At 59.8% G+C, this 57,671-nt stretch carries 23 protein-coding genes (1 of these 23 running past the window's edge); 9 read left to right on the top strand and 14 right to left on the bottom strand.

Annotated features, from left to right (window positions below; genetic code table 11):
• Nucleotides 1-592, top strand: partial view of a ParB N-terminal domain-containing protein gene (locus tag V8J84_RS16505; protein WP_339933222.1) — the 3' portion only. 353 nt of this gene lie to the left of the window's left edge; the window shows 592 of its 945 coding nt (coding positions 354-945); its start codon lies beyond the left edge, outside the window; it ends in the stop codon at nucleotides 590-592.
• Here the strand turns inward: V8J84_RS16505 and V8J84_RS16500 are convergent, their stop codons facing one another.
• Nucleotides 593-1,606: a nucleotidyltransferase family protein gene (locus V8J84_RS16500; RefSeq protein WP_339933230.1), complete on the bottom strand. Its 1,014-nt coding sequence runs from the start codon at nucleotides 1,604-1,606 to the stop codon at nucleotides 593-595. It abuts the gene before it with no gap.
• A gap of 136 nt (nucleotides 1,607-1,742) precedes the next feature.
• Between V8J84_RS16500 and kynU the strand changes: the two genes are divergently transcribed.
• Nucleotides 1,743-2,933, top strand: coding sequence for a kynureninase (gene kynU, locus V8J84_RS16495; RefSeq protein ID WP_339933220.1), 1,191 nt, complete (start codon nucleotides 1,743-1,745; stop codon nucleotides 2,931-2,933).
• Here kynU and V8J84_RS16490 read toward each other — a convergent pair.
• A complete protein-coding gene (locus V8J84_RS16490) occupies nucleotides 2,930-4,576 on the bottom strand; it encodes a sulfatase-like hydrolase/transferase (RefSeq protein ID WP_339933218.1) in 1,647 nt (548 codons plus the stop codon). The two genes, kynU and V8J84_RS16490, sit on opposite strands and share 4 nt — an antisense overlap.
• A 133-nt stretch (nucleotides 4,577-4,709) precedes the next feature.
• The gene (locus V8J84_RS16485; RefSeq protein WP_339933216.1) at nucleotides 4,710-5,768 is read right to left on the bottom strand and encodes a sodium-dependent bicarbonate transport family permease; all 1,059 of its coding nucleotides are present in this window, start codon (nucleotides 5,766-5,768) and stop codon (nucleotides 4,710-4,712) included.
• A gap of 96 nt (nucleotides 5,769-5,864) precedes the next feature.
• Between V8J84_RS16485 and V8J84_RS16480 the strand changes: the two genes are divergently transcribed.
• On the top strand, nucleotides 5,865-6,749 hold the full coding sequence (locus V8J84_RS16480) for a LysR family transcriptional regulator (protein ID WP_339933214.1): 885 nt from the start codon (nucleotides 5,865-5,867) through the stop codon (nucleotides 6,747-6,749).
• On the opposite strand, the gene V8J84_RS16475 is transcribed toward V8J84_RS16480, so the two are convergent.
• Genes V8J84_RS16475 through V8J84_RS16460 form a run of 4 tightly spaced genes read right to left on the bottom strand, consistent with a single transcriptional unit; the run spans nucleotide 6,742 to nucleotide 12,943 of the window.
• Entirely contained in the window at nucleotides 6,742-8,595 is a 1,854-nt protein-coding gene (locus V8J84_RS16475) for an extracellular solute-binding protein (RefSeq protein WP_339933212.1), read from the bottom strand. The two genes, V8J84_RS16480 and V8J84_RS16475, sit on opposite strands and share 8 nt — an antisense overlap.
• A 51-nt stretch (nucleotides 8,596-8,646) precedes the next feature.
• A complete protein-coding gene (locus tag V8J84_RS16470) occupies nucleotides 8,647-9,531 on the bottom strand; it encodes a DMT family transporter (protein WP_339933211.1) in 885 nt (294 codons plus the stop codon).
• Nucleotides 9,515-11,770, bottom strand: a complete 2,256-nt coding sequence (locus V8J84_RS16465) for a PIG-L family deacetylase (protein ID WP_339933210.1) — start codon at nucleotides 11,768-11,770, stop codon at nucleotides 9,515-9,517. The genes V8J84_RS16470 and V8J84_RS16465 overlap by 17 nt, the downstream gene beginning before the upstream one ends.
• 12 nt (nucleotides 11,771-11,782) lie before the next feature.
• Entirely contained in the window at nucleotides 11,783-12,943 is a 1,161-nt protein-coding gene (locus V8J84_RS16460; protein WP_339933208.1) for an ROK family transcriptional regulator, read from the bottom strand.
• 99 nt (nucleotides 12,944-13,042) lie between these two features.
• Here V8J84_RS16460 and V8J84_RS16455 point away from each other — a divergent pair, with 99 nt between their 5' ends.
• The 6 genes from V8J84_RS16455 (at nucleotide 13,043) to V8J84_RS16430 (ending at nucleotide 19,542) form a co-directional block, all read left to right on the top strand.
• Nucleotides 13,043-14,302 (top strand): extracellular solute-binding protein, encoded by a 1,260-nt coding sequence (locus V8J84_RS16455; protein ID WP_339933206.1) that lies wholly within the window; start codon nucleotides 13,043-13,045, stop codon nucleotides 14,300-14,302.
• A gap of 67 nt (nucleotides 14,303-14,369) precedes the next feature.
• Complete coding sequence (locus V8J84_RS16450) at nucleotides 14,370-15,257, top strand: carbohydrate ABC transporter permease (RefSeq protein WP_339933204.1); 888 nt, start codon at nucleotides 14,370-14,372, stop codon at nucleotides 15,255-15,257.
• A gap of 1 nt (nucleotide 15,258) precedes the next feature.
• The gene (locus V8J84_RS16445) at nucleotides 15,259-16,140 is read left to right on the top strand and encodes a carbohydrate ABC transporter permease (protein WP_339933202.1); all 882 of its coding nucleotides are present in this window, start codon (nucleotides 15,259-15,261) and stop codon (nucleotides 16,138-16,140) included.
• Nucleotides 16,137-17,615 carry an argininosuccinate lyase gene (gene argH, locus V8J84_RS16440; protein WP_339933200.1) on the top strand — a complete coding sequence of 493 codons (1,479 nt, stop codon included), beginning with the start codon at nucleotides 16,137-16,139 and terminating at the stop codon, nucleotides 17,613-17,615. The genes V8J84_RS16445 and argH overlap by 4 nt, the downstream gene beginning before the upstream one ends.
• A gap of 2 nt (nucleotides 17,616-17,617) precedes the next feature.
• Nucleotides 17,618-18,676 carry an ABC transporter ATP-binding protein gene (locus V8J84_RS16435; protein WP_339933198.1) on the top strand — a complete coding sequence of 353 codons (1,059 nt, stop codon included), beginning with the start codon at nucleotides 17,618-17,620 and terminating at the stop codon, nucleotides 18,674-18,676.
• The gene (locus V8J84_RS16430; protein WP_339933196.1) at nucleotides 18,673-19,542 is read left to right on the top strand and encodes a carbohydrate kinase family protein; all 870 of its coding nucleotides are present in this window, start codon (nucleotides 18,673-18,675) and stop codon (nucleotides 19,540-19,542) included. Before V8J84_RS16435 ends, V8J84_RS16430 begins: the two co-directional genes overlap by 4 nt.
• 11 nt (nucleotides 19,543-19,553) lie before the next feature.
• On the opposite strand, the gene V8J84_RS16425 is transcribed toward V8J84_RS16430, so the two are convergent.
• The 7 genes from V8J84_RS16425 to V8J84_RS16395 form a co-directional block, all read right to left on the bottom strand.
• Nucleotides 19,554-20,867 (bottom strand): HlyD family type I secretion periplasmic adaptor subunit, encoded by a 1,314-nt coding sequence (locus tag V8J84_RS16425; protein ID WP_339933194.1) that lies wholly within the window; start codon nucleotides 20,865-20,867, stop codon nucleotides 19,554-19,556.
• Nucleotides 20,867-22,576 (bottom strand): type I secretion system permease/ATPase, encoded by a 1,710-nt coding sequence (locus V8J84_RS16420; protein ID WP_339933192.1) that lies wholly within the window; start codon nucleotides 22,574-22,576, stop codon nucleotides 20,867-20,869. Before V8J84_RS16420 ends, V8J84_RS16425 begins: the two co-directional genes overlap by 1 nt.
• Before the next feature lie 69 nt (nucleotides 22,577-22,645).
• Nucleotides 22,646-48,118 (bottom strand): tandem-95 repeat protein, encoded by a 25,473-nt coding sequence (locus V8J84_RS16415; protein ID WP_339933190.1) that lies wholly within the window; start codon nucleotides 48,116-48,118, stop codon nucleotides 22,646-22,648.
• Between the two features lie 38 nt (nucleotides 48,119-48,156).
• Nucleotides 48,157-48,849 carry an imm11 family protein gene (locus V8J84_RS16410; RefSeq protein WP_339933188.1) on the bottom strand — a complete coding sequence of 231 codons (693 nt, stop codon included), beginning with the start codon at nucleotides 48,847-48,849 and terminating at the stop codon, nucleotides 48,157-48,159.
• Between the two features lie 8 nt (nucleotides 48,850-48,857).
• On the bottom strand, nucleotides 48,858-49,418 hold the full coding sequence (locus V8J84_RS16405) for a toxin-activating lysine-acyltransferase (RefSeq protein ID WP_339933186.1): 561 nt from the start codon (nucleotides 49,416-49,418) through the stop codon (nucleotides 48,858-48,860).
• A 214-nt stretch (nucleotides 49,419-49,632) separates the two neighbouring features.
• Complete coding sequence (locus V8J84_RS16400; RefSeq protein WP_339933184.1) at nucleotides 49,633-53,079, bottom strand: hypothetical protein; 3,447 nt, start codon at nucleotides 53,077-53,079, stop codon at nucleotides 49,633-49,635.
• A 10-nt stretch (nucleotides 53,080-53,089) separates the two neighbouring features.
• Nucleotides 53,090-57,671, bottom strand: a 4,582-nt coding sequence (locus V8J84_RS16395; protein ID WP_445285988.1) for a DUF7507 domain-containing protein, incomplete at its 5' end; no start/stop codon positions are given.

The following is a 57,671-nucleotide window of genomic DNA, read 5'->3' as shown; positions in this document are numbered from 1 at the left end:
GCCGCTGGAAACGAATGATACTTTTTATATCCAGTCGGGGCGCCGTCGATTGGAAGCCTGCCGCAACCTAGGCCAGCCTGTGCTTGCGATCGTCGCCACAGAAGCGGGGGATCAGGCGCTTGCCGATCTGGAAGAGCGGTTCCACGAAAACACGATGCGACGCGATCTGAACGGGTTTGAAGAGCTGGTGTCGATCGGGCTTTTGGCAGAAAGCCTTAAGGAATTGACGCAGACCGAGATTGCCGAACGGCTTGGCGTAGGGCAGGGGGATGTGTCGCTGGGGCTGGCCTGCCTTGAGTATCGCGACGCGATTATGGAACAGGTCGATATCGCAAAGACCCCCAAGCGGCAGTATCGTGCGCTGATCCCCAAACTGAAAAAGGGCGAGCGTCTGGCCCCGCTTTTGCACCCCGGTTTTACCGGCGAACAGACCCAGCCCTATGATGTGCGCGGGATACCGATGACGGCGAAAAAGACGAAAAAGGGCTATCAGATCGCCCTGAAAAACGCCCATGTCGCGGACGGCGATGTTGAGGATATGTTGGTCGATCTGGCGAAGGTCGTGATGAAATACCAGATGCGCGAGGGCTGATTACAGCCCGTCCAACAGCCGTTTTTCGGTGGGCATCTGGTGCAGGGTTTCATCCAGCCTGTCACGCCATTTCGGCCCTTCGGCACGGGCGGCCACGTAGGCGTCTTTCAGTTCGTCAGGGCGATCTTCGGCCAGTGCGGTGATCAAAAACGCGGCTTGTGCGCGGTCCTTGCGTGCCTGCAACCGGCCTTTCCGGCGGCTGGCCACAATCAGTTTGTGGATCGCAAAACGGTCCGGCGGCGGAATTTGCACCAACACGCCAGAGCGGTATGGCACGACAGCCGGAATAGGGTCGCGCAGCAGATAATTGAGGTGGTGCAGGGCCTGCGCATCGACGCCCAAAGCGGCGAGCGGACGCAGCCCTTCTTCGGCGTCAAATGACGGGGTCAGAAATTCGACCAGCAAATCATTGCGGGTTTGCCGCCAGCGCCATGTGCTTTTGTTGTGCAAGCTGGGCAGGGGATCAAACGCGAAATCCGACAACACTTGGGTCAGCGGCGGCGAGACAGTATCCTCAAGCGCCAGCGACAAGCGTTCGAAACTGGCGATGTCGATGTCACCGGTCTGGGCCATGTCATCAAAGCGGTATTTCAGGCCCAAAACGCCCTCGTAGAGCCTGAATGCGTGGGTGCCGACCACCGTGCCGCCAAGCCGGAAGACCCCCGCCTGCGCCATGGCTGACATCAGGCTGCCGGTAGCGGCGTCAACACCCATGAAGCCCTCGGCCCGCAGTATACGGATCAGGCGTGTGCGATTGCCGGCACGCTCGGCTGTGGCGGATTTGATCGCAGCGGCGTTTGAAAGACGGGCGGCAAGGGCAGGGGTGTCCTCACCGATATAGCGTTTCTTGACCTGCGTGCCGACGCGGTAACTGTCATACCAGTACCCGCGCCCGCCGCGCGTGACCTTGGTGGGCGTGCCGCGCAATTCGCTGATCTCTTCGTCCAGCAAGGATCGCAAAAGATCGTGCCATGCGGCGTGGGCAGTTGCGGAATGACGGTCAATAAGAGGCATGTTCAACGCTTTTGATTTTTGTTGAGCATAGAGTATGTTCAACAGTTTGCAAGTTTGTTGAACATCACTGCTCGAAACAGAGGGGGTGACACCGGAGCGGGGCAGGGTAGTGTCTGCCCGAAAAGAGGAGCCACGCATGACAAACCTGCCGATGAAAGACCGTTTCGAACTGCCCGACGGGATGATCTATCTTGATGGTAATTCGCTTGGGCCGCTGCCCGTTGGCGTGACGGACAAGGTGCAGGCGATGGTGCGCGACCAGTGGGGCGCACATCTGATCAAGGGCTGGAATGCCGATGGCTGGATGGATCAGCCCGCGCGTGTGGGCAATATGGTGGCGCGTCTGATCGGTGCGCCTGACGGGTCCGTGACGATGGGTGATACGCTTTCGGTGAAGGTCTATCAGGCGTTGTCGGCGGCGCTGAAAATGCGGCCTGATCGTAAGGTGATCCTGTCGGACAGTGGCAACTTTCCGTCCGATCTTTACATGGCTGAAGGTCTGATCCGGCAACTTGATCAGGGTTATGAGTTGCGCATCGTAGCGCCTGAGGATGTTGCTGATGCGATGGGCGATGACGTGGCTGTCGCGATGATCACGCAGGTAGATTACCGCACGGGCCGGATGCACGACATGGCCACCATTACCCAAGCGGCGCATGACGCGGGTGCCGTGATGCTGTGGGATCTGGCCCATAGTGCGGGGGCCGTGCCTGTTGATCTGGCGACCTGTGGCGCGGAATTTGCCGTGGGGTGCAGCTATAAATATCTCAATGGTGGACCGGGTGCGCCCGCGTTTATCTATGTGCGCCCCGACCTGATTGCCGATATCGCGCCTGCGCTGGCCGGGTGGCTTGGCCATGATGCGCCGTTTGCGTTCGAGCAAGGCTATCGCCCCGCGCCGGATATTGAACGGATGCGCGTTGGCACGCCGCCTGTGATCCAGTTCGCGGCCCTGGAAGAGGCGCTGCGCGTCTGGGACGACGTGGATATGGATGACCTGCGGGCGGCCTCGATCCGGTTGTGTGATTTGTTCATCACATTGGTCGAGGCCAGTTGCCCGGACATGACGCTGGCCAGTCCGCGTGACGGGGTAGGGCGGGGCAGTCAGGTGTCGTTCTCGCATGACAACGGATACGCGGTGATGCAGGCGCTGATCGCACGCGACGTGATCGGTGATTTTCGCGCACCCGATATCATGCGCTTTGGCTTCACCCCGCTTTACATCGACGAGGACGACGTGCGCGGGGCGGTGGATATTCTGGCCGAGATTCTGGACACCCGCGCTTGGGACAAGCCGGAGTTTCACGCCAAGGGGCGCGTGACCTAGGGGCGGCCTGCGGGCGTGAGGTCGGTAAATGGGAAACCAGTTTCGGCCTCGAACTCTGCCTCGTCCCAGAAGCCGATCAGGATACCTTCGGTCGCGGCGGTCTGTTGGCCGGCCAGCACGGCGGGGGTGGCTGTGATACGGGTGTGATGGCGCAGCCCCCATGTAAGCAGGGCGGCCTGCATCCGGGCGCGGACGTCAGCATGTTCAGCCGTGTCGGAACGGCCCAGATCGCTCAGTTCCAGCGGATCGGTTTGCAAGTCGAACAGGATCGGGTCAAAGCCTTCGCAGCGGATATACTTCCAGCGCCCGTCGAAGATCATCGTGGTGTGCGCATCCTCTTGCGGAACGTTGAGGGCGCGGGCCATTTCGGACCAGTGATAGTCGTGTTCGCTGATCGCGTAGCGGCGCGAAAACCCGTTGGTGCCATGCAGGATCGGGGTCAGATCGCGGCCCTCGATAATATGCGGTTTGGGCGGGCAACCAAGTGCTGCCATCGCGGTAGGGGCCACGTCGATCATCTCGACCAGCGCATCTGACACCAGCCCGCGCGTGCTATCTGCGGCGGGGCGGGGGTCTGCGATGATCATCGGCACTTTGGCGGCAACGTCGTGATAGAAATCCTTATCGCCCAGCCAGTGATCGCCCATGTAGTCACCGTGATCCGAGCAGAAAACGACGATGGTATTATTGCTATGGCCCTGCGCATCCATCCACGCAAAAAGCCGCCCCAGATTGTCATCAAGCTGTTTGATCAACCCCATATAGGCGGGGATCACATGGGTGCGCACGTGGTCGCGTGAAAAGCTTTGGCTGACGCGGGACGACTGGTAGGCGCGTAGCAGCGGGTGATCGGTGTCCCGTTCTGCGGCAGACCGGATCGGGTCTGCGATGTGGCTTTCGTCATACTTCGCGTGGTAGGGCGCGGGCACGATGTAGGGCCAATGGGGTTTGATGTAGCTGAGATGACATAGCCAAGGACGCCCGTCGCGGGCCGCGTCAGTCATGAAGTCCATGGCGCGGTTGGTCATATAGGCGGTTTCGGAATGTTCCTCTGGCACATTGGCGGGCAGGCGGGAGTTTTTCAAAAGCCACGCCGACATCAGCTCTGCGTTTTCATCAAGGCCGGAGTTTGCAAAATCCTCCCACGGGTTGGCGCTGTCATAGCCATGAGACACGAGATAATCGTCATAGGCGGACCACTTTTGCCGGGCGCTGTCGGGGTGCAACCCGTCGTCACGCTCAAAGGGTTCAAAGCCACATTCGGACCGGCGCACGCCGATCTCGCTGGCGGGATCAATGCCAAGCCACGCCATGCCTTCACGGTCTGCAATCATGTGGGTCTTGCCGATCAGCACGGCCCGTGCGCCCGCGTCCCTAAGATGATCGCCCAACGTGGGTTCGCCAATGCGCAAGGGCATGCCGTTCCATGTTGATCCGTGACTGCGCACATAGCGCCCCGTGTAGGCCGACATGCGCGAGGGGCCGCAGACAGGGGATTGGACATAGGCGTTGGTGAACCGCACACCGCGTGCGGCCAGCGCATCAATATGCGGCGTGTGCAAATGCGGGTGGCCATAGCAGCTGAGGTAGTCAAAGCGCAGCTGGTCGGCCATGATCCACAAAACATTCGGGCGGTCTGACATGGCAGGGTTCCTTGTCGCAAAGTGCCACTGTCACAAAGGCCCGAATTGCGCCGCAGGGCAAGGGGTGTGGTGCCGTGATCCATTAAGGCGTGTAATCAGAGTTATGTTAAGTAATCCCGCATCCGGTGGTCCATCAGGTTCCGACCACGATCTCCGCCAGCGCGATAAACAGCGGGATGCTAAGGATAGCGATTGGCGTACCAAGTCCGGTGGACGTACCCACGTAGGCGGATGAGTTAGCCTCTGGCAATGCAGCGCGCATCGTCGGCGGGCCAGAAATGTCAGAGCTGGACGCGGCCATGACCGACAGCAGCACAATCCCGCCCGCAGAAAATCCGGTCAGTTCATGGGCGATGACGCCCACGCCAAAGCCCAGCATCCCGTGGATGATTGGCGCTGTGATTCCGTAAAGGATATAGGCGTGTGCGACCTTGCGCAGTTCTGCAAACCGGGCCCATGCCTCCATTCCCATGATGAGCATCAGGATCGACAGCAGGCCGCGAAACAGGGGTTCGTAAAAGCTGTCAAAGACGCTGTCGGGTTTGGCCAGCACGCCCAAGGCAAGGCCCGCGATCAGCGCCGAAATAGCCGGACTGCGGAACGTTTCGACCAGGATACCGCGCACAAGGCCCGCCTCTGCAATTGGGGCTTTGCCGGACCCGCCCAGCGTCATGGTGCCGTCGGCCATTGTGTTGCCTGCCGCCGCTTTGCGGGCGGTGGCCATTTTTGCCAGCACAATCGCAGTGACAAGGGCTGCGATGTCCATAAACGGATAAAGCGCGCCGATGAAGCCTTCGTAGGCGATGCCTTCGTCATCAAGGATCGCCATACCAGCGGCCAGCGTGGATGCGGATACAGCACCGAAAAGGCCAGCGGTGGCTAGCCCGTCAACCTGTGATACGCCCTTCAGACGGGCCAGTGTCCTGCTTCCGATCAGGACGATAGTGATGCCGACAACAGCGGCCCCGATGGCGGGCACAACAAGCGAAAACAGGTCCGCCTGACGGATCGAAATGCCAGCGCCCATGCCGACCTTCAGTAGCAGCACAATCACGATAAACTTGTAAACCGGATCGGGAATTTCGAACTTGCTGCCCAAAGCCGCCAGCATCATGCCAGCGATGAGGAAGGCCAGCGTGGGTTTTTGCATTTGCTCCAGCACGGTGCTGGCGATTGTGATGATGATATCCATGGCGCGGGCTCCTCTGGTGTTGAGGGGTTACCTAGCGGCAGGAAAAGCATAAGAAAAATATATCATTTAGGTCATAACGTTCTGTATAATAGAACAATGGATCGCTTGAACTATCACCATCTGCGTTACTTCCGCGAGGTCGCCACGACAGGCCATCTTGGCCAGACCGCAGCGCGTCTGAATGTGGCGCAGTCGGCCCTGTCGCTGCAAATCAGGCAGTTGGAAGACCGGCTTGGCTTTGCGTTGTTTGACCGGGTGGGGCGCAAGCTGATCCTGACCGAGGCGGGCCGGATCGCGCTGGATCATGCGGACCGGATTTTCAGTGCGGGCGACGAGTTGCTGGCGACGCTGGCGCAATCGGGGGACAGCAAACCGCCCTTGCGGATCGGTGCGCTGTCGACGCTGTCACGCAATTTCCAGATGCAGTTTCTGGCCCCTATGGCGGGATTTCCCGACTATCCGGTCACCCTGCGGTCCGGCAATACGGCCACGCTGCTGAACGATCTTGAGACGCTGGCGCTGGATGTTGTGCTGACCACCGAAATTCCGGCAGGCGAAACACGCTTTGCGGTGCAGCGTATCGCCGAACAACCTGTGCTTATCCACGGACGTGCGGATGATCTGGCGCATCCCGATCTGGCCAGTCTGCTGGCGAATGCGCCGCTGATCCTGCCCACGGAAAGCACCATTCGCACGGGCTGTGAAAACCTGTTTGCACGGTTGAATGTGACGCCGCGCATCGTGGCGAATGTGGATGACATGGCGATGGTGCGCCTGCTGGCGCGTGACGGTTTCGGGCTGGCGATTGCGCCGACAGTTGTCGTGGCGGATGAAATCGCAAGCGGGCTTTTGACGACGGCCCCGTTTGATCTGGGCATCGCCGAGCCGTTTTTTGCCGTCACGCTGCCGCGCCGGTTCCCGCATCCTGTGCTGGGTGATCTGCTGGACCGTCAGACGCCAGTGGGGGCTGCGTCTACCTGAAGGTGTCGGGTAAAGCGCCCGCGTCGATCAGCGTTTGATACTTGTCCTGATCCAGCCACCAGAATTCCACGCCGCGGTTGAAGTCATAGATCGCGGGCTCATCCGGCATACCGAAGATATCCCAGACCGCCGTGCGGTGCGCGCCCAGATACCAGTTGCCGATCCAGATCACGCGGTCGCGCAAAACGCGGTCCAGCGCACGGGTGGCGGTGAACAACGCCTCACGGCTTTCCGCCTGCACGATCTCCTCGATCAGCGCATCAACCACCGGATCGGCGATACCTGTCAAATTGTTGCTGCCGTCGCTGGCCGCCGCCGCTGACCCGTAAAACGCCCGCATCGTGGCCCCCGGAGTGGTCGGCACGCCCCAGCCCACCAGCGTCATGTCGAAATCCCAGACATTGCGCCGTTCGCTGAACGCGGCGGGGTCGATGATATCATAGGCCACATCCACCCCGATGCTTTGCAGGTTCTCGGTAAACGGCACGAGGATCCGCTCAAGGCTGCGGCTACTGCCTGGAAAGTCGAGGCTGAGCACCTCACCCGCTGCATTGCGGCGCATCCCGTCATCGCCCACTTCCCAGCCTGCCTCATCCAGCAAACGCGACGCCTCGCGCAGCGCACTGCGGTCGCGCGGGGTGCTGACACCGGCATAGGGTTCATAGGCGGGCTGCGTGAATACGCTTTCGGGGAGTTGATCGCGGAAAGGCTCTAACAAGGCCAGTTCGGCCCCTTCCGCCATGCCTGTCGCTTGCATCTCGGTGTTCTCGAAAAAGCTGTCGGTGCGGTTGTAGGTGCCGTAAAACAGCGTTTCGTTTGTCCATTGAAAGTTGAACGCAAGCTCCATCGCGCGGCGCACGCGGATATCCTGAAACACCTCGTTGCGCATGTTGAACCAGATGCCTTGCGCATTGGCTGGCCGCCCGTCGAGGATCATCAGCTTTTGCACATATCCCGCTTCGGCCGCTGGAAAGTCATAGGCTGTGGCCCAGTTTGAGGACCGGTTCTCAACCCGCATCGTGTATTCGCCCACCGTGAACGCCTCTAGCCCCACGGTGTCATCGGCGAAATATTCATAGGCGAAACATTCAAAATTATGCTTGCCCGCATTCACCGCCAAATCGTTACCCCAGTAATCGGGATCGCGGCAGAATTTGATTGTGCGCGACGGGTCCGCCTGCGTCACCACATAGGGGCCGGAACCCAGCGGCGTGTCCATCCACGTATCCGCGAAATCCACGCTGTCGTAGAAATGGCGCGGCAAGATGGCAAGCTCACCAACCGTGCCAAGGATACTACCACCCGCCCCTTCGGCGAAATCAACCCGCACGCGGTGGTCGGTCTCAGCCGTCACGCTTTCCACATCCGCCAGCAGGTTGCGGTAGAACGGATGCCCTTCGGTTTTCAGCGCATCAATTGTGAACACCACATCGTCGGCTGTCACAGGTTCTCCGTCCTGAAACCGTGCCTCGGGGCGCATGTTGAAGATCACGTAGGACTGATCCTCTGGGTATTCGATGGTTTCGGCCAGCAAGCCATAGATCGCATCCGGTTCGTCCGACGCGGCCACCATCAGGCTGTCATAGACATGGATTGCCACCTCGGGCGCGCTGTCGCCTTTGACGATAAACACGTTCAGGCTGTCGAATGTCGGCGTACCATATAGCTGCCGCTGCGCGATGGTCCCGCCTTGGGGCGCGTCGGGGTTGGCATAGTCGAAATGCGTGAAGTCAGCGGGATATTTCAGATCGCCAAAGGCGGAATATCCGTGGCTGATCGTCGTTTCGGCGAGTGCTGTGGTGGCGGCCAGCGTTGCGGCCAAAGTCAGGGAAAAGCGGAATGTCATATGGGGTGCCTCTTGGGTCCGGTTGCGCCCATTGCACAACCATCGCGGCAATCAAGTCAAGTCAGCTTGCCGTCGCAGGCGGCGTTCGCGCCATAACGTGATCCACATGGTCGCCGCAACGATCAGCGCCGCCCCGATCCAGAAGCCTACCGTTGGCACTTCGTCGAACACCAAGAACCCCACGGTCGTCGAAAACACGAGGCTGGCATAGGACAACACCGACAGGAATCCCGCCTGCCCGTAACGATGCGCGCGCAGGAAACAGAACTGCGCTGACTGCGCGAAGACGCCGATGGCGAGCAGAACGGGCCATTGGTCCGCTGTTACCGGTTGCCACGTGAGGGCTGCAACGGGTGCTGTCAGTATCGTCAGGCCAGCGGTGTAGAAGGTCATCATCACAACAGTCGGTGCCGCGACCAGTTTGCGTGTGGTGATCACTGCCCCCGTCGCCGCCAGCACGACAACGACCTGCGCGGCCAAGCCCCAGTCGCCCGCGACCTCTGTCGGGTTCACCGCGATGATAACACCAATAAATCCGATGATGGCCGCAAGCCATTTGTCGCGTGTGATCACCTCTCGCAACAGCCACGCCGCTGCGATCATGGTCAGGATCGGGCGGGTGAAGCTGATCGCCGTGAACAACGCCAGCGGCAGCCGCGCGATGGCGTAGAAACTGGCGGTGAGCGCGATGGCCGAGAACCCGACGCGCAGCGCGTGCAGGTGCAGATCAGGCAACCCGATAAACGCCGCCCGCTGCCGCCAGATAAACGGCAGCATAATCAGCAACCCGACGAAGGCCCGCAAGAATACCAGTTGAAACGCCGGATACCCCAGCCCGATCGCCTTCACGATCGACAGCGCCCAGATGTTCAGCGCCATGTCCGCCAGCAGCCAGAGCGCCGCCGCTTGGTTGCGTGGTTCAGCCGCGCTTTGCAATCAGGTTCGCCATGAGCCGGAACGCGCCTTCGGTCAGCTTTTCCATCTGGTGATGCAGGATCAACGAGGTATGCACATGCCGGCCCTGCCCGATATCAGCCGCCAGCAAAGCACCCTTCAGCGGTGCCTCCCCCGCATCATTCATCGCAAGCAGCGGCACATAACCCGCATCCCAGTCCTTCGCGAAATAAAGCCCGCGCTCCTTATGCCACCCGTCCCAATCCGCGCCTGTGATCCGGTTCGGCGTGTTCAGCAACGGATGCTCCGGCTGCAACACATCAACCTCTGCCGTTTCGTCAGTCACACGCCACCGCAACGACGGTTGGCCAATCTCCAACCGCAGCGGCGCAGTGGCATCGGCATCCCAATTATCCCAAGGGCGGTGGTAGAGCGTTACCAGTGTGCCACCCGCCGCAATCCACGCATGAATGCGCGGCATTGCCTCGGCCAGCCCCTTACGAAACCGCATCGCGAAGATGCCAATCACTAGCGTGTCGCAGCCCGCAAGCGCCGCCTCCGTCAGTTCCTCACCCGACAGGTCCACAACATCGCAGCCCAACCGTGCGAGCCAATGCCCCACGCGGTCATTCCCGCCGCCGATGTAGCCCACGCACACGTTTGGCAGCGCCACCTCCATCACCCGCACCTGCGTCACCACTGGCGTAAAAAGCGCGCGGGGTGCGGTATGCGGATGCTCGATATGCTGCACGCTCTGCGCCGCCGCGCCGTCCAGAGTGAGCGTCAGATCATAAAGCCCCACCTCTGCACTATCCGGGACCGTCACCGACCCCTCACCGCCGACGCGCCAACCGTCGGGCGCTTTCACGCCCACCTGCGCATTCGCAGGCGTCACATTCCGCGCCGTCACAGTCACCCCGCGCCTGCTGCTGGCAAGGTTGACGATATCACCGACTGGCGTCACCGTCGCGGACCGCGCAGGGATCACGACAGGCGGCACTTCAAACGCTTGGCGCTGCACCACATCCACGTCGCCCACGCGCAAAACAGTCTCTATACAAGGCGCAGCGGGCTGGTTCGGCAGATAGACCGGCGGATAAGGATCGCTGATCTTGGCCTTCTCGCCCAGCGAGATTGCATCGCCGTCCTGCGTCCAATGGTCGGGCAAGAGAGGCGTCACGGCCACTTCGCCCACATCACAATAGGCAGCAGAGTGCAGCACGGTCGCATCGCCGGGATGCAGTAGATCATCAGCCAGCCGCGCCTGCACATCGACACCCGCAGCCAGATGGATCACCCGCGCCAGTTGTTCACGCTTGCGCTGCACCTTGTGATGATCGCCGTCCAGCGCTTTGAGCGCCGAAAGCGCATGTTCCAACACCGCGCCACTATCAGGAAACGCCGCAACCGCTGCATCGCAGGCGTCCTGCGCAGCACCCTGCCCCAAATCGCGTAGGGTCTGCGGCAAGCCATCCTCTTCGCCATAGGCCAGATGCAGCGGATACGCGCGGCCTTCGTCCGCCCAATGCCCCATCGCCTGCGTCGCGTGCATCGCGCGGCTTTGCTGCCCGATCCGCGCATAGGGCCAGCCCGTCACCGGATCGCGCCCTGTGCCGTCAATCCGCGTCGTCTCGGGCGGCGGTGGCAGGTCGTCGTCATAGGCCTGACCCGCACCAGACCACGCGGGCAGATACATCTTCTTCACCTGCCACGGGTCCAGATCGCAGTCCGCATAATCAGGATCAGCCGCCAGTGCGATCACCTCGTGTGCCGCCTGCGTCATTGCGCGGTGATGTCCGTGTTGCCCCGGCACATCAAGGAACGTGGGGCAGATGATATCGGGCCGCTCTGTCCTGATAATCCAGACAAACCGCTCCAACGTGCGGGCATGACCCCATTTCGCAAGCGTCTCTTCGCCCGATTTTGAGAACCCGAAATCGGTGATCGGATCATCAGGGCTGACGCCGTGCCAATACATCCGCAAATCGAGCCGGTCACAGGCCGCTTCCATCTCGGCGGTCCTGAGCGCCCCCAGTGCCGCCCCGCTTTCGCGACCAACATCGTTCTGCCCGCCCTCACCCCGCGTGGAACAGGCGTAGGAAATATCCCAGCCATCCCGAAACCGCATCGCGGCCAGCATGCCGGATGTCTCATCATCAGGATGCGCGCCGGTGTTCATAAAACTGACGACAGAGCGTAGCGCCACCAGCGCCTGCCACAGCGCCACGATGCGCGGGCTATCACGTTCGGCGGCAAGGCGTGCGGGGTCGGTCAGGGGCATTGCGGCACTCCTTTAGTGGGCTTGGGCCAGCGGGGTGGATAGCGCATTGTTCAGGATCAGGGCCGCCGCGCCCAGCGTCGCGGTCATCCGGCCAGAGGCCCCGCGCACCAGCCGATCATGCGGTAAATCGGCTTTGTTAGACACTGAAACTACGGGCAGCGCAGTATTCTGCACCAGATAATCAAGGATCACATCCGGCATCGCACCGCCCAAGATCACGGTCTGCGGATCAAACATATTTTCAACAATCGTCATCGCGTGGCCCAGCGTCTCGCAGGCGCCAGAAAGCCACGCCATTAGGTCCGCATCGCCGCTTTGAAACAACGCCTCAAGCGCATCAATGTCGCGCGCGTCCTTGCCCGCTGCTGCCATGTGCCGCTGCACCGACAGGCGGCTTAATCCGTCCTCCAGCTTCGCCCCGTTCACCGGAATATGGCCAATCTCGCCCGCGTTGCCGAAGGCACCGCGCACCAGTTGTCCCCCGTGCACCAGCCCAAGGCCAAGCCCCGCGCCGAAATAGAGGTAGGCGAACGAGGCAATCCCCTGCCCCACACCGCTGATCCGTTCGGCCATGGCGGCGGCGTTGGCGTCATTGCTCAGGACGACGGGCAGATCCAGCGCATCCTCAAACAGTGCCGCCGCATCGACCTCTTGCCAGCCGGTCAGATCGGTCCCCATACCAGCGATGCCCGTCACGCCAAACGGCCCCGGCATGACAATACCCACGCCCAGCATCCGGTTCGTCGCGGCTGGCACCTGCGCCAGCATTCTGCCGTAAATTGCCTGTGTTAGACCCAAAACAGCGGCGGGTGTATTGTCGTCCAGCGCGACACGCTCTGTCACTACCGCCTGCCCCTGCAAATCCAGCAGGGCTGCGAAAACCGCGTCGGGCCGCACTTCGATCCCCAGCGCATAACCCCCCTCAGGGTTCAGCCCGTATTGAATAGCAGGCAGGCCGCGCCCCGCGCTCAGTCGTCCTTTTTCCAGCAGCATCCCGTCCTCAGACAGCTCTGCAATGATGTTGGACACCGTCTGCGTGGTCAGCGCCAGTGCGCGCGCAATTTCGGCCCGCCCCATCGTGCCAGCCGCCCGCACCTGCCCCAGCACCGCCTTGCGGTTTCTGTGTCGCGATCGTTCGGCATTGCTGCCTTGCTGAAGGGGTTGGATGGCCATGCGTCGGGATTAACTCAAATCATTTGAATTATCAATCGACTTGAGTTAACCATGATAAAATGAGTTCGCAAAAGAACCGCCATCTAGGGAGAATTTACAATGACATCACGATTGAAAGGTCTGGTCCTCGCGGGCCTCACATCATCCACAGCACTTTTCGCGACCAATGCGAGCGCCGTTGAGATTGAATATTGGCAGTATTTCTTTGACGCCCGTGTCGAGGCGATGGAAATCCTGATCGAAAACTTCGAGGCCGCAAACCCCGATATCACCGTCACCATGACGCACTTCCCCTACGCCGATTACCGCACGAAGGTGGCCGCCGCGATCCCTGCGGGCGAAGGCCCTGACGTGGTGCAGCTGTTCTACGGTTGGTTGAACGACTACGTGCAGGCCGATCTGATCCAGCCGCTGCCCGCCGACACATTTGCCGCCGCTGACATCGACGAAAACTTCTTCCCGATGGTGCAGGCGATGAAGGACGGCGATAACTACTGGGCGCTGCCGACGGCTGTGCGGTCCCTCGCGCTGTTCTACAACACCCGCCTGATGGAAGAGGCTGGCATTGAAAACCCGCCAGAAACGCTTGACGAAATGATGGCCGCCGCCGCCGCGATGACGAAAACCGACAGTGCAGGCAACCTTACGCAGGTCGGCATCACGGCTGGCATGACAGCGCAGGATCACCACTGGTGGCGCGAGGGTCTGATCCGCCAGTTCGGCGGGGAGCCTTATACCGACGACTACCAAACGGTGAACTACAATACCGACGCAGGCATGCAAGCGCTTGAGTTCTATACAAATATGTTCATGGGCGATAACCCCGTGACCGCCATCGGTTTCATGGATGAGCCGCAAGCCGCGTTCAAAGCAGGCCGCGCAGGTATGCACATCGACGGATCGTTCCGTATCGGGTCGCTCAACGGCACCCGCGGGCTTGAGTGGGGTGTGACAGAGCTGCCCGCCACATCCGACGGCACACGCTCCAACTATTCCTCCTACTGGGTGAACGCGATCACCACGAAGGCGGAAGGCGAGCGGTATGACGCATCGGTCAAGTTCATGGAGTATATCACCTCCGATGAGGCGATGCAGATCTGGCTGGATACCGTGGGCGAACTGCCCGCCAAGCCATCCGTCGGCATGACCGAGGCGAACGCCAACGATGAAACCTTCGGCCCGTTCATCCGCGGTCTGGAATATGCCAACACCACCAAATTCGCCAACGAGAGCGGCCAGCGGCAGGTTCTGGTGGAAATGGTCGAGCGTATCCAGCTGGAAGGCATGGACCCTGCCGAAAGTCTTGCCGTTGCAGCGGACGCCGAACAAGCGATCCTTGACGAGTATTACAGCGAGTAATCACCGTCTTCCCCGCCCCGGTCTTTCTCCCTGCCGGGGCGGTTTTTTCCTCTGCTAAGGCTGCTGCATGTATCGCAATCTGACCATCCGCCAGAAACAGATCGTCTGGGCCTGGGGCTTTCTGGCCATTCCGGTGCTGTTCTACACGGTGATCCGCTTCTACCCGACGGGCAACGCCTTCCTTATCAGTTTTCAGGAATGGAACCTGCTGGGTGATCGCACGTGGACGGGGCTGGATAACTACGTAAAGCTCTGGAACGATCCGGTGTTCTGGAAGGTGTTTCAAAATACCTTTGTTTACCTGTTGCTTGGCACGCCGATTTCTCTCGTCATCTCTTTCGTAATTGCCTACCAGTTGGACAAAGTGCGCTTCATGCACGGCTTCCTGCGCATGCTGTATTTCCTGCCGTTCATGACATCCGCCGTGGCAATGGCGTGGGTCTGGCGCTGGTTCTACCAAGACGTGCCAATCGGCCTGTTCAACAACATCCTCGCCAGTTTCGGCATCCCGCAGATCAAGTTTCTGCAATCCACCACCAATGCCTTGCCCGCCGTTCTCGCCCCTGCTGTCTGGGCCGGCTTGGGCTTTCAGGTCATCATCTTCATGGCAGGCCTGCGCGCAATCCCCACAAGCTATTACGAGGCCGCAAAAATCGACGGCGTTGGCTGGTGGACGGTCCTCACGCAAATCACCCTCCCCCTTCTACGCCCCACAATCGTGTTCATTGTGGTGTTCTCCTCTATCGGGTTCCTGCGCATTTTCGACCACGTGTTCAACATGACTACGAACAATCCTGGCGGCCCTTTGAATGCAACCAAACCGCTGGTTCTGATGATCTACGACACCGCTTTCAACGGCTTCGACATGGGCTATGCCGCCGCGCAAACGGTTGTCCTGTTCACCATCCTGCTGATCGTATCCCTGATCCAGCTGCGCCTGCTGCGGAGCAACTGATATGGTCGCAACCCCCGACATCCCCCGCGCCACGACCGAGGCTTTGCTGAACCCCAAGGCATCGCGCAAGCCGCGCAACATGGGCCAAATCATCCGCTGGTTGCTGCTGTTCTTGGGCGGCATCGCGATGATCATGCCCATCGCCTACATGATCTCGACCTCGCTAAAATGGCCGCACGAGGTTTACAACGTCAACTTAATCCCCGAAGAGCCAACGATCGACAACTACCGCTATGTCCTTGAGGACGGGCGGTTCTACTGGTGGTTCGTGAACTCCATCATTATCGCGACGATCACGACAATCTGTAATCTGCTGTTCGATTCACTCGTCGGCTACACCCTGTGCAAATTCCGCTTCCCGGGCCGCATGATCGTGTTCATCGCGATCCTGTCGACCTTGATGATCCCCACCGAAATGCTGGTGATCCCGTGGTATCTGATGTCGCAATCCTTCGGCTGGCTCGACACCTATTGGGGCATCATGTTCCCCGGTCTGATGACAGCCTTCGGCACCTTCCTGATGAAGCAGTTTTTTGAATCCGTCCCCGACGATTTCATCGAAGCCGCCCGCATCGATGGCCTGAACGAACTGCAAATCTGGTGGACCGTCGCGATGCCGCTGGTCAAACCCGCGTTAGCCGCCCTCGCAATCTTCGTGTTCCTCGGCAACTGGACCGCCTTCCTCTGGCCGCTGATAGTCACCAACTCCACCGATATGTACACGATCCCCGTGGGCCTGTCGGGTTTCGGGGATGAGGCTGACGTGGCGTGGGAACTGATCATGACCGGCGCGGCAATTTCCACGATTCCCACACTGGTCGTGTTCCTCATCTTCCAACGCTTCATCATTCGCGGCGTTGTCATGGCGGGTCTGAAAGGATGACAGACACCTCAAAATTCCCTGACCCTGTTTACAAGGACACCGTTTTAGCGCCGTTATTTGAGGGCGTGAAAACCCACTACGCGACGCATATGGCCGCGATCAATCGTGCGCACCTTGTGATGCTGGTCGAGACGGAAATCCTGACGGCCGGTGATGGTGCCAAACTTGCGCAGGCTCTAGATGCGATTGACAAAGACACCGACGTGACTGCTCTTCAATATACTGGCGAGAACGAAGATTACTTCTTCTTTGTCGAGGCCGAATTGCGCCGCCGCTTGGGCGATCTGGGCGGCGCGCTTCACACTGCGCGCAGCCGCAACGACATGGACCACACGCTGTTCAAAATGGCCCTGCGCACCCGCGCCGAAACCATGCTGGCCCAGATCACCACCCTGACCGACGCCCTCACCGAAAAGGCCCGCACGGAGGCCGACACCCTCATCGTCGCCTACACCCACGGCCAGCCCGCGCAGCCCACAACCTTTGGCCATTACCTTGCTGCCATGATCGAGGTGTTGAACCGCGACGCCACCCGCCTCTCTGCCGCCATCGACGGCCTCGGTCACTGCCCCATGGGGGCCGCCGCGATCACGACCTCAGGTTTCCCCATCGACCGCGATCGGATGGCCGATCTACTGGGGTTCGAAGGCTCGCTGGTCAATTCCTACGGCTGCATCGCAAGCGTCGATTACGTCACCGGCCTCTATTCCGCGATTAAGCTTGTGTTCCTGCATCTGGGCCGTGTCATTCAGGATCTCGCCTTCTGGTCCAGCTTCGAGGTGGGCCAACTCTACGTCCCTAACGCTTTGGTACAGATCAGTTCGATCATGCCGCAAAAGCGGAATCCGGTCCCTATCGAGCACATGCGCCACCTGTCCTCTGTCACATGCGGGCGCTGCGATACCATCGTCAACACGATGCACAACACCCCCTTCACTGACATGAACGATAGTGAGGGCGAGGTGCAGCAGGCAGGCTATGCTTCGTTTGAAAGCGGTGGCCGCGTGCTGGACCTGCTGACCGCGTTCCTGCCCGCCTGCACGATCAACGCCGATAACGTCCGCCGCAACACCGACGCTGCCAGTATCACGATCACCGAACTGGCCGACACGTTGGTGCGCGACGAAGGCCTGACCTTCCGCCAAGCCCACGAGATAGCCGCCGCCGTCGCCCGCGGCCTGAACGGTGCGCCGCTGTCGCTGGCCTTTGATACCTTTGCCGCCGAATTCCAAAGCGTCACCGACCGCGCAACAACACTGGACGAAGCCCGCTTTGCCCATGTCGTCAGCCCCGAAAACTTCGTTGCCCTGCGTGACCGGATCGGCGGCCCTGCCCCCGCAGCATTGGCCACCGCGCTTGACGACAGCGCCCGCGACACCGCAACGATCAAAGGTGCCGCATCGGTGCGCACCAGCCGTATCACCAACGCCGATATTGCCCGCAATATCGCTTTCGCCCAATTATCGGAGACCTGAGTTTGGCCAATCTTGCCCTGCACAATCTGACCAAATCCTATGGCACGACAGAGGTGCTGCATGGCATCTCGCTGGCCGTCGAGGATGGAGAATTTGTGGTCTTTGTCGGCCCGTCGGGCTGCGGTAAATCCACCACCCTGCGGATGATCGCGGGGCTTGAGGAAATCACCAGCGGCGAGGTCGAGATCGGCGGGCGCGTGGTGAATAATCTGGAACCGAAAGAGCGTGACATCGCGATGGTATTCCAGAACTACGCCATTTATCCGCATATGTCCGTGAAGAAAAACATCGCCTTTGGCCTGCGGTCGTCCAAGATGCCCAAAGCGGATAAAGAGAAACGTATTCAAGAGGTTGCAACGATCCTCGACATGGTGCCGCTGCTAGATCGCAAGCCAAACGCCTTGTCCGGTGGTCAGCGTCAGCGTGTTGCAATCGGTCGTGCGATGGTGCGTGATCCGGCGGTATTCCTCTTCGACGAACCGCTGTCGAACCTTGACGCACAACTGCGCACGCAGATGCGGCTTGAGATCAAGAAACTCCACCAGCGGGTCGGTAACACGATCATCTTTGTGACCCACGATCAGGTCGAGGCGATGACCATGGCCGACCGGATCGTCATCATGAAAGACGGCCATATCCAGCAGGTCGGCACCCCGGCGGAAGTCTTTCACAAACCCGCCAACACCTTTGTCGCCCGCTTTATCGGCGCGCCGTCGATGAACCTGCTGGACGGGACACTGACGGACGGCAAAGTGCAATTGGCGGGGGACTATGGTGTCGCGCTTCCCGCACTTGCAGGGCAGACAAACGGCGCTGTGCAGCTTGGGGTGCGCCCTGACGATCTGCACCCCGATCCGGCCAATCCAATTATTACAGGCACGGTCACGCTGCGCGAGCCGCTGGGGTCAGAAACGCTGATCTACGTCGACACGCCTGCGGGCGAGATCATTGCCAAGGCGGATGGCCGCACGCCGCCCGATGTGGGCAGCACCGTGCAATTGGGCGCGGCACCCGAAAACCTGCATGTCTTTGATGCCAAAAGCGGAGAGGTGCTGACGTGACAAAACCGGTGCTTTGTGCGGGCAGGCTCTATTGCGATCTGGTGTTCGCAGATGTGCCGCGCTTGCCAACACCGGGGACCGAGGTTTTTGCACCGTCGCTGGCCCTGCATGCGGGGGGCGGCGCGTTTATTACCGGTGCGACGCTGACCGGATTGGGCTTTGCCGTGACGCAGTTGTCGTATCTGCCTGCGGCACCTTTCGACATGATCGTAACGCAGGATATGGCGCGTCACGGGGTTGATCCAAGTCTGTGCCAAGTGGCGCAAGACGGGGCTGATCCGCAGGTGACTGTGGCCATGACGCGCGACGGGGACCGTTCGTTTCTGACCCGCGCCGATGGCCCTGCCCTGCCCGATTTCTCAGCCGACACGCTGCACGGATACGGGCACTTGCATATTGGTGAGTTACGCACGCTGGAAGAGCATCCCGACCTGTTGACCCATGCACGGGCGGCGGGGCTGACGGTGTCGCTGGATTGTAGTTGGCAGGACATGTTTGATCCTGCCGTTGCCAAGCTGATCGCTGCGGTTGACGTGTTTTTGCCAAACGAGACTGAAGCCGCGGCGCTGCTGGCTTTGGGGCTGTCTGATTGCCCTGCTCCGCTGACGGTGGTCAAGCGGGGCAAGCGCGGGGCGCAGGCAAGACGGGCGGGGTCGACTGATGTGCTGGATGCACTGCCGCCCCCTGCGACTGTGCTGGATGCCACCGGTGCGGGGGATGCGTTTAACGCAGGGTTCCTGTCGCAGTGGTTGGTTGGTGCCCCGCTTGATGCCTGTCTGACGGCGGGTAATTCCTGCGGCGCGGCGGCGGTGCAAGTGACGGGCGGTGTGTGCGACGCGATCGCCAGTTGCGCCCAAAGCGCCTGAGCAAAGCGGGGTTATTCTTCGCGAAAGGCCTGCGTCAGTTGTTCGGTCAGCGGCTTGGTCAGATAGCTGAACACGGTGCGTTTTCCGGTTTGCAGGAACGCTTGCACAGGCATCCCCGGCACCAGTTCCAGATCGCCAAGGCGGGCCAGTTCGTCCGTCGGGATGGTGACGCCTACACGGTAGAATGACAGGCCTGTCGCCTCGTCAATGACCGAGGTGGGCGAGATATCCAGCACGCTGCCGGTCAGCTCAGGGGTGGTGCGCTGGTTGAACGCGGGAAAGCGGATCGTGGCCTCTTGCCCGGGAAAGACCTGATCGACGGATGCGGGGTCGATCTGAAGTTCAAAGCGCAGGTCGTCATCGCGCGGAATAATCTGAAGGATCACGGCACCGGGGGCCACCACGCCTGCAATCGTGGAAAACTGCAATTCATGGATACGGCCCGTATCGGGCGCGCGGATTTCGACCCGTTCAAGCTGCTTTTCGGTGCTGAAGATCTGCTGTGACAACTCCTGCCGTTCGGTCGTGGCGTCGCGCAATTCGGTCACCACGCCTTCGCGGAATTGACGATCAATCTGCAGAATCTCAAGCTCTGTATCGCGGATAGAATTTTCGATGCGGGCAAGCTCTGACGTGTGTTCAGAGATTTGGCCCAGCATATCCGCCTGTCCGCGCAACAGGCCCAAAAGCTGGCTGTCACGGGCCAGACCGCGATCCACCAGCGTTTGCGTGGCTGCAATTTCGGTGTCCATCAGATCAAGTTGGTCCTGCTTGGACGTGATCAGACCGCGCACGCCTTCGGTCTGGTTGTCGAATTGCAGAATTTTCTCGGCCAGCTGTTCGCGACGACCATCCTGCAGTTCACGACGCGAGCGGAAAATTTCATCCTCACCGGACCGGATGATGTTGATGTCGACCACGTCAGCGGGCAGATCAACGGGGGTCCACGTGATCGTGTCGCGCCCTTCCTGTTCGGCCACAAGCCGGTCGCGGCGGGCCGTCGCCTCGGCCAGACGGGTTTGGTAGATCGCCAGATTGGCGGCCAGCAGGGTCGCATCAAGGCGCATCAGCACATCACCGGTGTCCACGGTGTCGCCGTTTGACACAAGGATTTCGTCAATGATCCCGCCATCCAGATGCTGCACGGACTTGGGGCGGCTTGCCACCTCGACGGCACCCTGCGCGATGACCGCGCCGTTAATCTCGGTTAGCCATGTCCAGCCCCCTGCCCCGGCGGCAAAGGCCATCGTGACGATGACGCCAAGGATCGCGGGCCAGCGAAAACCGGTCTTTAGGGTGGGCGCGTCGTTCATCTGCATGCTCATCAGACGGGCTCCGGTATCTGGGGTTGGCGGGTGGCCTTTTGCAGCACTTCGGCCTTGTCACCGAACTGCGCGACGCGGCCCGCGTGCATGACCAGCACCTTGTTGACGGCTGCAATGGCGCTGGGGCGGTGGGCCATGACAATCACCGTTGATCCGGCAGCCCGCAGCATTTCGATGGCGCTACGCAAGGCCTCGTCGCCGCTGGCGTCAAGGTTGGCGTTGGGCTCGTCCAGCACAACATAACGCGGCGTGCGGAACACGGCGCGGGCCAGTCCGATCCGCTGCAGCTGTCCGCCCGAGAGCGGATGCAGGCCAAAGCCAAGTTGCGTGGCGTATCCGTCAGGCAGATGCAGGATCATGTCGTGCACGCCAGCCATCTTGGCAGCGGCGATGACGTCTTTGTCTTCGGCCTGCGGATCAAAGCGGGCGATGTTGTCGCGGATCGTGCCGGACAGCAATTCAAGGTGCTGCGGCAAATAGCCGATGTGTCTGCCAAGCGCCGACGGATCCCATTGATCAAGCGTTGCACCGTCCAGCCGGACCTCGCCTGCCTCAAGCGGCCATGCGCCGACAAGCACGCGCGCCAGCGTGGATTTGCCGGACGCGCTTGGCCCGATGACACCCAGCGCGTCCCCAGGTTCAAGCGTAAAGCTGACCTGATCAAGGATCGGCGCACGGTCATTGCGGCGTTCGGTTGCGGGGGCAAATTTGGTGGCACTGATCACCTGCAAGTGCCCCTCTGGATCAGGCAGGTTGATCGGGTCTGGGGCGGCGGCTGTCTGGTCAAACACCATCTTGAGCCGTTTGTGCGCCTCGCGGGCGCGGACCACGTTGCGCCATGCACCAATGACCTGATCAATCGGGGCAAGCGCGCGGCCTGCAATGATAGACGCGGCCACGATCATTCCAGCCGAGATTTCCTGTTGCAACGCCAGATATCCGCCCAGCCCCAAAAGCGAGGATTGCAGCAGCATGCGGAACGCCTTGGACGCGGCAGTGAACCCTTCGGCACGCTCACCCCCTTTTTGGCCGGTGGCAAGCCCGTCGACGTGCATGTCACCCCAGCGGTTCGCCACCGGATCGTTCATGCCAAGCGTCAGGATGGTTTCGGCGTTGCGGCGCGCCTGATCGACGAAAAAGCCCTCGGACCCGTCCATCTGCATGGCCTTGGCCAGATGTTTCTGGGTCAGCCACTGATTGATCAACGCCAGCGCGATCACGACGCATGTACCCGCAATTGCCAGATATCCTAGCCACGGGTGCACAATAAAGACGATGATCAGATAGAACGGAATCCACGGCAGATCGAAAAAACCAAGCACGGCGGGACTGGTCAGAAAGCCGCGGACCACGGCCAGATCAGACAGCGGGCGCGGTGCGGCACCGCCCTGATGCACGCCAGAGCGCACCCAGATATCATAGGCGGCCCGCCCCACCTTTTGATCCAGCCGATAGGCCGCACGCGACAGGACGCGTACACGCAAAAAGTCGTAGATGCCAAGAAAGACGTAGGCAAAGACCATGATGATAAACAGACCTTGCAGCGTCGCCACAGACCCCGACGACAGTACGCGGTCATAGACCTGCAACATGAACATCGGGCCGGTCAGCATCAGGATATTCACGGCCGCGCTGAACAGCCCGACAATAATGAACGAGCGTTTCAGGCCGCGCAGGGCCTTTTTGTACAGATTGACTTTTCTCGCCACGGGGTCGGGTGCGCCTTATGCAAATTCGAAAGGGCAGCCCGCGTGACGGGCCGCCCATAAGCCTTGACCTTAGTAGAACGAAAACTGGTCTTCGTCCAAGGCCGCAAGACGCGTGCCCTGCAAGAAGATCTGGTCGCCGTTGCCAAAGTCAAACAACACGCCACCGCGTTCCTGACTGGCGGTCTGCATCAGGTCGGCAAAGCTTTCTACACCGTCCACACCAAGGCGAATCTGATCGCCCTGAATAAAGGACCGGCGTTGGACGCGGAACCCGAACAGGGTGTCTGCCCCGTCGCCGGTTTCATAGACAAACGTGTCCTGCCCGCTGCCGCCAAAGATGAGGTCGTCACCAGCGCCGCCGTTGATCGTGTCACGACCGCCGCCACCAAAGATCACGTCACGACCTTCGCCGCCCGCGATGCTGTCGTTGCCACGGCCACCAAACAGCAGGTCATTGCCGTCGCCGCCCAGAAGCGCATCGGCACCGCTGCCACCAAAGAGGTAGTCTGCGCCGTTGCCGCCTGCCAGCAGATCACGTCCGCGTCCGCCAAAGGACACATCCGTGCCGTCACCGCCGACATCCACATCGCCAAACGGGTTGTCCACGGTCACGGTGACGGTGGCCTGTGTGGTTTGCGTGCCATCGGTCACGGTGTAGGTGAACTGGTCTTCGCCCTCGAAGTCAAAGTCGGCCAGATAGGTGACCACGCCGTTATCCAGACCGATCTCGGCGTTGCCAGTCGTGGACTGCACGCCGGTGACGGTCAGACCCGCATCGTCATTGGCCAGCAACAGGGCCGTGTCGATCTCAAGCCCGTTGGGCACGGTCACGTCAAAGGCATCGTCGTTGGCCACAGGCGGGGTCGTGTCAGAGGCAAAGGTGATATCAAAGACATCGCTGACGATGCTGTTGCTATCGGTGGCCTTAATCCGCACCGCATAGGTGCCAGCCGCACCCACGGGCGGCGTGCCAGAGAACGTCACACCATTGAACCCAAGCCAGACCGGAAGCGGATCGCCGTTCTCAAGCTCGGCTGCGTATTGCAGCACGTCGCCGTCCGGATCGATGAACGCATCCTGCGGCACGTCGATCACAAAGCCCACACCTTCGGTCAGGGTGTCCCCCGCCACGTCTGTTGTGACATCCGGATACGGGTTGACCAGCACAGGCGCGTCATCGGCAGGCGTGATCGTCAGCGTAAAGTCATCCGAGATCGTATCGGTGCCGTCGCTGATATAGACCCGCAGCGCCACATCGCCATTGAAGTTTTCAGGCGGTTGGCCGGTGATCTGCTGGGTGTCGGGATCAAACGCCAGCCATTCCGGCAGCGCCGATCCGTCAGCTGCACGCAGATCATAGGTGATGGCATCGCCTTCGATATCGCTGATCTGATCCGTTTGCAGCGTGATCGCAATCGGCTGATCCTCGCCCGAGAAACGATCCGAGAACGGTGTTGCCAGCAGCGGCGCATCGTTGACCGGAGCGATATCCAGCGTAAACGCGCGTGTGGTTTCGGCCAAGCCGTCACTGACGGTCAGTTGTAGGGCCACGCTGCCGTTGAAGTTGGCCGGCGGCTGACCGGCAAAGCGCTTGGTCGCGGCATCAAACGTCAGCCACGCAGGCAGCGTGCTGCCACCTTCGCGCGTGACGCTGTAGGTCAGCGCGTCGCCATCTGCATCGCTCACCACATCGGGCAGCACGAGATCAATGGCTGCATCCTCGTCGCTGGTCAGCGGTGCGATCTCGTCGATGACAGGCGCGGTGTTGGCCACATCAAGTGCGATGGTCACGGCAGCGTCGCTGGTTAGCGCGCCATCGCTGACTGTCACGGTCAGGACCAGATCCCCGCCAAAGCGCGGATCGCGTGTCACGTCGATATCACCGTCGGCGTTGATGACAGCCGTGGTGCCCGCAGGGGCGGCAACAGCGCTGATTGTCAGGGTATCGCCATCCACATCGCTGTCGTTGCTCAGGATATCGGCAGCGGCCAGCGTAAAGCTGGTCTGCGTGCCAAGCGCGAACCCGTCAGCCACAGCCACAGGCGCGTCATTCACGGCGGCCACGGCCAGCGTGGTGTCGCGGCTGACCATCGTGGTGCCATCAGACACCGTCACGGTCAGGGCAATGTCGCCGTTGAAGTCGGTCGGCGTCTGGCCCGATAGCGTCAGCGTGTCGGCATCAAATGTCGCCCATTCGGGCAAGGCCGCACCGCCAGCCAGCGTGACAGAGACGTCGAGCGGATCGCCGTCCACATCGCTGAACAGTGCCGGATCAAGCGCAAAGCTAAACGCTGTATCTTCGGTGGCGTCAAAGGCAGGCAGGGTGCCGATCATCGGTGCGTCATTCACGGCGGCCACCACAAGTGTGACAGCGCGGGTGGTTTCGAGTTGACCATCGCTGACGACAACCTCAAGGGCGACATCGCCGTTGAAATCAGCCGGGGTCTGGCCTGTCAGCGTCAGTGTGACCGCATCGAACGCTGCCCATTCAGGAAGCGGATCACCGCCCGCCTGACGCACATCAACCACAAGCGTGTCGCCGTCCACATCCGTAAAGCTGGCCGGATCAAGCGCGATAGCAAAGCTGTTGTCTTCGGAGGCTGCAAAGGCAGGCAGCGTTCCGATTACAGGCGCATCGTTCACGGCGGCCACAGCAAGTGTAACGGCGGTGACGGTTTCGATCTGCCCATCGCTGACCGCAACCTCAAGCGCGATATCGCCGTTGAAATTGGCAGGCGCAAGACCGGTCAGGGTTCCGGCGGCGGCGTCATAGGTCATCCATGCAGGCAGCGGATCACCACCGGCAAGGCGCAGATCGGTTGTCAGCGCGTCGCCATCCACATCCGTAAAGATCGCCGCATCAAGCGTGATGGTGAACGGCGTGTCCTCGGTTGCGTCAAACGCGGGCAAAGTGCCGATCACAGGGGCGTCGTTGACCGGATCAATGGTGAGGCTGATCGACTGGCTGACGACCTCGGTCCCGTCAGACAGGGCAACGGTCAGGTCCAGCTGGCCATTGAAATCCTGCGGGGCCTGCCCTGACAGCGTCAGGGTTGCAGGGTCAAAAGAAGCCCATTCCGGCAAGGGCGTACCGTCTGCCAGTGTCACCGAAACGGTCAGCACATCACCATCAATATCGGTGAAGAGTGCTGGATCGAACGTAAAGTTGAACGCGGTATCTTCGGTTGCGGTCAGATCGGTTACAGCGCCCAGAACCGGCGTATCGTTTACAGGTGTCACGGTCAGCGTGACCGGCTGCACGGTTTCGATCGCGCCATCAAAGACTGCCAGCTCCAGCGCCACATCACCGTTGAAGTTCGCAGGTGGCGTGCCATTAAGGATGAAATTGCGCTGCTCGAACGCCAGCCATGCGGGCAGTGGATCACCACCGGCAAGCCGCAAGGTCACGGTCAGTGCATCGCCATCCACATCCGAGATCAGGGCCGGATCAATTGGCAGCGTGAACGCCTGGTCCTCAACCGCGATCAGGTCTGGCACAGGCAGGATCACCGGCGCATCATTGACCGCCGCGACCTGCACTGTGACAGACGATGTGGACGTCAATCCGGTGCTGTCGATGGCTGTATAGTCAAACGTGGCAATCCCGTTGAAATCAGCCGCTGTTTCCAGGGTGAGCATGCCAAGCCCGTCGGGCGTGATGGTCAAACCATTCAGGTTACTGACGCTGTCAAATTCGATCCCGTCGCCATCAACGTCATAGGCATCCACCAGCAGCTGCCGCGCGGACAGTGTGAACGGTGTGTCCTCTGTCATCTGCAATGTCACGGTTTCAAGCCGTGGTGCGTCAGGTGTGTTGGCAATGTCGAAGCCGAATGTGCCGGTGATCGGCAGGCCCGACCCATCGGTGATTTGATAGGTATAGCGCGCCTCGCCAAAGGCGTTGGCAAACGGGGTGTAGCGATAGTTGCCATCGCCCAGATCGGTGAACTGCGCGCTGGCAAAGCCGAGGAACACAATCGGATCGCCATCAGGATCAACGTCATTGGCCAGCAGATCGGCCACGTTGAAGATGATCGGCGTGTCCTCGATCATGGCGATATTGGCATCGCTCACCGCAATCGGCAGATCGTTGATCGGTTGCAGGTTGATCTGCACAAAGGTGCTGGACTGTGCGCCGCCGGCATCGGTCAGGACGTATGTAAAGCCCGCGTTGCCCGCGTAGTTATCGCGCGGTGTGAACACGATCTCGTCGCCTTCGATACGGGCAGAGCCGTTCACCCCGTCAAAGACCTCTGTCAGGGTAAAGCTGTCGCCTTCCTTGTCCAGATCGTTGGCCAGCAGATCGGCAATTGCCACGCGGAACTCTGTGTCCTCGGTGCCCTGATATGGGCCGTCTGCATTGCCCACGGGCGCGTCGTTTACGGCGGCCACGTCAACTTGCAGCGTGCCTGTCGATGTCAGGCGGCCGTCGGTGACGCGATAGGTGAACTCGAACGTACCTGACAGGTCCTCGTCGACAATGACGGTAATTTCGTCGTCCACGCGGAACAGGCGCGCACCGGGAGTTGTCGTCGCGATGCTGACAAAGCTGAATGGATCGCCATCAGGATCGCTGTCGTTTGACAACAGGTCAGTGACAGTCAGTGTGATGACCTCGTCCTCAAGTCCGGTGACAATATCGCGGGCCGCAATCGGTGCGATGTTGGTCGAGATGACGTTGACGTTCACAGTGCCCGTTGCTTCGCCGTCGGTGCCATCGCTGATGGTGTAGGTAAAGCTGGCCGCGCCATCGTAGTTGGCGGTGGGTGTGAACGTCACCTCACCATCCGTCAGGGAAACGCTGCCATTAACCGCGTCTTGCACCGACACCAGTGTCAGCGTGTCGCCATCAACGTCGATGTCGTTGGCCAGCAGATCAGCGGCGGACAGGGTGACAAAGCTGTCCTCGAACACGTCGATATCGTCGGACACGGCCTCGGGCGGGTCATTGACCGCAAGCACGTCAAACGTGACCTGCCCTGTGGATGTGCTGCCCGGATCATCGCCGATGACATATGTGGTTGTGTCCAGACCGTTGAAATCGCCGGTTGGCAGGTAGGTGAATGTCGCGCCGACATTACCGTCAAAGAGCTGATCAAACGTGGATTGCAGGTCTGTGGTGCCATCGGACACCGACACCGTGATTGTCAGAGTTTCCAGCGTGGCCAGAGGCACGTTGGCGGTCATCACACCTGTTGCGCCGTCGATCGTCAGCCATGCGGGCAAGGCTGCGCCACCGGCCAACGTCGCCGAATAGGTGCCACCGGCCAGCGTGACGGGTGCCGCAAAGGTTTGTGCAGGCGTCACGTTGGTGATGGTGCCGTTGTCAGGCGCGATGATCTCAAGCAGGCGGATCACGTCACCGTCTTCGTCGGTGTCGTTGACCAGAAGATCAGCGGCGGTGAATGTGACCTCTGTCGCTTCAACGGCGGCAATGGTGTCGGGTTCAGCAACAGGGATTTCCTTGACGCTCTCAAGGTTGATCACGATATAGCCCGGCTCTTCGCTGAGCCCGCCTTTTTCGTCGGTGCTGATGTATGTGGCAACGACGGCCCCGTCGAAATCTTCGGGTGCCATGCCGGTGATGCGTTCGCCATCGGTGCCAAAGACCAGATCGTTGTCTTCGATGATGGTGAAGGTGTCATCAACCGTTACTTCGGTGATGATCGCAAACGCGGGGCTGTCAGCCGTTGCGGCCACGTCGATGCGCACAGGGATCACGCCCACATAATCGGCAGGCGGCGTGCCCGCAAAGCTGAGTGTTGCGGCATCAAACGACAGCCAGTCCGGCAGATCATTGCCGTTTTCCTTGGTCACTGTGACGGCACCGATCGCATCTGTCGGCAGCGCAAATAGGTCCTGCGCGGCAAAGAAATCATCGGTGGCAAACAGCGCGTTGACCGCTGCGGGCACTTCGCCTGTGGCCGGATCAATGACGACCTCGATCACAAAGCCCAGCTCGGACATGGTGTAGATGTCTTCTGACACTTCGCCCGTCTGACCTGGGGCAAAGGCAACCTGCACGCGGGCCACGTCTTCATCTGCGGCAGGCGCAAATTCGGTGAACGTCAGGGCGCGTGCCTCGGCGTCGAAGGTCAGCCACTCGGGCAACGGACGGCCAGCGGCGCGCGTTACGGTGACGTCTGCGCCGTTCAGATCGAACAACGCCGCCTCGGGCGCGAGGGCACGCCCGCCGGACAGATCATCGCCGGGGTTGATGATGGAGGACAGTGTCAGCGACGTGGTGCCGCCCGTGTCGGCATCCGTATGTGTCAGCACGATATCAACGATCATCGCGGTGGCCAGATCGGCGGGCACAGAGCCATTCAGCGTCCATGTATCCGCGTCAAAGGTCAGCCAATCAGGGATCGCGCTGCCGTCAATCTGGGTGGCGCTGAAGGTGATGGCGTCTGTATCCAGACGGCCAGTGTCAAAGTCGAAGGATTCCGCGAACGGCGCGCGCACACGGAAGCTGTCGGCCAGATCGCCTGCATAGACCAGACCATCAGCCAGCGATGGCAGGTCAGCTTCCAGCACGGTCATAGCGCGGGTGAACGATACGTCTTCTTCCGGGTAGGTGAACGTGAGCGTGACGGCCAGATCGCCTGTCAGGTCGGCAGGCGCATCGCCCGTCAGGGACAGCGCATCGGCGTCGAACGTCAGCCACGCAGGCAGGTCGCTGCCATCGGCCAGCGTTGCCGTAATGACCACCGGATCGGACAGATATTCTTCGTCGATCAAGCCCAGACCTGTCACGCTTTCGAAGAACAGCACGTCGCCTTCGGGTTCGACATCGTTGCCGAACGCGGTGGCGGCAAGGATCAGGATTTCCTGATCTTCCACGCCTGTTGTCACATCGTTGCGCAGAATAGCGCCGTCGTTGCTTGGCAGGATATTGATCGCCACAAAGGCGGTGTCAAAGCCGCCCTCACCGTCGCTGATTTCATAATAGAACCCGGCATTGCCGTTGAAATCCTCGCGCGGGGTAAAGGTCAGTGTGCCAGCCGTTTCGCCAAAGCGGACCTTGCCATTGGTGGCAAAGCGCTCGATGGCCGACAGCGAGATCGTATCGCCGTTTTCGTCGGTGTCGTTGAGCAGCAATTCGGCAAAGGTAATCGTCAGGACCTCGTCCTCGACAATTTCAAAGCTGTCGTTGCGTGCCACGGGTGGATCGTTCAGCGGGATCACGTCGATGCCGTAATCCAGTTCCGCCGTGGCACCTCGTTCGTCGCGCACGGCGATGCGGATCGTGGCCTCGCCTAAAGCGTCGGGGATAAAGGCGAATGTTTCGGCGACAGGATCATAGATCGTGGTGCCATTGCTGGACGACACGAACCCTTCGAACGTAAACGCGTCATCTTCGATGTCATACACCTCGCCCATCACGTCAGACAGGCTGATGGTGGTGGTGATGCCAAGGCGTGCCTCTTGATCGCTCAGGCGGATGCGCGGCGCATCGTTGACGGCCTCGATCTCGATCGTGGCCTCGGCCGTTGATGTCAGTTCGCCATCGCTGACCGTGTAGGTAAAGCCTGCAAGGCCAAAGAAGTCTTCCTTGCCAAGGAATTCGAGGAACTCGCCACGGAATTCGATCTCGCCGTTGGAGACATTGTACAGGATGCTGGAGAAGAGCGGATTGCCGTCAGCATCGCGCAGCGGGCCTACGTCGACAATCGTCAGCGGATCACCGTCCACGTCGATATCGTTGGCCACCAGATCAGCGATTGAGATGAACAGCGGTTCGTCCTCGACAGCCATGATCGGGCCATCATCCACACCAATCGGCCTGTCGTTCACAGGGGCGATGTTCACCTCGACGGTGGCGGTGCTTTCGCGTCCAAACGGATCGCCAACGGTGTAGGTAAAGAACGCATCACCGTTGAAATCCTGATCACCAAGGAAGGTAATGTTGCCGAAATCATCAATCCCGACAGTGCCGTTCACAGCGTCCTGCACGGAGACAAGGAACAGATCCTCGACGCCTTCTGCGGCATCATTTTCGCGCAGATCGGTGAACAGGATTGTGGCGGTGATATCCTCGTCCGCCAGACGGTAGATATCGTCATCGGCGTTAAAGCGGCCGATGCGTTGCAGATCGTCGATGCGTGCACGGTCCCAGACGGTGCCATCGGCAAAGACGACTTCCTCGATGCCCACCTCACCACTGATAAAGTGGTCGGTGATCCGCATCGTATCAATCAGCAGGCCGTCATCACGCTCAAGCTCAAGCAGCAGATCGTCGCCTTCGCGCACGACAGACACATCCTTGGGCGCGATATTGGCGCGCATGATCACGCGGTCGGTGTCGGTGGCCGCGCCCAGTTCTGTGACCGTGTCCTCGGCACTGTCAAAGCCGAAAATATAGCTGTCAGACCCGGCCCCGCCTGCAATCGCGTCATCGGCAAAGTTGCCGTCAAACGTATCATCCCCGCTTGAGCCGATCAGCGTATCTTCAAACAGCGAGCCGGTGATCTTTTCGATCCCTGTCAGCACGTCGCCCAAGGCCTCGCCACGGGTGCCCTGCCCTGTGGATAGATCAACCGTCACACCTTCATCGGCAATGCTGTAGTCTGCGGTATCAAAGCCGCCGCGCCCGTCGATGGTATCGGCACCGCGTCCGCCGCGGATGATGTTGTCGCCGTCGTTGCCGCTGATGGTGTCGTTCTGGAACGAGCCCTGCACAATCTCGATGCTGTCAAAGGTATCGCCCTCGGCATCGCCGCCGCCGGAGGCACCATTGGCCATATCAACCGTCACGCCGTCATTGGACAGGCTGTAGTCGGCCGTATCCGTGCCTGCACCACCGCGCATGTCATCCGCACCGCGGCCACCGACCAGAAGGTCGTCACCAGCGCCGCCGATCAGCGTGTCGTCGTCGCGTCCGCCGTAAAGTTCGTTATCGCCTGCGTCACCTTCCAGCGTATCGGCAAACTGTGTGCCGACAAGGTTTTCGATGCTGTCGAAAGTATCGCCGGCGGCCTCACCACCGGTTGCGACACCGGTATCCAGATTGACCTGCACGCCTTCGGTGTCCAGACCGTCCTCGTTGAAATAGCTGGCGGTGTCAGAGCCTTCGCCACCTTGCAGATCGTCTGCGCCCAGACCGCCGACCAGCAGGTCGTCGCCCGCGCCACCGATCAGCGTATCTTCACCGTCACGGCCTTGCAGCGTATCGCGGCCACCGCGTCCGTCCAGCAGGTTGGCATCGTTATTGCCATAAAGCCGGTCCTGGAATTCGGCACCCAAAAGCGCCTCGACGTTGGTGTAGATATCACCCTGCGCAAAGCCGCCCTGCCCCAGTCGGGACAACAGATCGGCCCGCTGGCCCGTGTTGGAGCCGACAAAATCAACCGTGTCGAACCCGTCGCCACCGTCGATGCTGTCTGCACCGTCACCGCCGATAATCAGATCATCGCCGTCACCACCAAAGATCGTGTCATCACCGATCCCGGCATCCAGCGTGTCATTGCCCGCCTCGCCGTAAAGATCGTCGTCGCCTTCAAGACCGATGAGCGTCTCATCCAAGGCGTTACCGATCAGCAGATCGCGGATATCGGTGCCTGTGAGGGTCTGGTTATAGGTGTCGGCCACAACGCCGCGTGCCACGCCAAGGTCGGTCAGTTCGCCGTCGTTGATCAGGTAGCGCAGTTCAACATCGCCGGTGAAGTTCTCGCCAAAGCGGATCACGATAAATTCGTCGCCGTAAACCTCGGACGTGCCCGAGGACACGCTGTCGATGCCTTCAAAGACGCCATCAAACAGACCGTCATTGGTATCAACGTCGAGATCATTGGCCAGCAGATCGGACACGCGGATGATGTAGGGCACGCCGAAAGGCGATGCGTCCAGTACGTCTTCGAGGGCCTCGGGCTGGTCGTTGACTGCCTCGATTTCGATGTTGATGAAACCAACGCTTTGCCCTTCGGCGTTGTCGGTCACGATGTATTTGATACCGCCCGAACGGGTGGCGTTCAGATCAGGGGTGAAGCGGATGGTTTCGGCGTCAACAAACGTGAACGTGCCGTTGACTGCACCGCGGCCAAACTCCTCGATAAAGGACAGCGGCTGGAGGCCGACAAATTCGATGATGTCCTGATCAATGTCATAATCATTGGCCAGCAGCGACGCGATGGGAATATCGCGGTAGGTGTCTTCGACCAGCACGATGGTATCGTCAACCACCACGGGCGGCGCATCGCCCACGTTCTCAAAGAACATGTTGACGGTGGCGCCACCAATAAGCCCCTCAGGGTCGGCGGCGGAATAGCTGAACTCTGCCTCGCCCCAGTAATCGGGATCAGGCGTAAAGACGACATTGTCACCGACAATTTCGGCCACGCCACGGCCAGAGGCCGACACGCTCAGGAAGGTCAGGTTGAACCCTTCGGGATCGCCGTCATTGCGCATCAGGAACGAGATCGGGATGATCAGCGGCTCGTCTTCTGTACCGACAAGCTGCGGGTTGCGGATACCAAAGAGCGGGCTGCCCCAGCTGTCGCCGCCCAGTCGCGGATTGTCGTTCACAGGGTCCACATCAAGCGTGGCCCGTGCGATGGATTCCCCGCCCTGCCCGTCGATCACGCGGTAATCGAAATAGGCGTTACCGTTGAAATCTTGATCAAAGGCAAAGCGCACCGTGCCGTTTTCCAGCAGTTCAGCGTCACCGCCAAAGGCATTGCCGACAGCCGTGATCGTCAGCGGATCAAAGTCGGGATCGGTGTCGTTGAACAGCAGCAGTTCGGGGGCCACGATCACATCGTTGTCTTCGGTGATGCGCGTGCCACCGATTTCGGTGAGGAGGTCATCGCCGGGGATTGGCGCGTTGTTGACAGGGATCACGTTAAAGCTGACGCGGCCCGTGTCCTGCAACCCGTCGGGGTCCTGCACGATATAGTCAAAGTAAGCGTCGCCAAAGAAGTATTGCGTGGGCGTGACAATGATCCCGCCATCGGCTGTCAGTTCAACCTCGACATCGGCATTGCCCATGACCGCGATAAGGGTCAGCGCATCGCCGTCGATGTCGATATCATTGGCCACCAGATCGCTGGCTGTGATTTCAAACGGCACATCCTCAAGCGTCGAGAATCCGTCATCATTCACCGCAACCGGCGCGTCGTTTACAGGCAGCACGTCAATCGTGACAACCGCCTCGGCGCGGCCACCTTCAGGCGTGTTTGCCACATAGGTAAAGCGCGCCAGACCGACAAAGTTGGCGTCAGGGGTAAATGTGATCTCGCCATTGCTGTTCAGCGCAGCCGTGCCGTTTTCAGCCCCGAAAGTCTGCGCCACAATCATCCGGTCGCCGTCCAGATCGTTGGACAGCAGGCGGATCGTGTCGATCTGCACCACACCGTCCTCATCAACGGTAAAGCCGGTATCGTCACGCGCCTCGGCGACAGGACGGATGCGCAAAGCAACAGTGCCCTCGGCGATACCGTTGCGCCCATCGGTGATGGTGTAGGTCATCGTGGTGGCGCCGTAGAACCCTTCGTTGGCGGTATAGACCACGTTGCCGTTTTCATCGATTTCGGCCACGCCATCGGCGCCGCCATCCACAGCCAACAACGCGACATCATCGCCATCCGCGTCAAAGTCGTTGCTCAGCAGCGTATCTGCGGAAATCACAAACGGCTCGGCGGTGACGCCGCTGAAGTAGCCATCATCAGCCGCAACCGGAATCCGGTTATCAAGCAGCGTTTCGATGATCGCACGATCCCATGTGATCGCGTCCGAGAAGGTAAAGGCTTCAATGCCACGACCATCTTCGGCCAGCGCATCAATGATGGTCAGCGTATCGTCAGGCGCGCTGACGAAGCTGAACACGATAGTGTCGGACCCTTTGAACAGACGCTCAACAGAGGTTTCCGACGACACAAAGTCGGTGAACACAACGGTGTCGATATCATCCAGCGACGTTGCTGCATCATGGATCGTGTCCTTGCCGTCGCCGCGGCCAAAGACATAGGCGTCGGATCCGCTGCCGCCGAACAGAGCATCATCGCCAGCCGTTCCGGCAAAGCTGTCATCACCGCTGAAGCCGTAGGCGTTTTCATTGCCAAGGTTTTCAACAGATTCAATCGCAGCGGCGCGCATTTCGGCCAGCTGCCACGTGGTGCCATCTGCAAATTCGATGATCTTGCGGGTGTTGGTTGATCCCGACAGCGCACCATCGATGATCAGGCGGTCACGCTCGCCTGTAAAGCGCAACACAAGATCGCTGCTGGTGGGGCCGCCGCGCAGGGCAAAGTCCAGATCGGACACGTTGTAATCGATCAGCTTGATGGTGTCGGTGCGGAAATCATCTGTGTCCACGATCCGGTCATCACCGTCGCCCGCGCGATATTCGTAGATGTCCGCCCCATCAAGGCCGTTGATCACATCGTTGCCCTTACCACCGGTCAGGACGTCATCCGCCTCGGTGCCGACGATCAGATCGTCGCCGTCTGTGGCCGTATCCAAAAGCAGGATCGCCTCAACCGCGTCGCGGTCAAATGTGGTGCCGTCATCGGTCAGGATGATCGTCTCCACCGGGAAGGAATAGCGGCTGACCAAAGCGTCGATGATGGTGATCTCATCGCCCTGATCGGCAAGACGGATTACCAGATCAGTGCCCAGATACCCGCGCCGGTCAAAGGTGATTTCGTCAGCGGCATATCCCGCGATCTCAAGCCGGTCTGTGCCAGAGTCCTCGACAATCCGGTCGGCCCCGTCACCGCGGGTGTAAAGATAGGTGTCGTCGCCACGGTCACCGATCATGAGGTCGTTGCCACGCAAGCCTTCGATCGTGTCGTCTGCGGTGGTGCCCAGCAGACGGTCATCGCCTTGGGTGGCGATGTTCTGTTCGATCAGCGCCGTCAGGTCGTTGCGCAGGATCGTGGTGTCGCTGTCTTCAAAGTAAATCGTTTCGATATCACCAAGGCGGGTGCCATACTGGCCACTGCGCAGGGTGATCCCGCCCGCATCGCCAGCACCTGCCGCAGTTTCGGCGATGTCGATATACACATCGCGCTGATAGCCCGCACGGAAGGTCACATCTGCCGGATCAATGCCGCGCAGGATCAGGCGGTCGCCGCCCGAGAACCCGTCGTCAAAGATGCGATCATAGCCGTCGCCGCGCGTGTAGATGTAGGTATCATCGCCGTTTTCGCCCAGCAGTTCGTCATCGCCAAGGCCGCCCGTCAGGGTTTCATCAGCGGCGGTGCCTTTGATGCGGTCGTCAAACTGCGTGACCTGTGCCGCCAGCAAGGCGTTGGAAATTTCGGCTGCTGTGCGCGTGACACCACCGTCAAAGGTGAATGTCTCGATATTGGCCCAGTCGTAGTCGTTGCCGTCAAGGAACATGCCAGCGATCAAAACGCTGCCCGCGTCACCTGCGTCCGGTGCGCTTTCTGCAATGTCGATCCGCAGACCGCGTGCCGTGTTCACAAAGGTCACGTCTTCAATCGCAACGCCGGTAAAGACCATCTCATCGCTGCTGGACACTGAACCGGTTGCGTTGGCGGGTGCCTCTGAAATCTCGTCATGGCCATCGCCACGGGTGTAACGGTATTCGTCCGTGCCACGTCCGCCGATCAGAACATCATCACCCAGACCACCTTCAAAGGTTTCAGACAGATAGCTGCCCTCGATCCGGTCATTCTGATCTGTGCCCGTATCGGTCAGCGCGATCATCAGGTCGGTCAGCTGCGCCGTTGATCCGTCGGCAAACTGCACCTGTTCGATCAGCGTATTGGTCGAGCTGCCACCGTTAAAGGCATTCGCAAGACGGATTCCCCCCGCGACGATCCCGCGATCAACGTCAGGCGTCACCATAAAGACCACATCGTTGTGCGCGCGATGGATCGTCAGGTCGGCTTCCTGAAGGTCCGCAAAGATCAACAGATCGCTGCCGCCAGACGGATTACTGCCGTAGTCGTGGTAGGTGTCGAACCCGTCACCGTTGTTATAGATATAGGTGTCGTTCTGGTTGTTGGACGCCACAATGTCATTGCCGCCCAGCATCTCGAAGATGCCCGGTGCATCAGACGGCGCTACGATATCGTCGCCCTCAGTGGCAACGATTTCGGGGATCGTCAGGGCCAGAATGGCGTCGCGATCAAGCGATACGCCGCCATCAAGACGGATCTCGTTCAGGCGGCTGAGGCCATTACTGATCCGCAGAACACCGCCGTCGCCAGCGCCCTCCACGGTTTCGGCCACGCGCACGATCAGGAACGTGTCATGGCGCACGATGCTCAGGTCACTTTCGGCGATCCCGCGCATATCCAGCGTCAGTTCGGTCAGATCAATCAGGTCATCGCCGTCACCACGGGTATAGATCACCTCGAACGGGCCATCGGCATAGCGGAAGTCGTTCAGCGCCCGCAACAACACGTCATTGCCTTCGCCAGCGTCGATCACCGTCACAGGCGCAAGGGCATCTGTGTCGTAGTCAATCGCGATCACATCGTCGCCGGCGGTGCCGGTCACCGCTGGCATTGCAGCAGCGATATCCACGTTGGTCCATGCGGTGCCGTCATCAAAACCGATGGTGTAGTCGACCTCGCCAAAGCTGCGGGCCTGACCCAGCACAACAGTCACGGCATCGTCGCCTGCGACAGTTGCGGCCACATCCAGCACCAGCAAGTCGTCCACGCGGCGTGGCGTGACATCGACGGGATCAATCCCGACGAATGTGATGTCCATCGTGGCTAGCGGGCCTGCGATTTCGTCAAACACAGCGTCAGTCACAACCAGTGACCCGCTGGTCGCCCGATCAATCAGCGCAACGCCTTCCGCCAGAACCGTGGATGGATCATCCGGCAGCGGTTGATCCAGCGTGATCAGCGTTGACAGCAGCTCGCCCGAGTAGACCAGCCCACCGTCCAGCATCAGTGTGGTGGACAAAAGATCAACGATCTCGATCTCGAAACCTTCGGTGCCATCAGCGACACGTTCGGCCACAACAAGAACCGGCCCGTCGCCACGATCAACAAACGTGATCTCGGCGGGCAGGACGTCTTGCAGGATCAGATCACCGGACGGCAAACCACCGGGGCCACCCGGCCCGTCACCGGCATAGAAGAACGGCCCGCTTGGCAACGCCTCGTTGGGGATAATCTCGGCGCCGAAGGGGGTGTCGATAAAGACCGGACCGCTTGGGAAGGTAAACAGATACGGACCTTCAGGGCCAAAGGGGCCTTCGAGGAAGAACGGCTGTGGCTCCAGCGGGTTTTCAGGGATGAACGGCCCGCCGGGATTGCTAAGCTCAAGCGTGCCATCGGGATTGACCGTCAGGAAGAACGCAGAGCCTGATACAATCGGTTCGTCAGGGAACGGCCCATCAGGGTTATCGGGAAAATCGGGGTTGTCTGGATTGTCTGGGAAGTCTGGATTGTCGCCCAGATCAAACAGAATCGGACCATCGGGGCCGCGCGGCCCGTCCGGGCCGCCAAAGCCGGAATCGTTCACACGGAAGCTGTAATAGCCACCCGCGGTGCCACGCGCCAAGGTCAGTTCGCCGGTAATCAGACGGGGCTCTGTTGCCTCGGTGGTTTCGGCCATGCCTTGCAGGTCCTGCATGGTCAGCACGTCGCCGTTGGCAAACTCGATCTCGGAGAAAAGCGATGCCGTGCCGCCTGCAATCCGCAGGCTGTCGTTGAAATCGCCGAACCGCAGGAGCAGGCCGTCAATGGGCGGGCCATCGGTGTTGGGCGCTGCGGCCACAAACTGCACGGTTGTTTCCGCGATATTGATATCGGACAGCACGATAGAGCGCTCGTCCGACCCGCCTTCACCAAAGAATGGGTCGGTGTAGTCGTTGATAAAGTCGTGTCCGCCGCCGCGGGCATAGGTGAACACCACATCGCCCGATGACGTTGCAACGCGGGCGCTTTGCAGTTCGACCTCGAAGCCGCCACCAAAGCTAAAGCCGCTTCCGACCTGTTCATCCTCGGACGTGCCGATGATGTTGTTGGGCGCGTAAGGGTCAATCGGAATAAAGGTGCGACCATCGTCGTCGCCGCCGATGTTATAGGTGATCGCCTGCGCGGCCAGCGTGGCGCGGTCCCAGCTATCGCCATTGGCAAATGTGATCGCGTCCAGCTCTTGCGCGCCATCGGTCAGCCACAGCGTATCGCCCGTGGCCGTGACCCGCAGGATGTAATCGCGTTCGCCGGAATTGTCTTGCAGCGGCGACAGGTGCAGCGTGACCTCGGACGGGTCAATGTCCGTCAGCGTGACGGTATAGTTGCGGTAATCTGTCGTCACCGTATCAACGCCATCCCCTTTGGAGAAGATGACATTGGCACCAAAGGCCGCGATCAGATCATCCCCGCCAAGCGGCGCGATATCTTCGCCGGATCCAGCCTCAAGCGTGTCGTTGCCCTCGGACGGGAACGCGCCGGGAAGCGGTTGGATCAGCGCCTGGATTGTGGCCGTGGGCCAGACGGTATCGTCGTCAAAGACGATTTCCTTGACCAGAAAATCGCCATACTGCGGCGACGATGTGCGCACGACAATGCGGTCGTCGGTGCCTTCAAACGTAACGATAAAGCCCTGCTCTTCGGCGGGGTGCGCTTGCAGCGACACTTCGGTCGGCAGGTAGCCGGACAGCCGCAGTGTGATGTCTTCGCTGCTGGTATTGTAAGGCACGATCTGGTCCTGGCCATCACCACGGCTAAAGACCACGGTATCGGCCAGTTGCAGGAAGCGTGTATCGCCGCCCTTGATGACGATTGTGTCGTCACCCAGTCCGCCTTCAAGCGTTTCTTTCGTTTCGGTGGCCAGCACCACATCATCCGCGTCGGTCTGCACATCGGCCATCAGAAGGGCCAACAAATCCTCGGTGCTGACGGTCTGGTCGTCGAACTGGTATTCCTTGATCGCCCGCGTAAAGCCCGTGGCAGAGCTGTCCCCGATCGTATCAAACGCGCGGCGCACGGTGATCTCGTCACCATCGCCAAAGTTGATCACCAGATCATCGATATTTTCAGCCGCACGCGACAGCTGTGCATCGGCCAGATCAAAGCCGTCCAGCACCAGCGCATCAAACGAACTGAATGACCCGTCAAACGCGATCACGTCCATGCCGCCGCCACGGCTGTAGATCAGCGTATCGCCACCATCACCGTGTACAAAAATCTCGGATGCGTCAGAGCCTGTCAGCGTATCGGCGTTATCAGTGCCTTGCAGGATCACCGGATCGGTTTCTGACAGCGGCGTCAGGGCCGCCTCTTTGATCCGCGTCAGATTCCACGTTTCGCCATTGGCAAATTCGATCAGGTCGATGCGCGCATCAAAGCGGTCTGTGGCCATGCCGTTTTCGATGACAATTTCGTCGCCACCACCCAGCAGGATCACGATGTCCGCAGGGGTCGTGCCGCTGTCGTCCAGCGTGCGCACTGATACTTCGGCAGCAAAGTGATCGGGCAGGCGCAGGGTGTTCTGGTAGAACGTGCTGCCGCTTTCGTCGATCACATCACGCCCGTCACCGCGACGGAAGATGTAGGTATCGCGCCCGCTGCCACCCATGATGACATCGTCGCCAAGACCACCCTCAAAGGTTTCATCCGCATTGGTGCCGGTCAGCACGTCATTAAACGGCGTGCCCTGCCCCACAGTGCGCGAGAAAAGCTCGGCTCGGGTGATGGTTGTGCCGTCGCCAAAGGCCACGCGGTCCACGCCCGACAGGCCACTGGTATAGCGCAGCGTGATTTCGTCGTCAGAGCCTGTGAACTGCAAAACGATCTCGTTGCGGTCCGCGACAGGGCGCGTGACGATCAGGTCCTCGGCCAGATAGCCGCGAATTTCCAACGTATCGACACCGGTGGAGTCCGCGATCACATCGCGCCCGTCACCGCGCGTAAAGCGGAACGTATCGTCGCCACCGCCACCCGTGATATCGTCGTCGCCAAGGCCGCCTGCAATATCATCGTCAAGGTTGCTGCCGCGCACGATGTCGTCTTCGTCACCGATCAGCGCGGTCACGGCCAGACGCTGAACGGTCTGGGTGTCCCAAACAGTGCCGTCACCAAATTCGATGGTCGGCAACGACGTGTAAAGCCGCGCGTTTTTCAGAATCAGCTGGTCGCCGCTTTCAGGGAAGGCCAGCACAAGGTCGTTGCTATCCAGACCAGCGGTCCGCACCGTGGCATCCCCTTGCGAGAACCCTTCAAGATAGATGCTGGCATTGTCCAGATTGTACGGCAGCGTGATTTCGTCAATCCCGTCACCAACGCCAAAGACAACACGCGTGTCGTTGCCCATGGTGATGCTGTCGAACCCGCGCCCGCCGCTGACAGGCGTGTCGCTGTTCAGCAGCTCGGCATCAATGATATCCATGCCAAAGTTGCTGTCTTGTTCAAAGATCAGCGTGCGCACGTCACCAATGGTCAGGGACTGGCCGTCGCTGAATTCAAACAGGTCAATCTTGTCGACGGTCGCACCGTCAAAGATGATCAGGTTGTCGCCGGTTTGCGTCAGCGTCACCAGAAGATCGCCGTTCACATCGCGGAACGCGATCTGGTTGGGCGTGATGCCAGCCGCAAAGACCACACGGTCAAAGCCACCGCTGTCTGCAATACTGTCGCGCAGATCGCCCACACCAAACAGGTAGGTGTCATCGCCCTGCCCGCCGTCCAGCGCATCCGATCCAGCCCCGCCAGCAAGCGTATCATTGCGGTTGTTAAAGCCGATCAGCTGGTCGTCACCTTCGGTGCCCTGCAACAGCAGCGTGCGGAAATATTCCGTTGTGCGCACAGTGCCATCGTTGAACAAGAATTCCTCGATTGTGGTGGTGGTCAGACCATTGGTGATGGTCAGCACATCCGCGCCGTTACCCAGATCAATCAGCAGGTCATTTTCATTGCGGCGCACCTTAAGGGTGGATTCCACCACTGTCGCGCCGAAAATCACGCGGTCGATAACACCCGCGGTGTCGGTGCGTTCGCGGATTTCGTCAAAGTCATAGCCGCCCGCAAAGGCATAGGTATCGCTCAGATTACCACCGATCAGAATGTCGTCACCCTGACGGCCATCCAGCACGTTTTCAGCCGTCAGCGACCCGGTCAGGATGTTGTCGCCACGGTTGCCGCCTTCGATCTGCAGGTCTTCCTCGATGTCAGAGATCAGCATGAAGGTGCCGTCTTTGAAGCGGAACACCTCGACCCCGTCAGCAGTGTCGCGGAACTGGTTGCGGATGCGCAATGTGTCCGGACGGTCGCTGATGGAAATGACCAGATCGTCATTGTCCTTGCTAAAGATGACGTTGTCGCGCGTGACATCATCACCAAAGTGGACTTCGTCGTCTTCTGGAACCACGATGCCCGGCGCGTCTTCCCATGCGGCCTGCACCTGACGGTCGATGATCACGTCGTCGCCGTAGCCGCTGTCGAATTTGTAGATGTCGCCGCCGTCGTGACCGATCAGCGTATCATCACCACCGCGACCGTCGATCAGCTCGTTAAAGTCGGAGCCTTCGATGGTTTCATCGGCTGAGGTGCCGACCAGATCCATATCTTCGGGGTTGCGATCCGTGTGGCGGACAGTGCGATCGCTAAACAGGAATGTCTCAACCGCGTTGATCTGTTCGTCTTGGCGATTGTACTGGTTTTCCAGCGTGATGGTGTCGCCGGTTGCATCAATCGTGATGATCAGATCGCGCGCGGTCCGGCTGAACGACACATCGGTCGAGGCAATCCCGTCAAAGCGGATCGCATCGCCGCCCGCTGCATCAAAGATGACATCAGTGCCATCGCCCTGAGCGTAGATATAGGTATCGCTGCCGCCCTGACCTTCGAGCCGGTCATCACCCAGACCACCCTCAACGATATCATTGACCTTAAAGCCGTAGATAACATCGTCGCCATCGGTCTTGGACTGGTCGACAAAAGTTTGCAGCCACTTGAACTGATCCCAGCGGGTGCCGTCACCGAACACAAACTGTTCAATCTGGTTCACATCGTCCGAGATGATGACGATGGATTTGAAGTATTCGTCAAACGTCAGCGTGTCATTGGTGCCTTTGACCCGCATCTGCACGGTGTCGTCCGGCCCGTTGCGCAGGAAGTCAAAGTCGGTCCAGCGTAGATCATCGGTAAATTCGACCACATCGTCAGGACCCGGCCCAAGCAGTTTGGACGACGTATCGTTGTCGCGGATCACATCGCTGCCATAGCCACGGCCATAGATATATGTGTCACCGCCCTCTTTGCCCGACAGGAAATCCTCGCCCGCACCACCATCAAGCGTGTTGTCGTTCAACAGGCCGTAGATCGCATCGTCGCCATCGGTTTTTGCGTTCGTCAGCACCCGTGAAACGATCTGCTCGAAATCAAGTGAATCGCCGTTGCCGAACACAAAGCGTTCAATCAGATCGGGGGCCACGTATTGCACGTCCAGCTGCGGATCGATGGCAGCCAGCAGTTCAAAGTTCAGACGCACGCCACCAAACTGGCCTTTCACCAGCACGGTGTTTTCGGTCAGGTTGCCGTCTTCGTCTTTCAGCGTGATCAGCAGGTCGTCGCTTTCGCTGTCGCGCTGCAGGTGCAGGTCTTTTGCTTCAGTGTCGCCAAGGAAATGCAGGAAGTCGAGCCCGCCTTTCAGCGGACCAAAGCCAAAGCCGCCGCTGTCGTGGATCACATCCTGACCTTCGCCGGGATTGATGATGTAGTGGTCGCCGCCGGTGCGGCCTTCCATATAATCGTTGCCCAGACCACCCTGAAGCACGTCGGTATCACCCGACCCGATCAGCACGTCGTTGGTGTCTTTCGCCTCGCTCACGGCCATGGCGATCTTGAAGCGATCCAGCACAACACCGTCGGCAAAGAAGATGGACTCAAAGCCGGAATTCAGGCGACCAGAGCCCGCAACAGGGTTCAATTCGCCCAAGAACTGGGATTCCACGCGCAGTTCGTCCGTGGTGCCTTTGATGCGGATGATCAGGTCTTGGCCGTCACGCTCCCATTCAACATCCGTGGACCGGGCCTGTGCAAAGCGCAATTCGTCAGGCGATTTGTAATCCTGATCAAAGATCACATCCTGACCAAAATCCTTGCCGACAAAATACACGTCACTGCCGCTGCCGCCTTCGTAACGCTGGTTGCCGCCACTGACGTAGATAAAGTTCGCAGCCGACGTGCCGTTCACCTCGGTGGTGGTGGCGTCATGGTCGATCAGCAGGTCCTGATTGACCGACAGCGTGTTCATCGCCGTGCGGATATCAACATCCATCGGCACGTTTTCAAACGCGGCCACGATGGTCTGGAAAATCGTCCGCTGGTCCATGCCGGACGGCTGCCCGAAGGGATCATCCTCGGACACCTGCTGGAAGTCGGGGTAAACCTGCCACAGGATTTCGTTCCAGCCGGACAGGTAGTCAAAAGTTTCATCATAGCCTGTCGGCGCGCCTTCAAAAATCGCCTCGAAGAAGGGGATCATCTCGCGGTCGGTTGTGGCCTGGAACGCGTCCTTGTCGCTGTCATAGGTGATGCCGCGGGCAAATTCCGACAGACCGCCCTGCAAGGCCACACGGGCGGCAAAGGCACGACTGGACACCACGTAGCCGTCCATCACCTCGGCCAGCAGCTCGATCATGATCTCGATGCCAGAGGTATAACCGTCCTCGGTCAGGCTGGCGTTGCCGCTTTCGTTGACAGAATACGAAATTATGCCGGTCGCATCGTCGATCTCGGCGGTCATCATCTGCGGGCGGAAGTTGATGCCAGCAGTTTGCGTCGCAAAGTGGAACTGACCGGGTGTCAGAAGCTCTACGCGGAATGTGCTGTCGTCGGTCGATCCGACCTCGTCCAGCGTCTCGAAGTCGACTTCGAAGTTGCGCAGCACAAATTCGCGCGGCGTCCCGAACTGATCCTGCAATTCAAGCGCGCGATCCAGATTGCGTGCCCAGACATAGAACGTGCCGTCCTGATCGGTGACCTGAACGGTATAATCGACGACAATCCCGTCGATGAAATTCACCCCGATATGATCGACAGGGATTTGGGCGTAGGGGTTGAAGCCAAGCGCCTCGGTGCGCCATTCAAACCCGTCAGCGGTGTCCATCGCAAGGATGTCGGCCTTTGTCGGATCAATGATGACAACACCGTCAGACCCCAGCACGTCATTGCCGGACGCAAGCGCCCAGACACCGCCACCAAGGTTGACGCCGTAGTCGGTAATCACCGCGCGCCCGTCGACAACTTCCATCAGATAGGGCAGCTCGTCACGGGCAGTGAGCGGCTCGGCGCGGCTTGCGGCAGAGAAAACCTGCTCCAGCTGCCAGCCAGCGCCCTGCGCCATCACATCCTGCAATGTCGGGCGCGCAATCACAGCACCACCCGCATCGGTGATGTCGGCACCACTGTTCAGCGTCCAGTATCCGCCGGTTTCATTCTCGACCCAGACACCACGATCCAGCAAAACAGGGCTGTCGCCGGACGTGTCCAGCAGCACCGGCGTCAGTTCGCGTGTCTGCTCAAGGCTGAATGACCATTGGCCCAGAATTTCGCCAGTCTGCTCGCGCAGCAATTTCAGGTCGGGCGTTGTCATCTCGGCTGTTTTGGTGCGGACCATCTCGGCCAGCTCGAAATCGTTGGACATGGCGATGGACAGATCAACCAAACGGCCATAACCGCGGCTCTGGATCAGTTGCCCTTCCAGCCAAGGCGCATCACCCGCCTCACCGTCAAACCGTGTATCAATATCGTTCAGCGCAAAGATCGCGTCGTAGGCCGTGCCCAGTTCGCCGGTATTCCAGACAAACGTGCCTGCCTGCCGCAATTCCGTGCCCTGCGGCGTGGTGGCGCCCAGTTCAATCGCATCAAGGTTCAGCGCAACGATGCCCAGATCGGCCAGCGACGTCAGCTCACCTTCGTCTGTTTCACCGTCCAGATCGCCGTCCTGCCAGATGACAAGATCCGCATAAATGGCGTCAGCGGCGTCGATCTTACCGTCGCCATTGTCGTCGTAGGTCGCCAGTTCCTCATAGCCCGACTGCAACGCGTTACCGAACAGCTCGGTCACATTGTCGATCTTGCCGTTGCCGTTCTTGTCCAGCGCAAGGAAGCCGTCATCGGGGTGCAGCCAGCCCGTGCGTTCGGCAAACAGATCACCGTCGATGTCGAAATAGACATCGACATCCTGCAATGCCATCGTCTCGATCCCGTCGCCGTCCAGATCAAGGATCAACGGGTCCTTACCCGTTGACCAGAGGGCGGCCTTGGCGATGCGACTAACCGCGCCCGCGCGCGTGATCAGCTCGTCCAGAAGCGGCAGATAGCGGTTCAGACCACCGGGGAAACCGGGGAACATTGCGAAAATGGCAAGGAACGGGTTGGCGATCTTGAACGTCATGCTCAGGTCGCCAACGACGTCCTGGTTCAGACCTTCTTCGGTGAAATACTGCGCGCCCCACAAGATGCCGCGTGCATCGTTGTAGTTGTTGAACGTCATAAAGCCGAAGCCCGGATCGTCTTCGCTATCCTGCCCAATCAAGCTGGCAAAACCGGCGATGAATATGTTGGCGACATAAAGCCTGCTTTCATCACGGTTCCAAAGATAGGTGATGAACGGCATGAAGTTGTCGAAATAAAGCGGGCTGAATGCCAGCGGCAAACCAACTGAGCTAAGCCCCGGCACACCATAGGCAAAACCAAGCCCCACAAGCGGCAGGTTGCTGTTACCGCCGACAAGCGGATAACCCACAAATTTCAGAACGTCATCGCGCCGCGGATCCCACATGGTGGTCGACCCCCACCACCAGATGTTGTCGGCGTTGTCATACCCTGGCCGTCCGTCTTCATCGACAAATTCCAGCGCTTCAAATTCTTGAAAACTAAGCACTTCGTCGTCAGGACCGACCAAAAGTCCGTCCGTCGTGTCGCCGTAAACAGAGCCACCTTTTGAAGTGTTGAAAATCCAGTCACGACCCGGACCGCCGGCTGTGATGGCTTTCTCGCCAAGAAACGCAAAAACCCAGTCATTCCCGGGTCCACCGTCAAGATAGAGCCTCTGCTCGCCATCTGCCACCGGATCATCTGCATCGTCGAAAAGCGGCTCGCCGGACTCCAGATGGACCGCGCGCCAGCCGATCAGCGTGTCGTCACCCTCACCACCATAGGCAGCACCCCACCCTTCGTGAATAAGAACGTCATCGCCATCGCTGCCTTCCATGAAGACGTCGTAGCCATCCCAAAGCCAGATGCCTTCTTCCGTGATAACCTCTTTGTCCTGCAAGAACTTTGTGATGACGTTCAGCGGTCCTTCGGGGCCAAAGATTGGACCTTCCAAGCCAAACAAACCGTCTACGCCAACAATCAATTCGGAGACGTATTCGAACGCTTCGCCGACAAAATTGATGACCGCATTCGCAAGATCTGCCGCCGTTTCCGCGACCGAGTTGAAAAGAGGAACAAGGAAATCGGCAGCAGCGTTCGCAACACTTGTGAAGGTATCATAGAAGACGCCACCGACGTATCGACCAAAGCCTTCCAGTGCTGCGCCCACGGCAATCAACGTGGGCAGGGCCAGTGTTCCCAAGCTTACGAATCCGACCAAGGCACCTGCAATCAGACCGCCAAGCTCACTGATGACCTGACCGATTACCTCGGCAATGAAGGCCCTGTTGGACGAGTTCGCTGTGTCGCGATCATAGCCTTCCGCCTCTTGTGCCTGTGCCGCTGGCGGCGCAAGAACCGCGATAGCTGCAATAGCGCCAACCGGACCAAGCTTGCTTGCAATCTCGCCAATGCCTTTCCAAGGCAGTTTGCTATAAAATCTGACAGGTTTACCGCCCGCGTCAGAGTCGAGCAAATTCATCGCCCTGTCGTAATTATCCGCTTTGCCATCAATGAGCAGCGTGCCGTTATCAAGACGCGTTACTTTGTTAGTAGCTGCCCATTCGCGCGAAAATTGCGTTGAGGCCCGCGGATTGGACCCGGAGGTGTCGTAGATACGGTGACTGTCAAGGTCGTCAGCTGTTTTCGAAAAGAAGCCCGTATCACCAAGCTTGCCATCATAATCGAGACGGAACCGTTCATTGCTGCCATCAATCGGAACAGTCTTGACCCGCAGTGCGGCAATTTCCTGACCAGCCGGCGACGCTTGGATCTTATCCCATGTCAACGCGCGATTTGTGTCGGCGCGCATATCAGCCACAGATGGCTGGCCACCCTTGCTGGAGATTAGGTGCGGATCCTGACGGCTCGTGTAGGCCACGTATCCACCGGTTTTCGCCCCATCAAGATCGTTCGCGGAATCCATAAAATTGACAAGCTGCGCCATCCGCAGTGAACGGTCTGCTTCGGGAATTTTTGGAACACCAAATTCGTCGACTTCTGTCAGTTCGTTCAGAAGGTATGTCAGGCGATCGTTGATCCACGGGTGCGAACCCATGTGCATCGGACGGTTCAGCTGACCCGACCCGATCGGATTATCAGGTCGCGCATCGAAGTTATATTCACCTTCGACGGACCAACCCGGCAAATAGCGATCAAACAGACTGGAGAAGTCTCTCGCGATTTCGCGTGGGATTGAATCGTGGCCTTGGATACCGGTACGCGCCATGGAACTATAACCTTCTCACTGTCTGCAATCGCAGTCGTCTAAATCTCGTTCAGCTGATGGACATTCGGGAGCCGAAGCTCCTTTTCCTTGATGCGTGACACCAATTCGTCTGACAGCAGTAGTGCGGGAGATCGCAACTTGCGCTCTCGCCACAGATGGGCAGAACCGATGTCGGCTTTGGAGACACTCAGCGCCGCACAATGCTTCCGTGTAAAATCAAAAATGTAGTAAGTTCCGGTTTCACCGGTCCACGATTCAGTCGGGCTTTGGTCCGGTCTGAAGCTGTCGATAAACTGCCTGATCCGCATGCCGAAATAGGCCTTTGGCGCGGGCGTTCCGTCGGCGTGCTTGATGTCGATCGGCCAAAACTGGTGCAATCCCGGCTCTAGGCTTTCAATGACATCCATCAGGTCCTGATCCACCGCAAGCAACCGATCAGTCAACTTGATGAGCGAACCAAATCTCTTGGAGTGTTCGTGCTCAATGACAAATTCGCGGGGCACCTCGAACGGTCGCAACGGCTCTGGCGCCCGCGGATGATCGATCTCGTTTTTTGTGATGCCCGTAAATTTCAAAGCAACGTGCAAGGCATAGGACGGCAAATACTGGGTATCGTATCGCGCCTTTTCATCATCCGAAATCTCGTTCTGGAGCGCATCCCGCAAGGCGTCTTTCCAGCCCACATAATCGCCGTCCAGAAAATACTCACCAAAACGCCGTGGTTCAGCCATGCCCCACGTCATTTCCCGCCCCGCTTCATACCAAGCTTCTCAAGCGTTTCCGTATCCAGCAACTGCCCCACCACCGGGTGCAGCCGCAGTTCGCCGTCTTTGACGACCGAGCGGAAGTTGGCCACGACCGAGCCGGTTTCTTTCTGTGTGGGGGCGATCACGTCGATCAACCAAGCGATGTCGCCGCTGTTCCAGTCCTCGGCTTTCAGGCGCACGGGCCATGTGCGTGATTTGATCTGGTCGCGCAGGCGGCTGTCGGCCTCTTCGGACAGGCTGGCCCAGATCGCCACGCCGCTGATATCGCTGGTCGGATCGTTTTCGCTGTTGGCGGGGTAGGCAATCGCCACGCGGTCGCGGATCAGGGGATCAAGGATCAGGTGCTGCATATCCGCCAGCGTCTGGTGACGGTAGCGGGGCAGCGACATCATGGCCAAAGCGATTTTGCCAAAGCTTTCGCGCACATGCGCGCGCAAGGCTGCAACCTTTTGCATCACCTCTTGATCGGGCGCACCATTTGGCACAGCATTTCCGGTTTCCGCAGTTGCGGATGCGACGTTATCGTCTGACATGATATCCCCCAGGGATGTAAAGTGATCACCTGGGACACAACCCAGAGATTATCACACTAAAGTTATCACGCCGCGTCGCAACATTTTTTCTTAACTTAAGGGAACTTTCTGACCAGAAAGGTGTTGCCAACACCTTGCCGCACGATTTACGCGCGACAAGGTCCTCCGGTGACGCCGGATTGTTCCTAGCTACAGAACAATAGGGCTGCGGTGCCTAGAACTTTGCGATCAGGTTAATGAAGACGCCCTGATCGTCATAGGTCAGGTCGGTCAGATCATCCGAGAACGTACCAAAGTTGTAGCCCACACCCACCTTCACATTCGGGTTGATGTGCCGGTAAACCGCGCCAAGCACACTGTTTTCCTGCGTTTCGGCCTGCACAAGGTTCAGGCTACGCACCTCGACCAGTGCATCCCAATTATGCACCATGTGATACCGCGCAGAGGCCACGGCAAGCCACGCATCGTTCTGGGCAAAATCGCTTGTGCCATCGGGCGAGGTTTCCGCACTGCGATAGCCAAGCTTGCCGCCAATCGTCCACGTTTCATTCAGGTCGTATGACGCATCAACGCTCAGAACGTGGCTGCGCTGGCGCGGGCCTTCGTCCTCATCCTCCGCATCGCGCAGACCATAAAGGTCATACAGATACCGGTAGCGGGCCAGCACGTTCAGACGGTCATCTTCCACAGGGCGGAAGGCGTAGCCCAGCACCACATTGGCATAGTTGCCGTCCAGCAGATCGCTTTGATCCGTTTCAGACCGCGCCACATCGGCAGAGAACACAAACCGTTGTTCTTCGGTGATTTTATAGACCGCGTCGGCACTGACCAGCAACGTGTCAGAGTTCACCTGCGTGCCATCGCGCAGGCCATCTTCCGTCCGGTATTCGACACGTCCGGCAACGGAAAGCTGGGTATCCTGATAGGTCGTGCCAAACGACAGCGCGTTGCGGTCAAAGTCATAGCGGTCGTCGTCGCGCACGCGGCCCACTTCGATGGCGCTGGTCAGCGACCATGTGTCGTTCGGCGTGTAGGTCACACCATAGGCGCTGATCAGGGACCGGTAATCGCCGAACAGATCATATGACGTTTCACCATAGGTATTCACGGTATCGCTGACCTGCGTGGTGGCACCCGCCACGATCCGGCCACGGTCCCGCCCGCGCAGGGCAATCCCGTCAAGCTCGCGTCCGGGATCAACCTCATACCCCAGATAGCGGGTGTTGCCCGCCTCATCTGCATAGGTCGCGGTGATCAGGCCACCCTCGCCTAGCGTGCCGTCTGACAACTCGCCCGCGATGGACCAGCCGTTGCCAAAGTCATAGGCGCCGCCAAGGCCGTAACGGTTGTTTTCTCGCAGGTTTTCGCGGGCAATGGTGCCTTGGCCAAAGACGTAAAGCGCGATCTGGTCGTTTGGTGTGAACGTCACGCGCGCGGCCAGATCGGTGCGGCTGCCTTCGGACGTGCCGCCAGTCCGGTCCTGACTTTCGATGCCAACCGCATAGGCGATGCGGTCACTGACGCGGTAGGTCACCTCGGCAGCACCTGTCAGCTTGGTTTCGCCCGCGTCGTTTTCATAGCTTTCGTAAGCACCTGCGATGTGCAGCTGATCGGTGATCGCCACATCGCCGTCGATGCCCCAGAAAGTCTCGTCACCGGTGGCAGATGTCACCTGCGTATCAAGCGATGCGAAACCTTCGGTGCGCCGTTCGAAGTAAGCCCCGATGGACCCGTCAGCGGCCACGCCAAAGTCGGCAAGGCTTGCCCGCGCTGTCAGCTTGAATGCCTCGCCTTCGGACCCTGCGCCGGCAATCTCTTGCACGATCAGACCGCCATCAGGCGAGAACGTGCTGCCAAAGCCTGTGCCTTCGCTTTGTGCATAATCCAGACGGACAAATGTGTCGGCTGTCGGCTGATACAGAATATCGGCACCGATCACGCGGTGATCCGTCACACCGGTTTCGTCCAACTGCCCCACCACGCCAAAGCGCAGGGTGTCTGTCACCCAACCTTCTGCCCGCGCGCCATAGGCAAACCCTTCCAGATCGCTGGCGACAGGTGTGTGTTCATAGGCTGCCACCAGCACGGCATCGGCGTTGCCAATCGCACCGTCCTGCACAAGCCCGGCCTGCACATCACTGGCCAAAGGCCGCGTCAGTGTGACGATGCCCTGAATGTAGTTGATCGCGTAATCCTGCCCCGCGACCAATGTGCGGGTTTCGATCACGCGACCTGTATCGGGGTCGCGCAACTGGATCTCAAGCTGGTCCGATCCGGCAGCAATATCCTGCTTTTCCAGAAAGAACACCGAACCGCCGGTGCCAAGGAACGTATCGCGTTGCGGCAAACGCCCCGGCTGTGCGGCATAGGCCAGCACGCGGGCCTGCGCATCGCCGCGTGTGGTGGTCGCACGGGTCGCATAGACGCCTTGCAAACCGTAAAGCGTGCGGTCGTTCGAGACATATTCATTGTCGCCAAGTGTGGCGTCAAAATCGCCCCACTGGACGTAATTCCCGTCCTGCTCGATCCGCAGATACAGCTTGCCGGACGTCGGCGTGTTATCAACCAGCGTGCTGTCGTCGCCGTAGGTCGGGTAAAGGTCTTCGGGATCAACCCGCAAAAGAAGCTGGCGCGGATCGCGTTCGTCCAGCCCTTGGAAAATCGTATCCAGATCGCCTTCGCCGGTATCAATCGACGCGGTGATCTGCACACCTGTGTCCGTGCGCCCGTCCACATAGCCCGCGATGCGGCCCGTCTGATAGCTTTCGCGCTCACCGGTTTGGCCATCCTCGCGCAGACCAAACGTCAGGTCGGCGGTGGCAACGTAAAACCACTCTGACGCCGGAATCGTCACGTCGCGGATCAGGTTCACGTTCTGGCCCGCGCCATTCACAGCCACATCAACGCCGTAGTCACCGGCAGGCAGGATGCGCTGGATCACAAAGCTGCCATCGGGGCTGGCCTGCACGGCCTCGCCCAGTGCCACGACATTGGCACCACGCGCGACGTTTTCGCCAGACACAGTCACGGCGCCGCCAGCGACAGGGATGTTGCGGACAGCAGCGCTATCCACGCCCTCTTCCACACCATCCAGATTGGGGCGATTGTCACCCGATGACAGCGCCAGCGGGCGGGTTTCGTCAAACCGCCCTGCCCCGTCATAAACGCGGTGGACGACAACCAGATCGCGGCCCTGCGGCACGGTGATCGACGCGCGCCCGTTGGGATCAATCGGCGCGGTCAGCACGGTGCGCGGCCCACCAGCGGCCCCGCGATCCACGACACGCAATTCGCCCCGCGTCACGTAAGCGGGATAGTTCAGTGCCGACTGGATCGTCACCACCTCGCCCGCGCGATACGCTTGTGCGGCCCCCACGGTTTCCAGATCAAGGCGCGGTTCAGCGCCCAGCCCGTCAAACGTCACCTGCACATCGGCGTTGGCAATCTGCACGTCCGTCTGGCGCACGATGTCCACCACCTGGCGATCGCCCGCAATCGCGTTGCCATTCACCGAAATGACAAAGCCTGTCACCGGAAGCGCAGGCGCTGTGGCGGGTTCGGTATTTGCCCCAACAGGAATGTTCACCGCATCCTGCGCTGTGGCAGCAGCCCCGATCAGTGTCAGCGCCGTGGCACCCAGCAGTTGTGTTGTCCGTTTCATCATCATCATCCTACTGCATCTGCCGGATCGTGCGTTCGATTAGCAAACGATACCCCCCACCGCCACGCCATCTGTCGCGGACCAAGGCTTCGACCGTGTCCAGACGCGCGCGCGCCAGATCGCGGCCTTCGCCGTTCATGTAATAGCTTAGCCGCAGCACAGACGGCTCTGTCTGCAGATAGGCCACCAGCTGATCGACACCGGCAACCAGAGCCTGCGTTGGCTGTGCACCCGTGCCAAAAGCCGACGCGATCAGGTCGATATCAACCACATTGGCAATCGCCGCACCAAAGTTCAGCTTGGCCACGGTGCCTGGCGTCAGGCGGATCACACGCGGGTTCTCTGTCGTGACGCGGTAGCCCGTGGGCAACGTGCGCTCGTCCAGTTTCAGCGTGAAGTTCGACCCGATATCGGCGGGCAGTTCCGCGCATGGCACGCTAAAGCGGCCATATTCATCCGTGGTAATCAGCGTGCCCGTCACGGTGGACAGACGCACGCCAGCCAGACCCGGCTCGTACTCAGGCGTTTCGATCACAGGCGGCGGTCCGCTGTATTTCCCGCCATCAAAGCGCTGGTCTGTGATCTGCGGGTTGTTGCCTGGCTGCGCGTTGAACGCATCCGACACACCGTCCTGATAGCCGTTCATATTGCGGTCATCGAACACCTTGCCGATCACATCGCCACACTCGAACACAGCCTCGGGACGGCGGCGCAGTGTGGCAGTCGCCACGTTGGAGATCACGTCACCATCCGGCCCAAGCATATAGGCGCGGTTGACCAGTTCACCCGCCTCACCGGTGACGCGCGCGTCAAAGGTAATGGTGATCGTCTGATTGGGCGCCATCGCGATGTCGTCCCAGATCAGCTGCCGTCCGGCGATGCGCGGCTGTGGGGTGTCCTCACCGTTGAACCTTGCCGTGCCCGGTGTGAACAGCACGCCGCTTGGCATGTCGTCCACGATGGTCAGACCCCGTTCTGCGGTATCGTTCACGTTCTCGAACGTCAGGCGATAGGTCACCGTGCCGCCCAGAAGCGCGGTTTCGGGTGTCACCGATTTGGTCGCTACGATGTTCGGCTCGTCCACCGCTGGCACCTCTGCGGTGCCAATGGCAGATGCAACCAGATCATCGGAATTGACCACCAGTGTGTTGGGCTGTGCGGGCGATCCGCCTGTCACATCATAGACCACCGTGATTGCAATCGTCGCGGTTTCCTGCGGCGCCAGCGACGTGCCAGCGGTCACAAGCGCGGTATCGCCGGTGCCGTTATACCCCGTGTTGGCCCCGCCTGTGGTAAAGCCGGACACGCGCGGACCATCCACCGATACCAGCGTGGCCGGTGCCACAAAGGCAGCCAGATCATCGCGGATATCCAGATTGGTCTGGGTGATGTTGCCGGTGTTTTCCACGCTCATATCGAACACCACCTCGAAGCGGTTGGTGCCCACACGTGTCGGGGTCGACGCCTCTTTCAGCGCAATCACAGACGAGATTTGCCCGATCGGGATAATCGTCGGATCGTCAACTGTGTTGCCATCGGTGTCATCGCCGTTGTCGGACACATCCACCAGCGGCACGCCACTTGGCGCAGTTGTCGCAGCGGTGGCCGTGTTGGAAATCCCGCCCGCATCCACATCATCCTGCGTCAGCGTGTAGGTCAGCGTGTAGACATTGTCGCTCAGCGGCCCGATCTCGGTCTCGGAGGCACCTGACGTCAGCGCAAGGCTATCTGGTGTCAGCACCGTGCCGTCCAGATTGGTCATGGTGTCTGTCAGCTCAAGCGCGGACAGGGTCACATTGCCAAGGTTATTGGCGGTGATGGTGTAGGTGATCACGTCACCGGCCCGCACAACCGCATCAGGGTCGGCAAACGGTTCGGCGGTCTTGACCACTTCAAGCCGTGCCTCGGGGACAATGGCCACACGGGTCGGATCGTCGGTCGTGTTGCCGTCGCTATCGTCGCCGTTATCGGCCAAATCGGACACGGCGTTACCCTCGGGATCGGTGCCAGAGGCCACGACCACGTTGGACAACCCGCCAGCATCCACATCGTCTTGCGTCAGCATATAGGTCACGCGCCATTCGCGCTGCGCATTGGGTGCCAGCGGCTGGTCAACGACACCGGGATCAACAGGTGCCACGGTAAAGGTTTCCGCCGCGATCGGAATGCCATCAGCGCGCGTCATTGTGTCGGCGATCACCAGATCGTTGACAGACACGTTGCCGATGTTGCGCACGGTGACCACAAAGATCACCTCGTCACCTTCAGCCGCACCGCCTTGCGCCAGCGCCTTGGTCGCATCCAGCGCAGGGCCTTGGATAATTTCGACCACCGTTGGATCGTCGGTCGCATTGCCGTCCGCATCGTTACCGTTGTCGGACACATCAGACACAGTCGCCCCCGCAGGCGTGGTTGCATCCACGGTGACGGTGTTGCGCAGACCACCTGCGTTCACATCTTCAAGCGTCAGGACATAGGTGGCGCGATAGACAAATGTTTCGCCCACATCGATCCGGTTATCGCCATCCGTATCGCCCGATTGCAGGGCAAAGCTGACAGGCGCCAGCCCCGCATCAGACCCGTCCAGACGGGTCATGGTGTCGGTGATGCCAGCGGGCGTCAGCGTCACGTCGCCTGTGTTGCGCACAAACAGCGTGAAATCGACAGTGCTGCCGGCGATCGACCCGTTCAGGCTTGCAACCTTCGTGGCCTCAAGCCCCGGTTCGGGGTCGCGCGCAGGCGTTGTGATCGTGTCGCTGTCTGTGATCGACGTGCCGCGTGGACCGGTCGCACTGGCGCTGGCGGTATTGGTGATTTCGCCCGCATCAAACTGGTCCTGCGTCACGGTCAGCGACAGCGCACAGCTATCGTCGGTTTCGCCAACACGTAGCCGCGCAATCATACAGGTGAATGGCGGCGATGTGATCGGGTCAGACACCATCACATTGGTCAGCGTCACGTTGCCGGTGTTTTCCACCGCCATAACATAGGTAACAGCCGTGCCAGCCGCGCCAAACGGCACAGGCGTCGCGGTTTTGGTCAGCACAAGACCGGGGTCTGCAGCAGGTCCGGCTGTGGTCAGCGTGGTGTTGTCAGTGACCCCGCCCCCTTGCGGCGTGACCGCGCTGGCGCTGGCGGTGTTGATCACCTCGCCTGCATCAACATCGGCCTGCGTCACGCGGTAATCCGCGCTACAAGTTTGCGTTTCCCCCACGATCAGCTCGTCAAAAGCGCATGACAGCGCGGGCAACAGCGGATCGCGCGCGACAACAGATGTGAGCGTCTGGTTGCCACTGTTGGTCAGCGTCAGCGTATAGCGCAGGGTCTGGCCTTCGGCGGTGAAGGTCGCAGGTGTTGCGGCCTTCGCAATGGTGATCGCCGGATCAGCCGCAGCAGGGGTGACCTGCACCGCGGGGTCAGACACGACAATCCGGTCGTCAGACCCAAAGATCGTTTCTGCAAACGCCTCGTTCACCACATCGCCCGCATCCAGATCGTCTTGCGTGACCAGATAGGTGGCCTCGCACATCACGGATTCGCCTGCCCGCAGATCAGGGTCGGTATCGCTTGGCGTAAAGCAGGTGATCGGATCGGCAAAGCGCGTGTCACGCACGATGACCGGTCTGGCAAAGGCCACGGTGCCCGCATTGGTCACGGTAAAGCCATAGGTCAACGCATCATCAACCTGATCAAACGACAACGCGTCAGAGGCACTGCCATCAGGGTTGGCAACCGACAGCAGCGTCTTTTCAGTGGTCAGCGCAGGCTCTCCATCGGCAGGGACAGTCTCGGCCACCAAAGGCGACGTGACAGTGCCCGATGTAGCGCTTGCGATGTTCGTGACAGAGGCAAGTTGCACATCTGTGGCCGTGACCACAAAGGTCGCCTGACACACAATCTCGCCCTCAGGCAACAGACCGCCAGCAGGCAGTGCGGGACAGGACACAGCGTCAATCAGGTTGTCCGAAACCGTGATCGCATCGGTCAGCGTGGTGTTGCCGGTATTGGTGACGGTGTAGTCATAGGCAACAACCGCCCCCACCACAAAGCTGGTGGCCCGCAGATCAGTATCTACCGTCCCGTCAACCGTGATCGATGTGGCCCGCTTGACCGTCTCAAGCGACGGTTTCTGTAGCGCAGGAACAGTTACCGTTGACGGCGGTGTGGTCAGATCACCCGCATCCGCCGTGGCGCTGTTGATCACCTCGCCCGCGTCGATATCGTCCTGCGTCACGGCATAGGTGCCCTCGCAGGTCAGATCGGCACCGGGGGCCAGCGGCACCGGATCGCAGACAATTTCGCCGCCGGCATCCGTGATCAGCGGATCGCTGATGGTGACCGGATCGGTCAGCGTGATGTTGCCGGTGTTGGTGACCGTAAAGCGGAACGTCAGTTCATCGTCGACAGCCGCAAATGTCGGCCCGCCCGATTGCAACGTCTTGACTAATGCAATGCCCGGATCAGCCGCGATCACCAGTTCTGTTGGGTCGTTTGTTGTGTTTCCGTCGGTGTCGTTTGCGTTGTCGGAGATGTCTGTGACGGGGGAGCCTGTGGGGGGTGTGCCTGTGGCTGTGGCGGTGTTTGTGATGCCG

Source organism: Yoonia sp. 208BN28-4 (assembly GCF_037543925.1).
Taxonomy (GTDB): domain Bacteria; phylum Pseudomonadota; class Alphaproteobacteria; order Rhodobacterales; family Rhodobacteraceae; genus Yoonia.
The sequence above is the reverse complement of the archived record's forward strand: the minus strand, read 5'-3'. Positions and strand labels throughout refer to the sequence as shown.

What these genes read in the sequence shown, in the direction of transcription:
- V8J84_RS16500 (WP_339933230.1), bottom strand. Translation starts at nt 1,606, where the DNA reads ATGCCTCTTATTGACCGTCATTCCGCAACTGCCCACGCCGCATGGCAC.
- kynU (WP_339933220.1), top strand. Translation starts at nt 1,743, where the DNA reads ATGACAAACCTGCCGATGAAAGACCGTTTCGAACTGCCCGACGGGATG.
- V8J84_RS16490 (WP_339933218.1), bottom strand. Translation starts at nt 4,576, where the DNA reads ATGTCAGACCGCCCGAATGTTTTGTGGATCATGGCCGACCAGCTGCGC.
- V8J84_RS16485 (WP_339933216.1), bottom strand. Translation starts at nt 5,768, where the DNA reads ATGGATATCATCATCACAATCGCCAGCACCGTGCTGGAGCAAATGCAA.
- V8J84_RS16480 (WP_339933214.1), top strand. Translation starts at nt 5,865, where the DNA reads ATGGATCGCTTGAACTATCACCATCTGCGTTACTTCCGCGAGGTCGCC.
- V8J84_RS16475 (WP_339933212.1), bottom strand. Translation starts at nt 8,595, where the DNA reads ATGACATTCCGCTTTTCCCTGACTTTGGCCGCAACGCTGGCCGCCACC.
- V8J84_RS16465 (WP_339933210.1), bottom strand. Translation starts at nt 11,770, where the DNA reads ATGCCCCTGACCGACCCCGCACGCCTTGCCGCCGAACGTGATAGCCCG.
- V8J84_RS16460 (WP_339933208.1), bottom strand. Translation starts at nt 12,943, where the DNA reads ATGGCCATCCAACCCCTTCAGCAAGGCAGCAATGCCGAACGATCGCGA.
- V8J84_RS16455 (WP_339933206.1), top strand. Translation starts at nt 13,043, where the DNA reads ATGACATCACGATTGAAAGGTCTGGTCCTCGCGGGCCTCACATCATCC.
- V8J84_RS16450 (WP_339933204.1), top strand. Translation starts at nt 14,370, where the DNA reads ATGTATCGCAATCTGACCATCCGCCAGAAACAGATCGTCTGGGCCTGG.
- V8J84_RS16445 (WP_339933202.1), top strand. Translation starts at nt 15,259, where the DNA reads ATGGTCGCAACCCCCGACATCCCCCGCGCCACGACCGAGGCTTTGCTG.
- argH (WP_339933200.1), top strand. Translation starts at nt 16,137, where the DNA reads ATGACAGACACCTCAAAATTCCCTGACCCTGTTTACAAGGACACCGTT.
- V8J84_RS16425 (WP_339933194.1), bottom strand. Translation starts at nt 20,867, where the DNA reads ATGAGCATGCAGATGAACGACGCGCCCACCCTAAAGACCGGTTTTCGC.
- V8J84_RS16415 (WP_339933190.1), bottom strand. Translation starts at nt 48,118, where the DNA reads ATGGCGCGTACCGGTATCCAAGGCCACGATTCAATCCCACGCGAAATC.
- V8J84_RS16410 (WP_339933188.1), bottom strand. Translation starts at nt 48,849, where the DNA reads ATGGCTGAACCACGGCGTTTTGGTGAGTATTTTCTGGACGGCGATTAT.
- V8J84_RS16405 (WP_339933186.1), bottom strand. Translation starts at nt 49,418, where the DNA reads ATGTCAGACGATAACGTCGCATCCGCAACTGCGGAAACCGGAAATGCT.
- V8J84_RS16400 (WP_339933184.1), bottom strand. Translation starts at nt 53,079, where the DNA reads ATGAAACGGACAACACAACTGCTGGGTGCCACGGCGCTGACACTGATC.